49 protein-coding genes are annotated in these 47,699 nt (G+C 58.5%); 39 read left to right on the forward strand and 10 right to left on the reverse strand.

The window, feature by feature from the left end; genetic code table 11:
• Window positions 1-106 precede the first annotated feature (106 nt).
• The 8 genes from DDZ17_RS20720 (at window position 107) to DDZ17_RS20755 (ending at window position 8,339) form a co-directional block, all read left to right on the forward strand.
• Window positions 107-472, forward strand: coding sequence for a hypothetical protein (locus DDZ17_RS20720; protein WP_116368954.1), 366 nt, complete (start codon window positions 107-109; stop codon window positions 470-472).
• 205 nt (window positions 473-677) lie between these two features.
• Window positions 678-1,700, forward strand: coding sequence for an alcohol dehydrogenase AdhP (gene adhP / locus DDZ17_RS20725; RefSeq protein ID WP_116368955.1), 1,023 nt, complete (start codon window positions 678-680; stop codon window positions 1,698-1,700).
• A 70-nt stretch (window positions 1,701-1,770) separates the two neighbouring features.
• Window positions 1,771-3,078 (forward strand): Glu/Leu/Phe/Val family dehydrogenase, encoded by a 1,308-nt coding sequence (locus tag DDZ17_RS20730; RefSeq protein ID WP_116368956.1) that lies wholly within the window; start codon window positions 1,771-1,773, stop codon window positions 3,076-3,078.
• Between the two features lie 95 nt (window positions 3,079-3,173).
• Complete coding sequence (locus DDZ17_RS20735) at window positions 3,174-5,081, forward strand: FAD-binding oxidoreductase (RefSeq protein ID WP_157976775.1); 1,908 nt, start codon at window positions 3,174-3,176, stop codon at window positions 5,079-5,081.
• Complete coding sequence (locus DDZ17_RS20740) at window positions 5,078-5,836, forward strand: hypothetical protein (protein ID WP_116368958.1); 759 nt, start codon at window positions 5,078-5,080, stop codon at window positions 5,834-5,836. The genes DDZ17_RS20735 and DDZ17_RS20740 overlap by 4 nt, the downstream gene beginning before the upstream one ends.
• Entirely contained in the window at window positions 5,833-6,597 is a 765-nt protein-coding gene (locus tag DDZ17_RS20745) for a cytochrome c3 family protein (protein WP_116368959.1), read from the forward strand. Before DDZ17_RS20740 ends, DDZ17_RS20745 begins: the two co-directional genes overlap by 4 nt.
• A 24-nt stretch (window positions 6,598-6,621) precedes the next feature.
• Window positions 6,622-7,002, forward strand: coding sequence for a DUF1622 domain-containing protein (locus tag DDZ17_RS20750; RefSeq protein WP_116368960.1), 381 nt, complete (start codon window positions 6,622-6,624; stop codon window positions 7,000-7,002).
• Window positions 7,003-7,064: 62 nt separating this feature from the next.
• Window positions 7,065-8,339: an ATP-grasp domain-containing protein gene (locus DDZ17_RS20755; RefSeq protein WP_116368961.1), complete on the forward strand. Its 1,275-nt coding sequence runs from the start codon at window positions 7,065-7,067 to the stop codon at window positions 8,337-8,339.
• Window positions 8,340-8,428: 89 nt separating this feature from the next.
• Here DDZ17_RS20755 and DDZ17_RS20760 read toward each other — a convergent pair whose 3' ends face one another.
• The 7 genes from DDZ17_RS20760 to DDZ17_RS20790 all read right to left on the reverse strand — a co-directional run bounded on the left by DDZ17_RS20760 (window position 8,429) and on the right by DDZ17_RS20790 (window position 14,359).
• Window positions 8,429-8,887, reverse strand: coding sequence for an ATPase (locus DDZ17_RS20760; protein WP_116368962.1), 459 nt, complete (start codon window positions 8,885-8,887; stop codon window positions 8,429-8,431).
• A gap of 78 nt (window positions 8,888-8,965) precedes the next feature.
• The gene (locus DDZ17_RS20765; RefSeq protein ID WP_241505984.1) at window positions 8,966-9,184 is read right to left on the reverse strand and encodes a hypothetical protein; all 219 of its coding nucleotides are present in this window, start codon (window positions 9,182-9,184) and stop codon (window positions 8,966-8,968) included.
• A 32-nt stretch (window positions 9,185-9,216) separates the two neighbouring features.
• Entirely contained in the window at window positions 9,217-10,569 is a 1,353-nt protein-coding gene (locus DDZ17_RS20770; protein WP_116368963.1) for an APC family permease, read from the reverse strand.
• A gap of 47 nt (window positions 10,570-10,616) precedes the next feature.
• Window positions 10,617-11,180 (reverse strand): c-type cytochrome, encoded by a 564-nt coding sequence (locus DDZ17_RS20775; RefSeq protein ID WP_116368964.1) that lies wholly within the window; start codon window positions 11,178-11,180, stop codon window positions 10,617-10,619.
• A gap of 65 nt (window positions 11,181-11,245) precedes the next feature.
• Window positions 11,246-11,542 carry a hypothetical protein gene (locus tag DDZ17_RS20780; RefSeq protein ID WP_116368965.1) on the reverse strand — a complete coding sequence of 99 codons (297 nt, stop codon included), beginning with the start codon at window positions 11,540-11,542 and terminating at the stop codon, window positions 11,246-11,248.
• Between the two features lie 52 nt (window positions 11,543-11,594).
• Window positions 11,595-12,566 carry a copper resistance protein B gene (locus DDZ17_RS20785; RefSeq protein ID WP_241505985.1) on the reverse strand — a complete coding sequence of 324 codons (972 nt, stop codon included), beginning with the start codon at window positions 12,564-12,566 and terminating at the stop codon, window positions 11,595-11,597.
• Window positions 12,563-14,359, reverse strand: a complete 1,797-nt coding sequence (locus tag DDZ17_RS20790) for a copper resistance system multicopper oxidase (protein WP_116368966.1) — start codon at window positions 14,357-14,359, stop codon at window positions 12,563-12,565. Before DDZ17_RS20790 ends, DDZ17_RS20785 begins: the two co-directional genes overlap by 4 nt.
• Before the next feature lie 193 nt (window positions 14,360-14,552).
• Here DDZ17_RS20790 and DDZ17_RS20795 point away from each other — a divergent pair, with 193 nt between their 5' ends.
• Both DDZ17_RS20795 and DDZ17_RS20800 read left to right on the forward strand, forming a co-directional pair.
• A complete protein-coding gene (locus DDZ17_RS20795; RefSeq protein ID WP_116368967.1) occupies window positions 14,553-15,245 on the forward strand; it encodes a heavy metal response regulator transcription factor in 693 nt (230 codons plus the stop codon).
• Window positions 15,232-16,629, forward strand: coding sequence for a heavy metal sensor histidine kinase (locus DDZ17_RS20800; protein WP_116368968.1), 1,398 nt, complete (start codon window positions 15,232-15,234; stop codon window positions 16,627-16,629). Before DDZ17_RS20795 ends, DDZ17_RS20800 begins: the two co-directional genes overlap by 14 nt.
• Before the next feature lie 103 nt (window positions 16,630-16,732).
• On the opposite strand, the gene DDZ17_RS23070 is transcribed toward DDZ17_RS20800, so the two are convergent.
• Entirely contained in the window at window positions 16,733-17,020 is a 288-nt protein-coding gene (locus DDZ17_RS23070) for an ArsR/SmtB family transcription factor (protein WP_116368969.1), read from the reverse strand.
• Window positions 17,021-17,315: 295 nt separating this feature from the next.
• On the opposite strand from DDZ17_RS23070, the gene DDZ17_RS20810 reads away from it, so the two are divergent.
• The 23 genes from DDZ17_RS20810 to DDZ17_RS20920 all read left to right on the forward strand — a co-directional run bounded on the left by DDZ17_RS20810 (window position 17,316) and on the right by DDZ17_RS20920 (window position 37,991).
• Complete coding sequence (locus DDZ17_RS20810) at window positions 17,316-18,200, forward strand: LysR family transcriptional regulator (protein WP_116369005.1); 885 nt, start codon at window positions 17,316-17,318, stop codon at window positions 18,198-18,200.
• A 442-nt stretch (window positions 18,201-18,642) separates the two neighbouring features.
• Complete coding sequence (locus tag DDZ17_RS20815; RefSeq protein ID WP_116368970.1) at window positions 18,643-19,389, forward strand: hypothetical protein; 747 nt, start codon at window positions 18,643-18,645, stop codon at window positions 19,387-19,389.
• Window positions 19,390-19,498: 109 nt separating this feature from the next.
• On the forward strand, window positions 19,499-19,714 hold the full coding sequence (locus DDZ17_RS20820; protein ID WP_116368971.1) for an AlpA family transcriptional regulator: 216 nt from the start codon (window positions 19,499-19,501) through the stop codon (window positions 19,712-19,714).
• 39 nt (window positions 19,715-19,753) lie between these two features.
• On the forward strand, window positions 19,754-20,602 hold the full coding sequence (locus tag DDZ17_RS20825; protein WP_116368972.1) for a ParA family protein: 849 nt from the start codon (window positions 19,754-19,756) through the stop codon (window positions 20,600-20,602).
• Complete coding sequence (locus DDZ17_RS20830; RefSeq protein WP_116368973.1) at window positions 20,602-20,841, forward strand: type II toxin-antitoxin system HicA family toxin; 240 nt, start codon at window positions 20,602-20,604, stop codon at window positions 20,839-20,841. The genes DDZ17_RS20825 and DDZ17_RS20830 overlap by 1 nt, the downstream gene beginning before the upstream one ends.
• Complete coding sequence (locus tag DDZ17_RS20835) at window positions 20,834-22,567, forward strand: ParB family protein (RefSeq protein WP_116368974.1); 1,734 nt, start codon at window positions 20,834-20,836, stop codon at window positions 22,565-22,567. Before DDZ17_RS20830 ends, DDZ17_RS20835 begins: the two co-directional genes overlap by 8 nt.
• Window positions 22,568-22,583: 16 nt before the next feature.
• Window positions 22,584-23,144 (forward strand): DUF2857 domain-containing protein, encoded by a 561-nt coding sequence (locus tag DDZ17_RS20840; protein ID WP_116368975.1) that lies wholly within the window; start codon window positions 22,584-22,586, stop codon window positions 23,142-23,144.
• A 3-nt stretch (window positions 23,145-23,147) separates the two neighbouring features.
• On the forward strand, window positions 23,148-24,347 hold the full coding sequence (locus tag DDZ17_RS20845; RefSeq protein WP_116368976.1) for an STY4528 family pathogenicity island replication protein: 1,200 nt from the start codon (window positions 23,148-23,150) through the stop codon (window positions 24,345-24,347).
• A 169-nt stretch (window positions 24,348-24,516) separates the two neighbouring features.
• Window positions 24,517-24,807 carry a type II toxin-antitoxin system ParD family antitoxin gene (locus tag DDZ17_RS20850; protein ID WP_116368977.1) on the forward strand — a complete coding sequence of 97 codons (291 nt, stop codon included), beginning with the start codon at window positions 24,517-24,519 and terminating at the stop codon, window positions 24,805-24,807.
• Between the two features lie 204 nt (window positions 24,808-25,011).
• Window positions 25,012-25,797 carry a PFL_4669 family integrating conjugative element protein gene (locus DDZ17_RS20855; RefSeq protein WP_116368978.1) on the forward strand — a complete coding sequence of 262 codons (786 nt, stop codon included), beginning with the start codon at window positions 25,012-25,014 and terminating at the stop codon, window positions 25,795-25,797.
• Window positions 25,794-26,330, forward strand: coding sequence for a DUF3158 family protein (locus tag DDZ17_RS20860; RefSeq protein WP_116368979.1), 537 nt, complete (start codon window positions 25,794-25,796; stop codon window positions 26,328-26,330). Before DDZ17_RS20855 ends, DDZ17_RS20860 begins: the two co-directional genes overlap by 4 nt.
• Window positions 26,327-26,722: a single-stranded DNA-binding protein gene (locus tag DDZ17_RS20865; protein WP_116368980.1), complete on the forward strand. Its 396-nt coding sequence runs from the start codon at window positions 26,327-26,329 to the stop codon at window positions 26,720-26,722. The genes DDZ17_RS20860 and DDZ17_RS20865 overlap by 4 nt, the downstream gene beginning before the upstream one ends.
• A 235-nt stretch (window positions 26,723-26,957) precedes the next feature.
• Window positions 26,958-28,979: a DNA topoisomerase III gene (locus DDZ17_RS20870; RefSeq protein ID WP_116368981.1), complete on the forward strand. Its 2,022-nt coding sequence runs from the start codon at window positions 26,958-26,960 to the stop codon at window positions 28,977-28,979.
• A 742-nt stretch (window positions 28,980-29,721) separates the two neighbouring features.
• On the forward strand, window positions 29,722-30,123 hold the full coding sequence (locus DDZ17_RS20875; RefSeq protein ID WP_479680800.1) for a hypothetical protein: 402 nt from the start codon (window positions 29,722-29,724) through the stop codon (window positions 30,121-30,123).
• Between the two features lie 91 nt (window positions 30,124-30,214).
• Complete coding sequence (locus DDZ17_RS20880) at window positions 30,215-30,436, forward strand: AlpA family transcriptional regulator (RefSeq protein WP_116368982.1); 222 nt, start codon at window positions 30,215-30,217, stop codon at window positions 30,434-30,436.
• Window positions 30,437-30,535: 99 nt separating this feature from the next.
• The gene (locus DDZ17_RS20885) at window positions 30,536-31,249 is read left to right on the forward strand and encodes a DUF5983 family protein (RefSeq protein ID WP_116368983.1); all 714 of its coding nucleotides are present in this window, start codon (window positions 30,536-30,538) and stop codon (window positions 31,247-31,249) included.
• A 342-nt stretch (window positions 31,250-31,591) separates the two neighbouring features.
• On the forward strand, window positions 31,592-32,122 hold the full coding sequence (locus tag DDZ17_RS20890) for an STY4534 family ICE replication protein (protein ID WP_116368984.1): 531 nt from the start codon (window positions 31,592-31,594) through the stop codon (window positions 32,120-32,122).
• Between the two features lie 80 nt (window positions 32,123-32,202).
• Window positions 32,203-32,805 carry a DUF3275 family protein gene (locus tag DDZ17_RS20895; protein ID WP_116368985.1) on the forward strand — a complete coding sequence of 201 codons (603 nt, stop codon included), beginning with the start codon at window positions 32,203-32,205 and terminating at the stop codon, window positions 32,803-32,805.
• A gap of 87 nt (window positions 32,806-32,892) precedes the next feature.
• On the forward strand, window positions 32,893-33,282 hold the full coding sequence (locus tag DDZ17_RS20900; protein WP_116368986.1) for a hypothetical protein: 390 nt from the start codon (window positions 32,893-32,895) through the stop codon (window positions 33,280-33,282).
• Window positions 33,283-33,367: 85 nt separating this feature from the next.
• A complete protein-coding gene (locus tag DDZ17_RS20905) occupies window positions 33,368-34,018 on the forward strand; it encodes a hypothetical protein (protein WP_116368987.1) in 651 nt (216 codons plus the stop codon).
• An 8-nt stretch (window positions 34,019-34,026) separates the two neighbouring features.
• On the forward strand, window positions 34,027-35,223 hold the full coding sequence (locus tag DDZ17_RS20910) for a DUF6094 domain-containing protein (protein ID WP_241505990.1): 1,197 nt from the start codon (window positions 34,027-34,029) through the stop codon (window positions 35,221-35,223).
• A 116-nt stretch (window positions 35,224-35,339) separates the two neighbouring features.
• Window positions 35,340-35,633 (forward strand): hypothetical protein, encoded by a 294-nt coding sequence (locus DDZ17_RS20915; RefSeq protein WP_116368989.1) that lies wholly within the window; start codon window positions 35,340-35,342, stop codon window positions 35,631-35,633.
• 78 nt (window positions 35,634-35,711) lie between these two features.
• Entirely contained in the window at window positions 35,712-37,991 is a 2,280-nt protein-coding gene (locus tag DDZ17_RS20920; protein ID WP_116368990.1) for a DEAD/DEAH box helicase family protein, read from the forward strand.
• A gap of 302 nt (window positions 37,992-38,293) precedes the next feature.
• On the opposite strand, the gene DDZ17_RS20925 is transcribed toward DDZ17_RS20920, so the two are convergent.
• Window positions 38,294-40,261, reverse strand: a complete 1,968-nt coding sequence (locus DDZ17_RS20925) for an ATP-binding protein (RefSeq protein WP_116368991.1) — start codon at window positions 40,259-40,261, stop codon at window positions 38,294-38,296.
• A 540-nt stretch (window positions 40,262-40,801) separates the two neighbouring features.
• Here DDZ17_RS20925 and pilL2 point away from each other — a divergent pair.
• From pilL2 to DDZ17_RS20955, 6 genes are read left to right on the forward strand one after another with little or no spacing between them, the layout of a single operon-like run.
• The gene (pilL2, locus tag DDZ17_RS22845; RefSeq protein WP_277749340.1) at window positions 40,802-41,221 is read left to right on the forward strand and encodes a PFGI-1 class ICE element type IV pilus protein PilL2; all 420 of its coding nucleotides are present in this window, start codon (window positions 40,802-40,804) and stop codon (window positions 41,219-41,221) included.
• Window positions 41,222-41,273: 52 nt separating this feature from the next.
• Window positions 41,274-41,999 carry a TIGR03759 family integrating conjugative element protein gene (locus tag DDZ17_RS20935; RefSeq protein ID WP_241505987.1) on the forward strand — a complete coding sequence of 242 codons (726 nt, stop codon included), beginning with the start codon at window positions 41,274-41,276 and terminating at the stop codon, window positions 41,997-41,999.
• Window positions 41,984-42,565, forward strand: a complete 582-nt coding sequence (locus DDZ17_RS20940; protein ID WP_116368993.1) for a transglycosylase SLT domain-containing protein — start codon at window positions 41,984-41,986, stop codon at window positions 42,563-42,565. Before DDZ17_RS20935 ends, DDZ17_RS20940 begins: the two co-directional genes overlap by 16 nt.
• Window positions 42,562-43,098 (forward strand): integrating conjugative element protein, encoded by a 537-nt coding sequence (locus DDZ17_RS20945; RefSeq protein WP_479680801.1) that lies wholly within the window; start codon window positions 42,562-42,564, stop codon window positions 43,096-43,098. The genes DDZ17_RS20940 and DDZ17_RS20945 overlap by 4 nt, the downstream gene beginning before the upstream one ends.
• Window position 43,099: 1 nt before the next feature.
• On the forward strand, window positions 43,100-45,271 hold the full coding sequence (gene traD, locus DDZ17_RS20950) for a type IV conjugative transfer system coupling protein TraD (RefSeq protein ID WP_116368995.1): 2,172 nt from the start codon (window positions 43,100-43,102) through the stop codon (window positions 45,269-45,271).
• A complete protein-coding gene (locus DDZ17_RS20955; RefSeq protein ID WP_116368996.1) occupies window positions 45,268-46,017 on the forward strand; it encodes a TIGR03747 family integrating conjugative element membrane protein in 750 nt (249 codons plus the stop codon). The genes traD and DDZ17_RS20955 overlap by 4 nt, the downstream gene beginning before the upstream one ends.
• 20 nt (window positions 46,018-46,037) lie before the next feature.
• Here the strand turns inward: DDZ17_RS20955 and DDZ17_RS22560 are convergent, their stop codons facing one another.
• On the reverse strand, window positions 46,038-47,513 hold the full coding sequence (locus DDZ17_RS22560) for a hypothetical protein (RefSeq protein ID WP_157976776.1): 1,476 nt from the start codon (window positions 47,511-47,513) through the stop codon (window positions 46,038-46,040).
• Window positions 47,514-47,699: the final 186 nt, after the last annotated feature.

The following is a 47,699-nucleotide window of genomic DNA, read 5'->3' on the forward strand; positions in this document are numbered from 1 at the left end:
ATTCCCAGTTGATGGAGGTCATGCCTATGAGATAACCAGATCGCTCACGGTAGCAATTTTAAACCGTACCGAAACCATTAATTTACTGACACGTTGGAGAAAACCTATGAAACCTTCAAATATTGCTTTTGCATTACTCTTCGCAGCAACGCTGGCCGCGCCTTTTCAATTGCACGCGCAAGCCACTGACGAGGCGCCCATCATGGAGCTGTTGGACACCATGGCGGAAAAACCAGAGCAACACCAGGCCATTGCTGACTACTATCGAAAAATGGCTGCCGAGGCGAGGAACGAGGCCAGTCTGCATGAAAAAATGAAAGGGACCTATCGCCACAGCCATGCCAAGTTCAAGGGTCAGCCCGCCGGGCAGGCTACTGAACGGCATTGCAAGCGGGTGGTTGAGCTGCAACAGTCAATGGCTGAGGAATACGACGCCCTTGCCGAACTGCACGAGAGTGCCACCAAGCAGTAATTTATCGTGACAACGGTAACGCTTCTCTTCCTGGCCTGCGCCAGAGGAGAAGCGTCTACCCACCATCACAACAGCCAGCTAATGAATGGAAGGCTGTGTGAGCTATAGATCATAGATTGAATCGGATGTCAGCCATTTTCATGCCGCTCACGAATTATTCTTAGCCGTCAGCAGAAAGAGAGTTTCTATCGAGAGGAGACAGACCATGTCCACTGCTATGAAAGCTGCTGTAGTACACGAGTTCGGCAAGCCGTTGTCGATCGAAGAAGTCGCGGTACCAAAAGTCGAACCGGGAAAAATTGTTGTCAAGGTGGAAGCGTCCGGTGTCTGCCACACTGATCTGCACGCCGTCGAAGGCGACTGGCCGGTGAAACCCAGGCCGCCTTTCATCCCCGGCCACGAGGGTGTCGGGTTTGTCGCCGAGATCGGGGCGGGGGTGACAACCGTCAAGGAAGGCGATCGTGTCGGTGTGCCCTGGCTGTATACCGCCTGCGGACACTGCCCGCATTGCGTCACAGGTTGGGAAACACTGTGCGAGAATCAGCACAATACCGGCTATTCAGTGAATGGCGGTTTTGCCGAGTATGTACTGGCCGATCCCAATTTTGTTGGCCACCTCCCGGACGGACTGGAATTCGGCAATGCGGCCCCGGTGCTGTGCGCGGGGGTAACCGTCTATAAAGGCCTCAAGGAAACCGAGTGCAAACCGGGTCAGACAGTGGTGATATCCGGTATTGGGGGGCTCGGCCATATGGCGGTACAGTACGCAAAGGCCATGGGTATGAAAGTAATTGCCGTCGACATCAACGAGGAAAAACTGTCGCTGGCCCGATCCCTCGGAGCCGACTGGACTCTCAACGCCAAGGAAGTCGATCCGGTTGCCGAAGTGCAGAAACAGGTGGGTGGCGCCCACGGCGTGCTGATCACTGCGGTTTCCAACAGCGCCTTCAAACAGGGTGTCGGTATGCTCGGTCGCCACGGTACCATGGTACTAAACGGTTTGCCGCCTGGCACTTTCGAGTTGGATATTTTCGATACTGTGCTGACCCGCAAAACGATTCGCGGCTCCATTGTCGGGACCCGCGAAGATCTGCGCGAGGCGTTGGCATTCGCTGGCGAGGGCAAGGTGACATCACATTACACTACCGAGCCACTCGATAATATCAACAGTATTTTCGACCGCATGCGCGAGGGTCGGATAGACGGCCGCATTGTGATGAAGATCTGATTTTTGACGGTAGCCTCACAGTAATCTACGAAGAACTTTGATACTTGGATCCATCAGAGGAGTCTAACCTATGAGTCACCCCAACTCCGAAGTATTCGGTAACAACGATCACCTGAACGCGATCTTTGACCAACTAGGCGTCGCCGAAGACGTGCGCCGACGTCTGGCCCAGCCGCAGCAGACCGTGCAGACCAATGTCCCGGTCCGCATGGACGACGGCTCCTTGCAATTCTTTCCGGCTTGGCGCATCCGCTACGACGACACCCGCGGCCCCGGCAAGGGTGGCATTCGTTTCCACCCGGACGTCAGTGCGGAGGAAGTCACGGCGCTCAGCTTCTGGATGACAATCAAATGCGCCGTGGTGGATTTACCGTTCGGTGGCGCCAAAGGTGGTGTTTGTGTCGATCCCAAGGCGCTCTCTCGACTGGAGTTGGAACGCCTGTCGCGCGGTTATATTCGCGCCTTTCATGACATCATCGGACCGGACCGCGACATTCCAGCACCGGACGTTAATACCAACGAAACCATCATGGGCTGGATGGCCGACGAATTCGCCCGGATCGAACGCTGTCAGGTACCGGCCGCCGTCACCGGCAAACCACTGGGACTGCGCGGCTCCAGGGGGCGCACCGCAGCCACCGGGCGCGGCGCGTTACAGGTACTAGACCTATGGGCCGAACGTCGGGGCAAAGCGCCGAAAGAGCTCAGCGTGGCAGTCCAGGGCTTCGGCAACGCTGGCTATCACTTCGCCCGACTGGCCCACGAGCGCGGCTATCGCATCGTCGCACTATCGGATTCCAAAGGCGCCATCCATGCCGCAGACGGACTCGACCCGGACCCGATCTGGCGGCACAAACACGAGATCCGTAAGCTCAAGGACATGGTCTATTGCTGTGCTTCGGTCTGCGACAAGGCCGAGGCCGGGGTGGAGCAATTGACGAACGACGAACTGCTGGCGATGGATGTGGATGTATTGGTCCTCGCCGCCCTCGAAGACACCATCACCGAGCGCAATGTCGCGTCCGTGAACGCCGCCACGATTCTGGAAATCGCCAATGGGCCGGTCAGTGGTGCGGCCGATCTGCTGTTGACGGATCGCGGTGTCGAGGTGCTGCCTGATGTATTGGTCAATGCCGGCGGCGTAATCGTCAGCCATCTGGAATGGGTTCAAAACCGCATTGGCGATTCCTGGTCCGAAGAGAAGGTGAACCAGCGGCTCGCCGCGCGCCTGGCCCGCGAGGCCAGGTTGTGTTTCGAGTATGCGGAGGAGAATGCCACAACGCTGCGAACTGCGGCCTATACACAGGCCATTGGCCGCATTGCCGACGCCATGGCCCGGCAGGGTACCCGCGAATACTTCGATGGCGCGTCCGGGTGAGCCAACGCGCACTCGATGCAGGAGCATTACTGGCGATTGTTGACAATCGCCTTATGGGTAGTGAAATTAATTAATCGTCAAAGGTGAGCCAGGTAGTGAGCTTTTTTCAACACTTTTTCAAAAAAGCATTGGCAGCGATCCTGCATTGCCTCCGAACGCGAACTGCCCTAATTCTCGCGTTGTCTGCCATCGTATTCACAGGATTTTTTAACCTTCAGGCTACCGCACAGGTATCTCCCGAGGATCATCAAGCGCACCATCCTGGTGCGCCCGCGCCCTCACCCGCACCTAATCAGCCAAGCCCTGCTCCTTCGGGTGCCGCGAATCCAGGGATGATGGAAGGCATGGGCGATATGATGCGCCAGATGGGTGTTCCACCGCCCAGAGAGCTTTATCCCTCCTTGATGACGCTCCCGGAGCTTTCCCCGGAAAAGCGTGCGGAGGTCGAGGCCTCTGCGCACGACCGCATGGCGAGCGGTACCGATCTGATGACTGAAGGCCTGGATAGCCTGGCGAATTCGTTGTCCTCGAATGATTACGAAGCCATGCAACAGGCGATTGCACTGCTGCATGAGGGAATGGCTCGTTTTGATAGCGGGTTGGCGGCTCATCGCGCGCTTGTGGGAACCAACGATCCCCGAACCGTGGCACTTGACTGGTTCCGAAGCGAAATGGGATTACCTGAATCGCCTGCCACACGACGAATTCAGGGTCGCATTCTGGGTGTGACCTGGTTTCATTTCTGGGTCATGCTGAGTTCCGCTTTGTTCGTGGTCACCTTGCTCTGGCTGCAATTGCTCAAGATGCGGCGTGCTTCACGGCTTCTACGAAGCCTGACGGCGACGGGCCTTGACGCAGGTGTGTTGCCCGCTGCCCAAAGTTCGGCGCAGCCTGACAACCAGCAGCACAAACGTGGAGTGAATACCACTACGCCCACCACTCAAAGGTGGTACGGACAATTGCGCGTCGGTCGAATTTTTCAGGAGACAGCCGATGTAAAAACCTTTCGGCTCATCAATCCGGCTGGAGGCCACTTGCCCTTCGATTACCTTCCGGGTCAATTCATGACTGTCATGGTGCCGAGCGGTGGTCAACGCGTACGTCGCAGTTACACCATCGCCTCTTCCCCAAGCCAGCGGGACTACATCGAACTGACGGTCAAGCACGCACCAGAGGGTGTGGTATCTAGCCATCTTCATTCTGCAGTGCACGAGGGCGATATACTGGAGTTTTCAGGCCCTGCTGGCTCATTCGTTTTCACCGGCCGTGAATGCAAATGCATACTGCTGATTGCCGGTGGTGTTGGGATCACCCCTCTTATGAGCGTGCTGCGTTATCTCCTTGATCGCAGCTGGAATGGGGATATTTTCCTGATTTACGGCTGCCACAATCCCGACGATATTATCTTTCGTGAGGAGCTGGACTACCTGCAACGCCGTCACCCCAATCTCCAGGTGGTCATTACCGTCTCGCAGGACGGTGAAACCGTGTGGCCGGGGCCGCACGGTCGTATTACCAAGGAGCTCATAACTGAGACAGTATCGGATCTGCCGTCACGCTATATTCATATCTGCGGTCCGGTACCGATGATGGAAGCGACAAAGCAGCTGCTCGCGGAACTCGGAGTATCCCAGGAACGGATCAAGACGGAGGCCTTCGGCCCGGCACTGGGCAAGGAGGAGCGTTTGCCGAAAGCTGCCCAAGCCAGGACGCCGGAGGGATCCAGTTCCGAAAGGGCAGGCTTGCCCACCGTGACTTTCATTGATTCGAACAAAGCCGGCTCCCTGCCACCTGACAAAGTGGTATTGGATGTTGCTGAGGAGCTCGGTGTCGATATCGATTATTCCTGCCGTTCGGGAATCTGCGGTGTTTGCCGGGTTAAATTGCTTTCCGGCGAAGTCAGCATGGCGGTCGAAGATGGTCTGCAGCCCGGGGACAAGGAGAACCACATCATCCTGGCCTGTCAAGCCAGTGCCACCAGTGACATATCGGTGAAGGCATGAAAGAGCGCGAACGCATAATCATCACCGCCCTCGTCCTGTTGATGCTTGTCTTTTGGCTGGGTTTTCTTTTTCATCGCTCCCCCCGTTTTGCCGGCAGCGTCTGGGGCGGGGTGCTCGGCGTGTCCGGGGCTGTCCTGATGCTCGTGCCGCTGGCCTATCTCGTGGTAAAGCGTGTGAAGATCCTCAACCGCTGGATCACGCGATTCGTTTCCATGCGCACGCTATTGACATGGCATATCTACGCGGGTGTCCTTGGACCTATCCTGGTAATCATTCACTCAAGCCACAAGTTCGACAGCACCCTTGGTATCGCGCTGACGGCGATGACGCTGATTGTTGTGCTCAGTGGTTTTTCCGGTCGCTACTTGTTGACGCGGTTCTCGCAAACCATCCGCGAAAAGCGCGAGACCCTGACCCAGCTGGACATACAATACCGCCAGGTGGCCACTGACCTGGCCTCCGACCATGGCCAGATATCCATGCTCCGCCCGTTCTCTGGACTGTTCACACGCTGGATTGCAGACAGATTGTTGTTGCAGGAGGAGATTCAGCAAGAGAGTCCAGCACCGGTACGAGCTCTCGCACTGGCGGATGCCATGGCAGAGATTGAGTACGCCATCAAGATGCATGAATTTTTCAAGACGGCTTTCACGTGGTGGCTCAGGTTTCACATTACCATTGCCTTCGTGCTTTACGGACTGCTTGCCCTGCATGTCTGGGCGGGCATTCATTTCGGGTTGAGGTGGTTCACATGAAGCTCTGGCCGTACCTGATCACTGCCGTGGCAATCGCGACTGCCCTCTTTTTCTGGGTCTACTTGGGGAAGCCTCACCCGGGTGGTGAACGGTCATCCCTGCTGGAAGCCACTGCCTGGCAACGCATGGCAAGTCCAGGGCCTCTGTCGTCAGGTCATTCCTTCCTGGAACATGACTGCGCCGCGTGCCATACCACCGTCAAGGGGCCGGAAGCGGCCAACTGCATTGTCTGTCACGCCAACAATCAGGGGATTTTGGCCACCCAGTCCACGGCTTTCCATGCCGATATCGGCAATTGCCGCAGCTGCCATATCGAGCACATGGATAGTGATCGACAGTCCATACCGATGGATCATGAAGTGTTGGCGAGAATTGCCATGGAAAGTATCCCAGTCAATGAGCGCATTCAGCGTAGCAACATTAGGCTGGCACACTCGCGAATAACAGAGGGGGAAGCAGGTCTAGACTGCGCGGGCTGTCATTCCAATCAGGATCCGCATCGCACACTGTTTGGTTCGGATTGCGCGTCCTGCCACTCGACAACAGCCTGGAGCGTACCCGAGTTTAGTCATCCGTCAGCGACGTCCACCGACTGTGCGCAATGTCATCAGGCGCCGCCCAGCCATTACATGGGACACTTCAAAATGGTTTCAATGAAGGTTGCCAACGTGATGCACGCGGAAGTTTCCCAATGCTTTCTCTGTCATAAAACCAACGATTGGAACGACATCAAGGGCGTAGGTTGGTACAAGCATCACTGAGATCTTCCGCCAGGAGTTGATATTATGGAAATGTTGCTACACGTTACTGTGCTGGTTCTTGAGGGAATTGGCGGCGTCATCATAATCGGCGCGGTTGGCCTGTCTCTCTACGATCTGGTACGTGCTTGGCACCATAGCGGCGTGCGTGAAGATGTAGAACCGGTACGGTTGCAACTCGGGCAGCGCCTGGTTCTGGCTCTGGAATTTCTGATTGCAGCTGACATTCTCGCCACGCTCCATACCCCGTCACTGGAAAGCATCGCACTTCTGGCCGCCGTTATCCTGGTCAGAACGGTTCTCAGTCTGAGCATCGCCTACGAATTGCGTCACGCCGTTGTGCCCGGCAGAGCAGACAGGCCAACAATGACCAATGCTCGTCATGACCAATCCGATAAAAGCAGTTAGCAAAGAGCGCAGGGCTCAGACGGTATGAAGAGGCCAGCGCAAAAGTAAATCGAGGACAGCTCTTGCAACCAACCGATGATACGCCGGAACAGACAGAAGCGGAAAGGCTGAACCGGCACTGTCTCTGCGTCACCCTCGATCGGCCAGCAATCGTTGCCAATCTTGCCAGTCAGTTGGGGGACAACGCCGGCGAAATCCTGTCCAGCACGGCCTGGCAGCAACTCTTTTCCAATGCCGCTGTCTTCGTTCCCGGTCAGGAATTGGACCATATGCTGGCCATCGTCCAGGCTCTGGAGGCCGCTGCCGCCCTCCCCGACTATCGGCGACGGGTCCTGTCCTGGGCCCCGCAGAATGCCATGATCAACCCCGGACCCACAGGTGCCTTTATGGGCTATGATTTCCACCTCGGCGCGGAGGGACCCCGACTGATCGAGGTCAATACCAACGCGGGGGGCGCGTTCCTCAATGCCGTGCTGGCACGGGCCCAACTGCCCTGCTGCGGTGGCGCTACGCGAGCCTCCTGGGCCGAAGACTTCGACACCGCAGTGATCGCCCAGTTCGAAAGTGAATGGCGCGCCCAGCGGGGCAGTGGACGCCCGCAGAGCATAGCGATCGTCGATGACAAGCCTGAGGAACAGCATCTCTACCCCGAGTTCCGGCTGGCGCAGCAGCTCTTGTGCAACAAGGGTATCGATACCGTCATACTCACCCCCACTGATCTCAAATATGCGGCGGGCGCGTTATACGCTGGTGACAAGCGAATCGACCTGGTTTACAACCGATTGGTCGACTTCGGGCTCGAAACCCCCGAACACGACGCCTTGCGCTCGGCCTGGCTGGACGGCGGCGCCGTCATAACCCCCAACCCCTTTGTCCATGCCCTGTTGGCGGACAAACGCAACCTGGCGGTATTGTCGGATCACGCAACGCTTATGGCTTGGGGCTTGAGTCCTGAACACGCCGAATTGCTCCGCCGTGGTATTCCCCGCACCCTACAGGTCACCGCCAGTAACGGGGAGGATCTTTGGCGGGAACGGCGACAGTGGTTCTTCAAACCGGTGGCCGGCCATGGCAGCAAGGGCGTATACCGGGGCAGCAAGCTCACCAAAAGCACCTTTGCCCGGATTCTCGAAAGCGACTATATCGCTCAAGCCTATGTGCCGCCCTCCGAGCGCCTGGTTCTGGTCGATGGTGAGCGGGAAAAACTTAAGGTGGACGTGCGCCTGTATACCTATCGCAGCACCCTGCTTCTGGCCGCGGCAAGGCTGTATCGGGGCCAGACCACCAATTTCCGTACGCCAGGCGGCGGCTTTGCGCCCTTACTCCTTAAAGATTGATCATCACCCGCTTCTTTCAACCCGGACCCCACGGATCGACCGGGTCATCCCGGCGGGTCCCGCGATAGGTAAAGGCCCCTTTTTACTGGTTACAGGTCGTCCATTCGCTCTACCTGCCGGACCAACCGCTTGGTTTCGTGTTCCTCCATAGCCAGCAATGATTGCACCAGTTCCGCGGCTTCCCGAATTTCCGCCTTACCCACGAGCGACTGGTAAAGATCGATTATTTGCTCGTGAAAATCGAACACTTCCGCACTGATCGCATCGGCATCCAGTTTGGCGTAGTGATCATCGCAATCCAGATGTGTCGTAATGGGATTATGCGGTATGTAATCATACACATAAGTGTGCGCGGCCTTGGGATCGGCCTGCCGCTCAAACGCCGCAACCATTTTCTCCATTTCGGTTTCGTGAGACGCCAGATACTCTAGCAGCATTGAGGCCCGTTCATCACCGTGACGGGAAGCACAATGTGCGAGGCATTTCGCCAATTTCGCGTGTAATTCACGGGTCCATTCGATCAGATCATAAAATGTTTTGATTTCCATACTGAATCTATCCTCAATGATTCCAACAAGTGGCCTTATCGGCCGGCGGCGGTAAGTGAGCATGCCGGTGCTCAGCCATTATGCTCCCCCGGCTTTATCCGCCGGCCAGGCCGTAAATGCTATGAAATACAGGAAAAGGAGATTAACGACGGGAAACAGTATCAGGAGTCCCATCCAACCCGGATAGCCTGTGCGCTGGCAGATACGCCAGACCGGAATGACGACGACAACGGCGACCACCAGCATCCACAGCCAGTGTCCCGCCCACATTGTGTTACCCAGCATATGATTCTCCATTATGGTGTGCTCCTCGGCTCTAGTCCCAAGTTTTAGTGGTGGTGTGCATGTGATTCTTCCTGTTCGGATTGTCTGGCGCCCGCCGACCGTTTCAGGAAGATCCACTCGGCAATCGCAATGACAAGCATGGCGGCAACAGCAACACCGATCACAAAGGGGTCGGTATTGAGCTTGACCCAGACAAAGCCTCCGAGGGCGAGCAAATCGAGAAAAATAGCCGTGGCCGGCACCCACGCTCTAGCGCTGATATCAACACGAAGATAGCGAAGAACACCCCAGTGGATAGCAATGTCCATGATCAAGTAAAAGACAATGCCCAGCGCCGCAATCCGCGAGAGATCAAAGAATGCGGTGAGGATCAGGCCAAGCACCACGGTGTACACCAGTGTGTGCTTCTGGATACTACCCGGCATGCCAAAGTGACGGTGTGGAACCAGTTTCATTTCCGTCAACATGGCCAGCATGCGCGAAACGGCAAAGATGCTGGCGAGAATGCCGCCAGCGGTGGCCATCATGGCGATGGCCACCGTGAACCACACGCCGTATTCCCCAAGCGCCGGTCGAGCCGCGGCGGCAAGGGAATAGTCCCGGGTTTCAATAATCTCTGAGAGCGACAGGTTGCTGGCAACGGCAAAACCGACCAGCGTGTAGATCACCACGCACGCGGCGATGGAAATCACGATGGCGCGCCCCACGTTACGTCGCGGGTCTTTCACCTCCGAACCGCTGTTGGTAATCGTTGTGAAACCCTTGAATGCCAGTATCCCGAGTGCGGTCGCACCCAGGAAATTTCCCAGGGTTCCGGCCTCTCCCGTGCGGGAGAAATCGACGGAAATGCTATCGGCAATCCAGACACCCACGACACCAAAAATTAGAATGCCTCCGATTTTCAGAATACCGATGAACGACGCAACACTCTCGATAAGGCGGTTGCCCATCAGATTGATCACAAAGGCGGCCAATAGAAGTGAAACCCCGAGGATCGGCACCATACGTCCGCTCTCATCGCCACCAAACAGCTGCATGGTGTAGGATCCGAACGTTCTTGCCAGAAAGCTTTGGGCAATCACCATGGAGAAGTACATCAGCAGGGCATTGAACGCCGTCGGCAGGCGATCGCCATAGGCCTTGTGCAGGTACATGCCGATACCGCCCGCCGAGGGATAGGCATTGGAAATTTTGATGTAGGAATAGGCACTAAAGCTGACGATCACGGCTGCGGCCAGAAACGCCAGCGGAAACAGCACGCCCGTCATCTGGGCCATCTGCCCGGTCAGCGCAAAGATACCGGCGCCGATCATGACGCCGGTTCCCAGCATGACGGTGCCCCATAAGGTCAGGCTGCCTTCCCTGTAGTGGGGCGTTCTATCTTTATCTTCGGGCATGATTCCCCCGGATGCTTGCGTGGTGAGTAAAGCAGGCCGACCTCACATCAGTGATGGTCCTGATTATTGTCGCCGCGAGCCGTCAAAATCTGATACTGCTCCGGCGACAGTTCCGGCAGGCGCTTCAAGAATGCCACCATATTCCAGATGCGCTCGTCGTCGTGCCCGGGCGCCCAGGCCGGCATGCCGGAGGCCTTGATGCCGTGCTTGATGATCCAGAACCGGCGCCGATCCTCTGCCTCGGCGTCACCGCCGTGTGTGTCATGGACTTCCGTGAGATCGGGCGGCGCGGGGTACAGCCCCAAGGTGAAATCGCTTTGGGTTTTGCCGGGCTTGAGATGGCAGCCCGAGCACATGTCATTGTAGTCCGCTCCGCCGTTCAGCAGGCGTTCGGGTGAATCCAGATCGGCGGGCACCTGGATACCATTGGACGCGCGTGCTACGGACCGTTCGCGCAAGGTTTCCAGTACCCAGTAGGTCAAGCGATTGTGTGGCACGTCCGCGCCCATGGGGTAAATACCCGCGTACATAAATGCGACTCCGCCAACGAGAGCCAGCAACGCAGTGAGAGCGAGGCATTTGAAACAGGAAAAAATCTTCATAGCGGCCATGCAAACTCCTTCAGGGCTTGGACCTCTGCCCATTTTTGCGCAAAGGTTGGCTTCACACTGTCAGGTTAATGCTGGTGTTCGGCCGGCTTTTTGCCTTCTGACTCCTTGGTGTCAGTGTTATGGTCGGAATCCTCCATATCAGATTCAGATGGATCGCCGTGCATTGCGCCCATACACTTCTTCATCATTGCCTGCATGACGGGGTCATTCATGTCCATCGTTGAATGATCCATATCCTTCATCGCCATACAATCAGGCTGTTCCGCATCCTTCATATGTTCCTCGGGTTCGTGCGCCTGGACGGACAACGTCAATGCCAGTGCCGGGACGGCCAGGAGCCAGGAAAGGGGTTTACGCTTCATGATTTGATTCCTCTATAGTAGTAACCACTTAAAAATGCGTCTTTCGGACGCTTTAGAACCACAACCGTACACCCACGACATAAAGCGTATCGCGCACAGGTGTATTAGCCGCGCGGGCAAAGTCGGCAGTATTGCCATATTTGTTTGTCCACTCAATTCCAACATAAGGGGCAAACTGGCGCGAGAACTCATAGCGCAGTCGCAGACCAAGGGCGCTATCTGATATCCCACTTCCCAGGTCATTGTCCACATCATCCTTGCCGTAAAGCGTCAGCTCGGCACGGGGTTGTAGAATCAATCGTTGGGTCAGGAGGAGCTCGTACTCCGCTTCGAGCGTCAGTGCGGTTCTGCCGCTTTCACCCAAATAGGCGGTCATATCCAGTTCAAACCAGTAAGGGGCAAGACCCTGCAAACCGAAAGCCAGCCACTGGCGATCTCTGCCCTCGTCGTACTGATCCATCCGTATACCCAACTGGGTATCGAAATAGCCGTTCAACGCACGGCTCCAGAGTACATCGGTTTGACTTTCTTCAAGACGGCCATCAGCGACGTCGCCTTCGAGTTTGACCACCAGACGGTTGAAGGTCGTGCCATACCAGCCCTGAATATCGAAAACCCCGGTCTCGCTACCGGCGTCATATTCCAGGCGATCGGCCAATAGGGCCCGAAAGCGGTGCTCATCGGCCAGCGTCAATTGTCGTTGCGAAAACAGCGTATAAGGGCCATCTGTCAGCGTATAGCCGTCGGAATAAGCATGTGGGTCACGGGCATCGGTGGGAGCCTCACCGCCCTGCATGTTCATATCAGCAGAATTCATGCTACTGCTACTGCTGCTGGTGGCTTGTGCCTGTTGAGAAGACGGCACAGCCTTGACCTGTTCTGGAGCTTCTCGGGCCGCTGTCGACGAAGAACCGTGTCCGCTGTGCGGATCGTCAGACTGCGCCCATACCGGCAGGCTGGCCAGCGTCAACATGCCGAGCACAGCCGAGCGAGTGAAGAAGCCATAACGATGCAGTTTATTCATGACACCACCACCTCGCGGAACATGCCCGCGTCCATATGAAACAGCAGATGGCAGTGCCAGGCCCAACGCCCGAGGTCATTGGGGGTCGTCAGAAAGCTGATTCGCTGGGCCGGCTGCACCGGAATGGTGTGGCGCCGCACCAGCAGCTCTCCCTGGTCATTTTCCAGCTCACTCCACATGCCGTGCAGATGCATGGGATGGGTCATCATGGTGTCATTCTGCAGGATCACCCGCAGACGCTCACCATGGCGCATGGAAACCGGGGTGCTCTGACCAAACTCCAGGCCATCGAAGGACCAGCTGTAACGCTCCATGTTGCCGGTCAGGTGCAGCTCGATCTCACGTGCCGGGGCGCGCCTGTCGTCCAGTACGCCGTCAAGCGAACGTAGATCGGCAAGCGTCAGTACGCGACGGCCATTGTTGCGGAGTCCGACACCGGGGTCATCCAGGTTGGTGCGCGGCATCTCGACCCGCATGTCTACCGACGGACCATATTCGGTACTAGCGTGGCGCACCTCACGGGAGGGCCTGGCCAGTGGATTTTTCTGCATGGCGTGTTGGCTGTGGTCCATCGCAGCCCCACCGTGGCCCATACTTGAATGATCCATGTCCTTCATAGCATCGTGACTCATCGCGCCATGATCCATGTTGCCCATCATATCGGCCATGGTCAGCCATTGCACGGGATCCAGCGCGGGCACCGCTGCTTCGAGGCCCTCGCGCACCGTCAGGGTTCCGCGCGCATAGCCGGTTCGCTCCATGCTCTGCGCGAAAATGGTATAGGCATCGTTGCGTGGCTCCACTAATACGTCATAGGTTTCGCCGGGGCCAAAACGGAATTCATCGACGCTTACTGGTTCTATGTCCTGGCCGTCCGCCTGGACCACGGTCATTTTGAGTTCTGGAATACGGACATCATAGAAGGTGTTACTGGAACCGTTGATAAAGCGCAGGCGAACACGTTCGCCCGGCTTGAACAGTCCGCTCCAATTGCCAGCGGGCGTCGTGCCGTTCATCAGGTAGGTCAGCGTGGCGGCTGACAAATCGGCCAGATCCGTCGGATTCATGCGCATCTGGTTCCACATCTGGCGTTTATCCAAGGCTCCCGCCAATCCGAGGCTGGAAATATCGCGGAAAAAGTCGCCGACAGTAGGTTGATTGAAGTTGTAGGCGTCGCCCTGGATCTTCAGTTTGCCGAATACCCGCATGGGATCTTCGTCGGTCCAGTCGGACAGCTGCACCACATAATCCCGGTCGGCGCGGATGGATTCTCCTTCGCGGGGCTCGATGATCAGCGCGCCGTACATGCCGGTCATTTCCTGAAAGCCGCTGTGGGAGTGATACCAATAGGTGCCGCTTTGCTGCAGCTTGAATCGATAGGTGAAGGTTTCGCCGGGAGCGATACCGGAGAAGCTGATTCCCGGCACGCCGTCCATCTGAAATGGCAGAATGATGCCATGCCAATGGATTGAAGTAGACACTGGCAACCGATTGGTGACCCGGATCGTCACTTCGTCGCCCTCTCGCAGGCGTAGGGTGGGCCCGGGAATGGATCCGTTGATTGTGGTCGCCATGCGTGTCACGCCGGTAAAGTTGACTGGTGTCTCGGCGATGGTGAGATCGATCTCTCGCCCTGTCAGCACTGGCGCCAAACCCGTTTGCGTACTGCCCCCGCCGTTTGCACGCGCCTGTAGCCATCCCGGCGACAACGCCAATACGCCACCGGCCGCCAAGCCCTGCACAAAACGCCGTCGTGACAGAGGCAATAACCTGCCTGGCATCGAATCACTCATGAAATCTCCTCCCTACTCGGTAACATCTAGTTGCCTTCCCGACAGGGCTTCTACCCATCGCGGCCCTTACGTTAGCCAACTCACCCTGTCGCCAGCATGACTCTAACATGACAATTATGTAATCTATGCGTCATCTTGCCGTTGGAATTCAGCCGCTAGACTGTTGAGGACATTCTGTAAGGGAGCGCTCGCTATGCGTCTTCTGGTAGTGGAGGACGAAATAAAAACAGGTAATTACCTTCACCAGGGCCTGACCGAGGCTGGGTTTTTAGTCGTTCTCGCTCGCAATGGCCTGGACGGCCATCATCTGGCCATGACCGAAACCTTCGACCTGATCATCCTGGATGTCATGCTACCGGATGTTGATGGTTGGCGCATCGTGCAATCGCTGCGCGAGGCAGGCCGACAGACACCGGTGCTCTTCTTGACGGCCCGCGACAGCGTGGATGACCGGGTCAAGGGGCTGGAACTCGGTGCCGACGATTATCTGGTCAAGCCGTTTGCCTTTGCGGAACTGCTGGCGCGCGTGCGTACCCTGCTGCGACGGAGCACGGTGCCTGTGCAGACAGATCGGTTGTGTGTTGCCGATCTTGTGTTGGATCTCCCCAGGCGGCGGGCGACACGCGCCGGCAGGAAAATTGCGCTCAGCGCCAAGGAGTTCTCACTACTGGAGCTTCTGATGCGCCGGCAGGGCGAAGTGCTGCCACGATCGCTGATCGCCTCGCAAGTCTGGGACATGAACTTTGACAGCGACACCAACGTGATTGACGTGGCCATCCGTCGTCTGCGTGCCAAAATAGATGATGAATTCGAGCCCAAGTTGATCCACACGGTCCGCGGCATGGGGTACAAACTCGACGCAGAAACCGACGATGAAGCGCCTTAGCCGCCAACCCCTTTCGCTCACGAGCCGGGTAATGGTGTTCGTGGGGATGGCTATCGGCCTCAGCCTGATCGTGATCGGTAACCTGGTATTAAATGCGGTGGAACGTCACTTTGCCGAGCAGGACGCCGGCGAGCTGGCGGTAATGACCAAGGCGATAGAGAAATCACTCCGTGAGGCCGACAACGAACCGGTACGGTTGCTCGAATTCCTGTCCCGGGCCGTGTCGGGGCACCATGGCGTCTACTACCAGGTACAGAATCCCAGGGGAGCCATTCTCTATAGCACCCCCGGTGCGGATCTCGCACAACCGACGAAAGCGTTACTTCCGGTCACCAGCATCAGTCCTGCCCAGTTGTATACCTGGCAGTCGGATGGCAAAACCTATCGGGGCGTGATCAAGCAAGCGAATGTCAACGGTCGGAATTATCAAATCACCACGGCGATTGATATGGAATTTCACTCGCAGTTTCTGCGAATCTTTCGTCAAAGTCTATGGCTTATCATGAGCCTTGCCGGCGTCGCCACCGTAGTGGCCGCCTGGTTCGGCGTACACCAGGGGCACGCCCCCTTGCGAGGGCTCTCCGAAAAGATGTCTCGCATCCAGGCCGACCAACTACATGTGCGTCTGGAGCGCGCCGAAGTACCCGGAGAATTGCAGGGCCTGGTTGATTCGTTCAACGACATGATCGGGCGGCTTGAGGACAGCTTCACCCGCCTCTCCAACTTCTCCGCCGATATTGCCCACGAGTTGCGCACCCCGCTCACCAGCCTCATTACCCAAACTCAGGTCGGGCTGGGCAAGGCCAGAGCTCTCGAGGAATATCAGGAGTTGCTGTACTCCAATCTGGAGGAGCAAGAGCGCTTGGCCAAAATGGTCAACGACATGCTGTGGCTGGCCAAGAGCGACCATGGCTTGCTCAAGCCCGTTCACGAACCTCTGGATCTGGCCCGGGAAGTCAGGGAGCTTTTCGATTTTTTCGGAGCCCTGGCAGAGGATAAGCAAGTTCAACTGCTGCTGACTGGCAAGGTGCCAACCATACACGGCGATCGCGCCATGTTGCGAAGAGCTGTTTCTAACCTCTTGTCCAATGCGATTCGCCACACTCCATCGGGCAAAGAGATAGAAGTGCGGTTGGCCAGTCACTCGAGCAACGAGGTATCGCTGAGTGTACGCAACCCAGGACCAAAAATTCCCGCAGAACACCTGCCCCTTATCTTCAATCGCTTCTATCTGGCCGACCCATCCAGGACGCGCCAAAGCGAAGGGGCTGGACTGGGTTTGGCGATCACGCGATCCATCGTCGAGGCACACGGAGGCCGTGTAGAAGCTGCCTCCACCCCGGATACGACCACATTTACCCTTTGGTTCCCCGTAGCCACATGAGCTCGCGGAAAAGCAGTACAACGTCAGGACTCATTCATGTCAACCAGAACCCTCACACAAAATCTACCGATTGATATCCTTTAACCAAATCCTCAGCACACTATCAATAATGTTTTCTGTAGTCACAGCCAGCCATTTCCGAGGAGCCCAGCATGCTCACCCACGCAACCAGCTTATCAACCCCCTCCCTGTCCAACTCATAGATCCGCCACTGAGCTTCAATACGCACCTGAACCAACCCCGCCTCGCGCAAAGTTTTCAAATGCTGGGATACTGCTGGGGCCGATATCTGGAACAACCCTGCGATTTCTCCCGACGAAAGGGGACCCTGCGCCAGAGACTCCATGATTCTTCGACGCGTAGGGTCGGCAATGGCAGAAAAGCTGTTCATTCTGTGATATTGTTGAAAGAGCTTAATTAAGTCAATACTTAACACGTCAACACAATGACATCACTGGGCGCGACAAGGTAAAAGCGATCCGCAGTGGACACCCCGTCGCGGACTCCAAGCGTATAGAGAACCGCGGTCCTCTTGACTGCTTTCACCGCCAGCTGACGCCGCCTGCCAGGCGCCAGCTCCAGCCAGGGGGGGGAACCGGCACGACAAGTCGATCCGCCAGGCCGCGTTTAACCGGTCTGGCCCAAGGATCGCATTTTGGTGGCGTTGTACAGGGAGGATGTTTGACATGGAGTTACGCCATCTACGCTATTTCATTGCCGTCGCCGAAGAGCTGCATTTCAGTCGTGCGGCCGAGCGCCTTCATATCGAGCAGTCACCCCTTTCTCGAACCATCAAGAACCTGGAAACCGAGCTCGGCGTGCTGCTACTTGAGCGAACATCACGTGGAGCACGACTGACTTGGGCCGGCGAGGTCTTCCTTGAAGATGCTCGCCGAGTCCTGCTTTGCCTGGATCAGGCGAAAGCCAATGCCAAAGCAGCAGCCTCCGGCTATCGCGGCAAGCTGCGCATTGCGCTCTCCGATGGCATCGCACGCAGTCGTTTGACCATGCTACTCGCCCGCTGTCGAGAAGAAGAACCCGAAGTCGAGATTCGTTTGTCAGAGATGCCCTTCTCACAGCAACTGCTGGGGCTGCGTAATGACTTATACGACGCCGGGCTGGCGCTCGCCGATGAAATCGAGGACGGGATTCTCGCCGAGCCTGTCTGGCACGACCCTCTCGTGGTTACCATGCCGGCAAGACACCCTTTGCTGACGCACAAACACGTGCCCCTCCAGGAAGTAATGAGATATCCCCTGGTTCTGTGTGATCCACAGAATTGCGAAGGATGCAGCCAACAACTGGACAAAGTGCTCCGATCAAGCAATGAGAGCCCTGTCGTTGCCGAGCGAGTATCTACCCATGACCTGATGCTTACACTGGTCGCCGCCGGATATGGAGTGGGCTTTTCCACGACAGCACACGCAGAAGTATCACACCACAAAGACGTCGTCACGAGACCCCTGGCTGACAACACTTTTATATTGACGACCTACTTGCTGCGACCAGACAATGAGCCATCGAAGCAATTGAGAAACTTTATCCGACGGGTCAATTACGTCAGCAATTAGACCCGCTGCACCCACCGCCATTCTTTTTATATCTGCCTCAAGATACAAAAAGCATCGACGCTATGACAAGACTCGAGACCACCGCCAGGATTCTGTGACACAGCCTGCAATTTTTCTGATCACAGGCCAGTCACACGCCAGACACCGCTGATCTAGAAGGTTGTTTTTTCCCCTCGAACAACACCGCTGACCTATCAGGTCTTTACAGCCGCCTGATCGCTTCGAAAACTCGTGACCAACGATGGGAAGCCGCTGTTTCGGCGGCATACGTTGATTGGCAACAATGAGGCGGTGCAGCAGTCCATATACACCGTTATCTGTAGCTCTCATTCGCGTCACACTCCCCAGCGTTGCATCACCGCCCAGCCAGTCAGAGCCGGAAAGCCTGTGGGCAGGTGACCTGTTGAGCTAACGCCAGGAGGCCAAGTGGCTGGGATGAGACATGGGGAAGTCCAACCAAACGCAGCATTCAAAAGTATTCTATCGCCCCATTGAGGCGGCAATCCGCTGGAGCGGTCTTGTACGATTCGAGGCCCGCATACTCAACACCCTGGGCGACAAGATCGTTCTGGATGTAAATGACTTTCCCCGCTGGCCGATGCTGAAGTTGAACCTGGAGCGGCTGTACGATGCCTTCCGCAACGGCGAGCTACCTTACGGGAAGTCCGGCATCACCTGCGATGATCCAACGTTGCTGACACAGCCCGACCTCACCGTCAGGCATGTGGATCTGAAAGCCTGGATGACTCATTACTACCCAGACCAAAAGCCAGAATTCCTGTTCGAAGGCATCGAGCGCCACCTGCATTCCGCCATCAACCTGGACAACTTGCAGGCCCTGCTGATTGATCGCGAGGCGCTCAAGCTGCGACTCACGGAATTGGAGCAGTCCTTCAAAGCACTACAGGATCAGCACCGTTTGCTCAGCGAAAAAGCGAGCTGTGGGGCGGGAGAGGACAAAACCCTCTCGCTCCGTGGCGAGTCTACTTACCTGAGCGTTATCGGCGGGCTGCTGACCCTGCTGCTGGGTAAGTCCCCGAGCGGAAAGCGCTACTCCTCCTTCGACACCACCACATCCATCATCAGCGCACTGCTGGCCTATTTTCCCGGGCACCCCGGCATCAGTGAACGGACACTCTGGGAAAAATTCAGTGCCGCCAAACGGCACGTCGGCGACGAGGCCGACTGACTGCAACTGCAGCCCTGGAACCTGCAGTTGCAGTGTATATCCCGCCCAGCTGACATTGAATGGACAGCACATTCTTCACCGCGCTATTGAGCGTACAGGAGTGCTTACCATGTCTACACAGATGACCCAGGCCTTTCGCACTGAACGCCGCATCCTCCGCCGTCCGGAAGTCGAGGCCAAGACCGGTTTCAAGCGCGCGCATATCTACAACCTGATGAAAGCCGGCAAGTTTCCGAAAGCGCTTCGCCTCGGCGTCCGCGCCGTTGGCTGGGATGCCGCCGAGATCGACCAGTGGATCGAAGAGCGCCTCAACGACCGTACCTGATCCAGCCTTCTCAAACGCAACCCTGTGAGGAGGACAGTCATGCAGGTCGTCTCCATTATTTCAACCAAGGGCGGGGTGGGCAAAACCACCACGGCCGCGAATCTCGGCGGCATTGCGGCTGATGCGGGACTGCGGGTTCTGCTGCTTGACCTGGATGTCCAGCCAACCCTGTCCAGCTATTTCACCCTACGGTCTCATGCACCGGGCGGCATCTATGAGCTGCTGGCCTTCAATGAACAGGATCGTTCTCGACTGGTATCCCACACCGCTATCGACGGCCTGGACCTGGTGCTGTCCAATGACGACAAGGGTCAGCTGAACACCCTGCTGCTTCACGCGCCCGATGGACGGCTGCGCCTGCGCAATCTGCTACCGGTGTTCCGTCCTCATTATGATTTGCTGCTGATCGATACCCAGGGCGCGAGGAGTGTTCTGCTGGAGATGGCGGTACTGGCCTCCGATATTGCCCTCTCACCGGTCACGCCAGAGATTCTGGCGGCACGGGAATTTCGCCGCGGCACCCTGCAGCTGATGCAGGATATCGCCCCCTACCGGCGCCTCGGCATCGAACCACCCCCCCTGCACCTGCTTATCAACCGGGTTCATCCAGTGTCCAGTAATGCACGGGTAATCCAGCAGGCACTGCGCGACCTGTTTGCCAACGAACCTGGCATCGTCGCGCTCGATACCAGCATCCCGGCCATTGAAGCCTACCCACGCGCCTCGACCCAGGCGCTGCCCGTTCACCGGGTGGAATACCGTCGGCCCAAAGGACGGATCACGCCTGCCGCCTTCGACACCATGCGCGCGCTGGCCTGCGAGCTGCTACCGGCCTCGCAACCGGCATTTAGCCGACTGCAAGCCGGAGCCCACCGGAGGACTGCCTGATGACCCGCTTGCCGATTCCCTCGCGTGGCTACAAGCGCCTCAAACCACTGATCGAACTTGCCCAGGCCGAAGGCTGGCACGTGGAGCGCACCAGCGGTGGTCACCTGAAACTCACCAAACCCGGACTGCCACCGATCTACACCGGCTCAACGTCCAGTGACCATCGTGCCACCCGCAATGCCCTGGCACGCTTGCGGCGAGAAACCCGCTTTGCCGAGGAGCCTGATCACAATGGCTGACCTCACCTCCAAAGACATGGCCGGCAAACTACTGGCCGATCAATTCCGACGCAGTGGCCCTGACGCAGAGGCGTTGAGCGATCCTATCGCCGACACCCCCATGACCGTGACCCTGGAGCAACTGCTGCCGTATGACCTAAACCCGCGGGTCACTCGCAACCCCCGCTACGAAGAGCTCAAAGAATCCATACGAAAGCGCGGGCTCGATACGCCACCGGCCATCACCCGCCGGCCCGGCGAAAGCCATTACATTATCCGCAACGGCGGCAATACCCGTCTGGCAATCCTGAATGAGTTGTGGACTGAAACGAAAGACGAGACATTCTTTCGCATCCAGTGCCTGTTCCGCCCCTGGCCGGAGCGCGGTGAGATTGTCGCCCTGACCGGGCACTTGGCCGAGAACGAATTGCACGGGGGACTGACCTTCATTGAGCGCGCTCTGGGTGTCGAGAAAGCCCGCGAGCTGTACGAGGTCGAATCGGACACCACGCTGACACAAACCGAACTGGCCAGGCGATTGAGTGCGGACGGTTATCCCATCACCCAGCCCCACATCAGCCGCATGCAGGATGCCGTGTTCTATCTGCTTCCCGCCATCCCCACCGTGCTCTATAGCGGTTTGGGACGGCCACAGATCGAGCGGCTGACCGCCTTGCGCAAGTCCAGCGAGAGGACATGGGAAGCGCTGAGCATGAGCCGCGGCGTGGAGATGGAATTTGCCAGCCTGTTCCACGATGTGCTCGCAACCTTCGACAGCGACGCGGAGGGTTTCTCGGTCAGACGCATCCAGGACGAATTGATTGGACAGATGGCCGAACTCCTGCAGGTCGACTACGACACCCTGACCCTGGATATCACGGAATCTGATGGTCGCAACCGCCTGACGTCAGCCGGTGCAGCCCTCAAACAACGCCCTGCCGCAGATGATCCTGCCCCTCGCTCCATCGAACAGAGCCCAGGCCCATCACAGCCACAACGCCAGGCGCCACCGGCAGACGAACAAAGGGCTGACACAGCACCTAAACCGGCGAAGATAAAGGAGTCCCCACCTCCAGAACGTCCTGATTCATCGGCCACCGATATCGGCAATCCTGTATTGGCTGCGCCTGATAACGAACGACTTCAGGCGCATGTGGTGACGCCAGCGACAACCACCGACCGACTCCAGGACATTCAGCGCCTGCTGGCGGACCAGACAGGCAACATGCAGCCAGACTTCGAGTCGACCGTTCTGCAGGCGATCCCAGTCCAGGCTGGAGGGCTCTACCCCATCACGGACGTTTGGTACATCGAGCCCGGTCTGGACGCACCCGACAGCCTGCGTGTGCATATTGCCCAGTTCGCCACCGAAATGGCCCATGAGGCAGGACAAGCCCAACACATACAGCCAACCGATACGGGGATCGGCTTCCACTGCGATATGCAGGCACTTTCCGTTGATGGTCACGTGATGCCGCTGATGGGGCGCGCAGTCCTTACCCTACTGTATGCGCTGAGTGCAGGCGTCCACTCATCAAGCCCGCCCACCGGTGGCATCGACAATCTGCGGCTGCTGGACTTGCTGGGGCCTCTGCTGCAGGGGCGTCAAGGCGCGCATCACGATTCACTATCGCGGCTAAGCGATAACGGTCTGGTCAAGTTGTTCCGCCTGCTGCGGCTGTCACGTCGATTGGTGGAGCTGGAGTCGGGCACTGGCACCGAACTCACACCCCCCGGGGGTTCATAGCGTTCCAGGAGGCAGCATGTCGGCACCCCACCCACTCAACCAGGCTGTGATTGCACAGGCACTGCATGATCTGCGCAACGGCCAGCTGCGGCGCTGCAAAGCCATGGGGTTCGGCGAACAGGAATTGGGGGCACTGAAGCACCCCGCCCTGGTCAGCGTACTGATCAATGCTTCCGTGCCCTGGTGTTCGGTCACCGTCAACCGCGACGTGCTGCAGCGCTTGTTGCGCCAGGTAGCAGACGTTGAGAAAGAAATCGCCGCGGTTGATCGCATGCTGCGCCTGGGCGCCAGTACCGAGATGGTGAGCAAGTTCTACGGCCTGACGCATCAGGAGGTCGCCTTGCGCCGTGACATTCTCGGCCTGCCCAAGCGTAAAGGCCGCCATCCCGGATTGAGCGAGGAACAGGACACCGAACTGTGGCGGCGATGGGACCCCGAGGTCAAACAGCGCGGTATCGCCCTGGATGATCCCCTGGCCTTGCTCGACCTTACGCTGGATCTTGCTGAAGATCTCAATTTGCCCGCTTCCGTCCTGTGGTCAACGATCAATGCCTGGATCGACCAGGGTCTGGTGTGACCCATGGCCAGCGAAACACCGGGCCGCGGCAGCGGCCCCGCTACGCTGACCACACTTCTGGATGATGCAGCTCAGCGCTTAGACACGCGCCCGGCTACAGTTAACGCGCAAGACGGCTTCCTGTTCAGCGGCAACCGCCACGAAAGCGTGCCCAGAGCATTGTTTCTCGATCGCCGCTTGACCCCCCTGGAGCGCAATGCCTGGCAGGTCTTTCGTCTGCTGCTGAACGACGACGGCGTGACCGCCCTCCCCACCTATGAGCGCCTGCGACCCTACCTGGCATCCATGCCGTGCACAGCCAAAGCCTCTCACGAAACCGTCGCCAGAGCGCTGACCCAATTACGCTTGACCCGCTGGCTCAGCCTGGCCCGGCGACGACGTGACCCCAGATCTGGACGCTTGCTGGGTAACCTGTATGTGCTCCATGACGAACCCCTGTCACCCTTCGAGGCCATGCAACTCGATACCGAGTACCTGGGACTGGTCAGCCAAGCGCTGACCCATGCCGCCAAGGCTGTACGGATCGTTGGCGTCAACGCACTCAGAGAAATCACCGAAGACCCATTGATCAGCGGCCGGACGCTGCCCTCGCGCCTGCAGGTCATGGCGGAGCGCCTGGCGGGGCAAAATTGGCACGGCGACGCCACCAAGATCGAGCCTGTGGATAACTCCAAAACCGAAGAGAGCGCTCAGGCCCTTCTTCGGGATTATGACGAGCCCTCTTCGAAATCCGAATCGGGGCGCAAAGGCCCGTCTGACGGCATTCTTCCGATTCCGAAGAACCGTAGTACTGTACGTAAAAGAAGTATTAAAAATATTAATGTACGTACAGTACTGAACGAGTTGCAACATCTGAATCTGCCACCACGGTTTGATCGTCTCGACGATGAGCAGAAAGCTGGCGCATTGCTCGCATTGAGGAAGGTCGACAGAGAACTGCAACAGCCGGTGATCGATGAGTGGAACGTTCGCTGCTGCGACAGCTACATCAAGAAACCGGCCAATTACCTGTTTGGCCTGATCCAGCGGGCAATGCGAGGCGAGTTCCATGCCTGGGCAGGCGTCGATCCCATCAAGGAGTTCAAGGCGGAGCGATCGGCGCCACACATCGACGGCGAGGCTGCGGGACCCACCCAGCCCTCAGACCCTGAGCAGGTGAAAGCCCAGATCGCTCGCTTACAGGCAATCTTCCACAAGGGCTGATGCCGATTATGCCAGTGGCATAATGGAACACACGGCCTTCCCCAGTCCGACCACGGACCCTGAGCAACCAAGGACACACCTCGCCCGTCTGCAGTCGATGTTCAACAAAAACCTGACAGGCATTATGCCAGTGGCATAATCGCAGCCAGTGCCATCAGGAGACCCTCCCATGCCAACACGTCACGTCATACTCAGCGAGCAGCAAAACAACCTGGTCGAGAGGCTGGTGCAGTCCGGGCGCTACCAGAACGCCAGCGAAGTGCTGCGGGAAGGCCTGCGTCTGATCGAGCAGCGAGAGCGTCTTGAGGCCGCCAAGCTCAACGCCCTCCGGGAAGCGGCCAGCCTGGGCTGGGCGGATATTGCCGCTGGCCGCTGCGCCAAGATGGCCGACGACCAGCTTGATGATTTCATCAGCCAACTGGGGCTGAGTGCCGCCGCTCGAGCAAAATCGGCGACCTGACCGGGACTTGATGATTATGCCAGTGGCATAACCGGAACACGCAGCCTTCCCGACCTACCCCTCCCCTACCCCTCCCCCGCCTGATCACTGCCTCAACCGCACCCGGTATTTCAAACGGGCGACGAATGGGTGCGGTTTCTTTACGGACAGCCTTCCCGCCTTTGCCGATGCTGGCGACTCGATTTTCCACAGCGAGTCGCTCACATGGCCAACGAATCTCTGCAACTCAACCTCGGATCGCTGCGCAGTGCAATGGCACTCACGCTGCATACTCACCACGCCTCCCGCATCTGGCACGGTCGTGCTGCGTCGGACGGCAAGCCAGGCATCATCGGACTCAACGGCTTTCTGTCGATCATGAACAAACTCAAGCGCGGCGCAGAGCAGGACGATCCCTACTCGGACTGGTGGATGCTGCGCATCGAGGACAAGATCATCGATACCCGGACACGCCTGCAGACCCTGCGCGAACAGGTGGACCAGGCCCTGGCGGATGTGCCGGCGGCCCTCAGTCTGGGGGAAAATCTCAACGTGCAGCCTGTCAAGCTGCCGTTGTTCGTCAATGCCCAGCTGGGTTTTATGGCGGTCTATCTGCTCGCCGACTACGACGATCTGGCACGCCGCCTGATTCTGGCACATCACACCGCGCTGATTGACCGCAGCACCCTGGAGCGCTGGCTCAATGAGGGAGGGCATGCGCTGCGCAGCCTGTTTTCACTGGCGCAGCAGTACCGCTACTCCGGCGCCTGCCGCGACGACTTCGCCGCCAACAACGCGGCGGCACGGGAGGCCAGGGAAAAGTTCGGTGAGCTGCCCCAGGAGGTGCTCGAAGGCACACGCCGCTCGCGCTTCGCGCCGCCAATCAGCCGCCGATCATCGCGAAACACGCCAGCCCCAGAGAGCAACGTTGTCGATGAGCCAGCCGATAGGGCAGAAGACGCCGGTGATGCCAGCGAGGATGCTTCACCAGACGAAGAGGCATCGGCATGACGACACCTGACTTCACCCGTTCACCACCTCGCTTTTCGCCACTGGAACAGCCGGCCTTCCAGCAGCTGGAACAGGCAGCCTACCTAAAAGGCCTTTTAAAACCTTTTAAGGGTAAGGGGAGTCTGGAGGACTGGGCCAGCCAATGCATCACCCTGCGAGATGGTTTGATCGGCCTGGCTCAGAGACATGTGCTCACCCAGGCCCGCCGCACTCCGTTCAGTCTGCTTGGTGTCCAGCTGGCCCAACAAAACACGGGGGCCGGCACCACCTTCCTGCGCTGGCGCAACCTCGACAGGTCCGCCATGGGCGTCGCGCTGTGGGAGGGGCTGATCGCCGATCCAGCCACCCCAGCCTCACTGATCGACGATCTCTACGCCATGGAGCTGCAGAGGATCACCCTGAACATGCAGATCAGTCTCACTCACAGTATTGCCCGCCAGGCCGTGGACTGCGCAGCCAAAATCCAGCGGGCTCAAACCGTTTACCACCGCCGCATCCGGCAACACGTCTTGACCCAGGAGAGGACACCATGAGCACACGTTTTTTAGGCGAGGGCAATATCGGCTCTGCGCCAGAGTACCGGGCATTCACCAACGGCAACGACGAACCCCGTCGCCTGCTGCGCCTGAACGTCTACTTCGACAACCCTGTGCCCACCAAGGAGGGTTACGAGGATCGGGGCGGATTCTGGGCACCGGTGGAGCTGTGGCACCGCGATGCCGAGCACTGGCAAACGCTGTACCAGAGGGGCATGCGCGTACTGGTGGAAGGCCGGACCGTACGGGACGAGTGGGAGGATGCCGACGAGAACGAACGCGTGACCTTCAAGATCGAGGCCCGCCGAGTGGGCATCCTGCCGTATCGCGTCGAGCGCGTAACCCTGGCACCCAAAGAGCCCGTTGCTGAGCAGCATGCCGAAGCGTAAAAGAACTGTGAGCGGCTGCACCAGCCCTCCGCCGCTCACTCTGCGCCAACGCCGATTATGCCAGTGGCATAGTGCCAGGGACGTCCATCAACCGCCATTCGTCCCACAGCCCTTGCCAAACCAAAAACCCGGAGCGTCGGCGAATCGAGTTGTGTAGAGCCAAATCTTTCATGGCTCGCCATCCTGTAGCCCATTGAGTCACCGGGCCAACCCATGACACCCAAGGAGCTGCAGTGTGCGCGTCTATCTGTGCGAGAAACCGTCCCAGGGTAAGGACATCGCCCGCGTGCTGGGCGCCCGACAACGCGGTAACGGTTGCTACACTGGATCAGGTATCACAGTGACCTGGTGCATCGGTCATTTGCTCGAAACCGCGCCCCCGGAAGCCTACGGCGAGCAATACCGGCGCTGGTCAATTGAGCAACTGCCCATTATTCCGGAACGCTGGCGCATCGAGGTCAAAGCGTCGACCAAGGCGCAATTCCAGATCGTGAAGCGGATTATCGGCCAGGCCAGCGAGTTGGTGATTGCCACCGACGCCGACCGCGAGGGGGAAATGATTGCCCGGGAGATTATCGACCTGTGCGGCTACCGAGGCCCGATTCGGCGACTCTGGTTGTCGGCGCTGAACGACGCCTCCATCCGCAAGGCTTTGGATACTCTCAAGCCGGGAACGGAGACCCTGCCGCTGTACCACTCGGCCCTGGCGCGCTCGCGGGCAGACTGGCTCATTGGCATGAACCTGAGCCGGCTGTTCACCTTACTCGGCCAGCGCGCGGGCTACAGTGGCGTGCTCTCGGTGGGCCGGGTTCAGACACCCACGTTGAAGCTGGTGGTCGACCGCGACCGCTCCATTGAGCGCTTTGTTGCCGTACCCTACTGGGCTATCGAGACCACGCTTGCCCAGGGTGGGCATTCCTTCAAGGCGAGCTGGTTAGCGCCTGAGGACAGCACCGACGAAGCAGGCCGGTGCTTGCAGGAATCCGTGGCACAAACCGCCGCCAATGCGCTGCGCCGATCCCATGAAGCCGCCGTGACCCAGGTGGACACGGAACGTGTACGCGAAGCGCCGCCGCTGCCGTTTGACCTGGGAACGCTGCAGGAAGTCTGCTCCCGGTCGTTAGGGCTGGATGTGCAGGAGACCCTCGATATCGCCCAGGCACTTTACGAGACACACAAGGCGACGACCTATCCGCGCAGTGATTGCGGCTACCTGCCCGAGAGTATGCGGGCGGAAGTCCCTATTGTTCTTGAGGCCCTGGCGGTCTCCGATCCGACGTTGCGACCCCTGGTCGACGGACTGGACAGCCAGCTCCGCTCACGTGCCTGGAACGACAGCAAAGTCACAGCGCACCACGGCATCATCCCCACGCTGGAGCCGGTCAAGCTCAGTGCCATGTCGGACAAGGAGCTGGCCGTCTACCGACTCATCCGGGCGCATTATCTGGCCCAGTTCCTGCCGCACCATGAGTTCGACCGAACCCATGTGCAGCTCACGGCCGCCGGCCAATCGCTGCGAGCCGCAGGCAAGCAGGTGATTGAATCCGGCTGGCATCGGGTCATGCCTGGTCAGGGTAACGACAAGAATAGAGAAGCGGAGCAGGATGGTACGCAAAGCCAACCTTTGCCAGCCCTGGAAAAAGACGCCCTGTGTACCCTGGAGCAGGTCGAGCTGAAGGCGCTCAAGACGCAGCCGCCCCGACCCTATACCCAGGGCGAACTGATCAAGGCCATGAAAGGCGTGGCCAGGCTGGTGACCGACCCGCGGCTCAGGCAAAAGCTGAAGGAGACCACCGGCATCGGCACCGAAGCCACCCGCGCTGGCATCATCAACGGCCTGCTGGCTCGCGGCTATATCGCCCGCAAAGGCAAGGCCATTCGGGCGACCGAGGCCGCTTTCACCTTGATTGATGCCGTGCCCAGTGCGATTGCCGACCCCGGCACCACCGCCGTCTGGGAGCAGGCGCTGGATATGATCGAATCAGGCCAGATGACGCTGGAGGATTTCATCGACAAACAATCCACCTGGGTGGCTCAACTGGTGCAGCAATATCGAAGCGTCGCCCTGACGATCACACAGCCGGAAGGTCCAGCCTGCCCGCAATGCGGTGCGGCCACACACCCAAGGCGCGGCAAGAACGGCGCTTTCTGGTCTTGTAGCCAATACCCGGAATGCAAAGGCAGTCTGCCGGTGCAGCAGAGCAAGCCCAAGAGGCGCGGACGCAGGGCCAGGCGATCATCCACCCGGACGTCGTGAGCGGCTTTTTGCGCCACGAGGTTTTACTCGACCCCCCTGCACCCCGTGTGGTGCCCCAGCATGCCCAACCTTCTATCCCGGCGTGCGCGATCGGTGAGAGACATCACCGGCGAGAAGGCCCCCTGTTCCTTGATCACCCCAACCGGGCGGTCATCCCTATCGGTATGTGCTGCTCACGCAGGGTTTCCTGACGGCTTCCACTTCGGCAATGAGGGTCTGCGAGCCGTCAGGAAACCCTGCGGGGCCAGCGGTATTCGGTACCGGCGCCCACCGGTGAAACAACGGGCTCCCTTTGTGCGCGGATGTGTGCCAGAGGATTCCGGCCCCAGCCACGACACGGGCCGGGTGTGCATGCTGACGCAGTGCCAGGTTCCGACGACGCCCCGGCCCTGCAAAGCCCACCGGTGGCAACGTCCTCTGTGCCGAAGGTCCCGGCCTTCGGCGAATTTTCTCGCTTTCACGCCCACTCCACCTGCTCACCCGCCAAAACAGGGTGCATCCCATTACAGATTTACCGTAGCCAACAGCCACAGGACATTAGAGCCTTGCCCCATGCGTCGCTGATTCCGGTCAGCACCATGCCCAGGCAGCTTCGGTCATCAAGGCTGCACCCTGGCGATGCCGGGACGACCGAACCAGTCCGCCACGCATCACCTCGCGGACGATCGCCCGATCAAGGCGACGATGCTTCGACTATCCACGGACATACCCATGATTTTCAACCATCGAGAGTACCCTCCTCATGAGCACCATGAACACCCTGAACAACCAGGCAATGCTGGAACAGATTGCCCGCAATGATCGGCATTTTGCGCAAGCGCCCGACGCCTTCTTTCGCGCCTGGAAACGCGGCGTCCAATTGCTCAGCCCCGCCTTGTTCGGCATGGGCACCCAAGCCCAGCTCGATCAGGCCCAGGACAAGTGGGAGCTGTGCCCAAACCTGGAAACCATCGACCATGCCATCGATGTGATGAGCTCCGGCGAGCGTGTTTTTCTGGCCACCCTGGTCAGCTTCTACAACGCCGAAATTGGCGGTGCGCTGCTCAAACGAGTCGGCGTCCACGGCTTGTCCAATCTGGGCGGCCTGGATCTGGACCGACGCGAGGTTATTGCCGACCTGATCTTGAACTACACAGGCTGGTAATCGATCCAGCCTGATGACCTTAACCCCCACGAGGGACGCATGTCCCAATGGGGAGCTGTGTCCCTTCCCTAACGCCTCCAAGGAGAGACACATGAACCAAGTCATATCATCTATTCATTCCAGTGAACCGCGCATCCTCCGACGCCCAGAAGTCGAGGCAAAAACCGGGTTCAAGCGCGCTCACATCTACAACCTGATGAAAGCCGGCAAGTTTCCGCAGGCACTGCCCATCGGCGATCGCGCCGTCGGCTGGTATTCCGCCGAGATCGATCAGTGGATCGAGGAGCGGTTGCGCGACCGGGCCAACGCCTGAGTTTCCATTCACAGGCCACCCTGGCCATATCCATCCCCGTGGGGCCAAACTCCGTCCGGGGGCTGGCTCCGCCTCCCCCTCTCTAAATGGAGTGTACCCATGACACACACCACCAACCCTTTTATCCGAGGCTACCGCGGTCTTTCCATACAACGCCTGCTGGCAATCCGTTACGAGGAGGACTGCCCGCTGACCTATCTCCCGCTGCATAGCTCACAGGCTCACCTGGCTGATGAGCAGGTTCATCGTTTTCCCTGCGTCTTCTGTGACGACTTCGCCCTGGTCACCGAGGGGCAGGATATCAGCAGTGAAATGGACGATCACTGTACCGGCATCGGTGTTGTACAGACCGTGGTTTACGCCATTACGGCAGATGAGTACGGCACACCACTGCATGTCGGTGACACCTACAGCCACGAGGCAGCACTTGAAGTCGTGCGGCGACTGACCTTCGATACCGGCCACTACAGCCGTTGCTGGGAAATCAGTACAGGCCATTTGCCGAACCAGGCACTGGCATACCTTGAGCACCTGGCGGATACGGCTACACCGACCGGCTTGCTGTTTGAAGCCTTCCGTATTCCAGGCAGCCATGCTGTCGGTGTGAAGTTGATCGCCACTCCCTGGACCGATACGAATCTGGGGTGTATCGATGGCGGCAGTACCGCAGCACTGCATCAGGTTCAAAGCAAGGCCGGGGCTCCTCAGCCTCTGATGGATGTCATGCACCTTGCCGCCTTGGCAGATGTGCGCATCCTGATCTTCGATCCCGATGCCCTCGTCCTGGAGGGCTTGCCCACTTTCGACCATTGACCAGTGAGCCCCGCAAGGGGCTCCTGTTCTTGAATAATGAGATACACCCGGATTCCTATTGAGCGTGGCCGACCCATCCGATTCGGTGCCACCCTGCCCACATGTCCCGCTGATGCGTCAGCGACATGCCCACGTAGCCAGGGTCTTCAAGGCTACGGCGCGGTTCCGACCGTGTGACCCAACCCGTTCGCCACCGCATCCCCAGCGCGAACGACCATCCTTCGGGATGGTGGATGCACAGCATTACCAGGATCATCCGATCCATCAACCCGCGCGGGGGTTATACCTCCCCGTCGGGGTGGGTGTGTCTCCGCTTGTTCATTATTTTTCTGGAGATTCACCATGAACCACTCATCTGACAAATCCTATTTTGACCTGCACATCACCGGCCTGGGTTATCTCAATCGCATTCGCGACGTGACGCCCCGCAAAGGTGATGCCTTCCTCGCCTGCGATATTGCGGCGTTGAACGGTCCCAGCGATTCACCGGAATACCGCCGATTCGACGTGCGTGTTTCCGGCAGCGAAGCCCAGCACTTGATTCGCCGCTGCCAACAGGCCGTCGAATCCGAACGCAAGGTACTCATCGGCTTTCGCCTGGGCGATCTGTGGACTGACACCTTCACCTTTACCAAGGGGAATCGTACCGGAGAACATGGTGTCAGCCTGAAAGCCCGGCTGCTCTTTGTCAGCTGGATCAAGGTTGACGGCCAGCTGGTATACAAAGCTGAACCCAGGGCCACCGACGAGGTGCCCCATGACAGCACGCCGCCTGCGATGACTTCGGCTCCTGTGGACGATGCCCCGGCATCTGACGGGGTAACGACGGATATCGACGCCGACGACAGTGTGCCAGCCGAGTCACTGTGTTGAGAGTCACTTTGTTGACAGCCACAAGGCCCTGACCAGGGCTTTGCTTTCTGATCCCACACTTCAGCACGAGGAATTGAACCATGATCACACTCTCCGGCCAGTTGGCCATTCGCACCATCCACGGCAGAAACGGTGACTTCAATGTGGGTCGCCTTGCCACCTCCATCGGCGAATTTGTTATCAAGAACGCCGAGCTGGATCAGTATCGCGAAGGCAAGTACGACGGCGAATTCGTCATTACCGAGATTCGGCCTTCCACGTACAACACCAGCGGTCGCATGGTCATCGAGATTCGCGCCCACCTGGGCGGAATGACCCTGTCCAGCATCGACCCTCTGAGCAGTGATGACGCCAAACGGCTGAGTCCGCAGGAAGTCGATCCGATCGACGAGGAAGCACAAGCCCCTGTCCCTGCTGCCACGGATTCCCCCGACGCAGAAGAGGACAGCCAGGCCAGCAACCCGCTGATCGATACCACACCGTTCGGCAACGCCGTGCCCGACACAGCGGCGACCGAGAACGCGGATGTCGCACTCTTCGGTGCGCTGTGGCCGCTGGGTAATGTGGTCAAGCTGGATGCCACGGTCGACCGTCGACTGCTGCGCCAGCAACGTGACCGCCTCGGCGCCATGGGATACGAGTTCGCTCCCCTGTCCCAGGACTGGCACCGCGTCACTGCTTGATCCACCGTCGCTGACGCGACTTACCACCACCCGCCGGGGTACTGCCCCGATGGGCAGGGCTCCGGCATTTTTCACAGGAGGACTGCCATGGGCTGGTACTACTCGCGGCAAACCCGCGCTCAACTGATCCAGGAACTGATCCAACCGCAAGAGGGCGAGCGCGCCCGTTACCAGGTCATTGCCCACGCCCTGCGTGGCAACGTGCTCTGGTCCGTGGTGCGCATCACCGCCAAAGTCGCCGGGATCTTCGGTCTCGATGCCGGTGAATCGACAGCCTTTATCCGCTGCGACTTGCTGCAGGGGTCGGGCAACGACTGGGGCCACAAGCCTCTGGAAGAAGCCATGCACCCGTACTACTACTCCTGCCCCTTGCGCTATCTCGACATGGCTCCCGAGCAATGTCGTGACTGGCGCGATGGCGTACGTGCTCATCACGCAAGGCGCAATGCCAGAAAGTCAGTGGCAATGACCGGCTGACCGTCATCCAAGGATCATCAACCCCCAGGGGCACTCGCTCGCCCCAACGGGCGCGGGTGCCCCTTCCCATCACGAGGATATCACTATGTCCACCACTTCATCCCCGCAACCGCTCTATCGCATCGACGAATGCCCCGACCTGATGGCCGATGGCTGTGTCGCTGACGAAAACGGCACTCTGATCTTTCTCTCCCTCTGGGCGCGCGACACCGCCGTTCAGGAGTTTCTGGCCCGCCTGACACTCGGTCGAACGGATCAGGGACTGGATCGATTTCACCTTATGACCGATCAGGGGGCTTCGGTGCCCGTCTGCATTGGCAACGTGGATCATCTGGAGAAACGCTCCACACGCACCTTTCGCCGAACCCTGTTCGGTTCCATGGTGCATCTGTGGCTGTTCGATACCCGCTGTGTCAAGCCCGACAAAGCCAACGCCAGCGCACTGGCCTTGCTGCCAAGTGATGGCCTCGACCATACCGAACGCCTGTGGGCGCTGGTGCGGGAGACCTGTCCATTGCCGCTGCTCGATCACTGGCGCGACGAGGTGCTGGCACTGTTGCAGTCCCGGGAAATGCTAACCCGCCTGCCCTTCGCTCTCGGGCGGCTGGAAGGCCACCGACTGAACCTGGATGTCCCGGCGCTGACCACAGCACTGGGTGATCTGATCCGCTGCGGCACCCTGGGTGTTGCACAACACGAGCCGGACACTGGCAAACCGCTACGGCGGGTGGCCTGAACCGCACAATTACCGGGTATGCACAGGCATGCCCGAGCTTTTTCCCACTGTCCTTTTTCCCACTATGCCTTTCCCTCTTTTCAAAGGAGATACCCATGGCTCTCATGTTTCCGCGGCTTGCCCGCAACTTTATCAAGAACGGCTACTTTCCAACGGACGAGCCCACACTCGAACGAGCACTGTCTGCACTGGCTCCGTGCAATGGGTCAATGTCCATTCTCGATCCCTGCGCCGGCGAAGGCGTGGCCATCGCTGAAGCCGCTCATGCTCTTGGGCGTGAACAGGTGCGGGCGTTCGCCGTTGAGTACGACAGCGAACGCGCGACCCATGCCCGCCAACTGGTCGACCGGTGTCTGCACGCTGATCTGATGGACGCCCTAATCTCACGACAGTCCTTCGGGCTCTTGTGGCTCAACCCGCCCTATGGCGACCTTGAGCGAGGTGTCGATGGCAACATCGGCTATCAGGGTCAGGGACGCGCCCGGCTGGAAAAGCTGTTCTATCAGCGCAGTCTGCCGCTGCTGCAGTACAACGGCGTGTTGGTGTTCATCATCCCTGCCTATGTCCTGGATGCCGAACTGGTCGGTTGGCTGACCCGTCACTTTGCGGATTTGCGGCTCTACCGTGCGGTGGATACGCAGTTCAAGCAGGTGGTGATTTTCGGTCGCCGTATTCGGCAACGGGAGCAGAATCCCGGCGCTGCCAGAGCAGCACGCGAGCTCATGCTGCAAGTCGGTCTTGGTGACATCGAAGCCGAGGCGTTACCCGACGTATGGCCGTTCCAGCCCTACTGTGTTCCCGCATCGCCCACCGAGCCGGAGCACTTTTATCGTGTCACGCTCGAACCGGCGCAATTCGCTGACGAAGTGCAGCGCCTGCAAGGGCTGTGGCCGTCGCTCGAAACGCACCTGGGTGCCGTGCATCATTCGCCACGGCCTCCGGCGCGCGTCCTGTCCCACTGGCATCTCGCCCTGGCGCTCGCAGCCGGTGCAGTGTCCGGTGTGGTGACCGCCAAAACCGGCAAGGTGTTGGTGGTCAAGGGCGATACTCACAAGGAGAAATCCTTGACCACGGAGTACCAGGAACGGGATGACGGCTCGGTCGCCGAGACCCGCATCCTCACTGATCGCTTCGTACCCGTGATCCGCGCGTGGGACATGACCCCCGGCTCCTCAACACTGGGCCAGGTGCTGACCATCCGCTGATCGCAACTGCCAGGCGGCTCGCCGCCCGTTAATCCACGCTGTTCATTCACCCACTGGGGTCCAGTCGCCCCGTGGGGTGCCGTGACCCCTCACATTACCTTCAGGAGGTATTCATCATGGCACTGGCAACACTGTCTCACGCTCGTTTCAACCCGGGTCAAGTGGTTATGACCCAAGGCGTCAACGACCTCGTCCAACGGGGTGTCATCAATCCCAGGCAGTACCTATTGCGCCATTTGCGTGGCGACTGGGGAGACCTCTGTGAAGAGGATCGTGCGACCAACGAAGCCGCGCTGAAACACGGCGATCGGCTGATGTCGTCCTATCCCATCACAGCGACTGTGAAACTCTGGATCATCACCGAATGCGACCGCAGTGTTACGACGCTGCTGCTCCCTGACGAGTACTGATCCTCTTTTCCCAACCCTGGGGCATGCCATCGCCCCGCTGGGGGAGGTGCATGCCCCGCTTTTATCTGGAGCATCAGCATGTCCCTCGATACTTGTTCTGAAAACTTTTCATCCGACACCACTGTGCAGGGCGACCTGCTAGAAAAAGCCTCATCCCCGCTCGACATCAGCCTGCAGGACTTTGTGTCCGAGTTTGGCGACGAGCTGCTCGACTCACTCAATCGCGCCAATCCTCCGGTGTATACCGGCCAGGCACGGGCGTACCGCCAGACCCTGCTGGCGAATCTGAAACGGCAGTTGTTTCCCGCTCAGGCTGAGGTGGTACACGCCGTCACAGAGCTGTTGGTTGATCGCGGCGAAAGGGCCGCCATCGTCAACGGCGAGATGGGCTGTGGCAAAACCACTGTAGGTATCGCTACGGCTGCCGTACTCGAAGCCGAAGGTTATCGCCGTACGCTGGTGCTCTCGCCACCCCACCTGGTGTACAAGTGGCGGCGGGAAATCCAGGAGACCGTGGCCAACGCCAAGGTCTGGATACTCAATGGCCCGGATACCCTAGTCAAACTCATCAAGCTGCGTGAGCAGTTGGGTGTGCCGTCCCAGGGACCGGAGTTCTTCGTCCTCGGACGCGTGCGTATGCGCATGGGTTTCCACTGGAAGCCCGTATTCGTGCGTCGGCGGACCCGGTACGGCGAGATCGGCAGTTGCCCACACTGTGGGCAGGTCATCACCGATCTCGACGGTGAGCCGGTCAGTCCCATCGAACTGGAAGCGGCGGAGACACGTCGCAAATGCAACCGCTGTGCTTCGGCGCTGTGGACGCTGGTTCGCCCCCGTAGGCTTTCGGCCAACGATCAGTCCCAGGCTGTGCTCAGGGCACTCAAGCGTATTCCCACCATCGGTGACGTCACCGCCCAGAAGCTGATGAAGCAGTTCGGCGAGTCGTTCCTGGCCTCCATGCTGGGCGACAACCTGTACGAGTTCATCAACCTGATGGACAATAACGGTGAGCTGGTGTTTTCAGACCGCCAGGCCCAGCGCATGGAGCGCGCCATGGCCTCGATGGAGTTCGGTTTCGGCGAAGGCGGCTATCAGCCGTCGGAGTTCATCAAACGCTACCTGCCGCAAGGCACGTTCGACCTGCTCATCGCCGACGAGGCGCACGAGTACAAGAACGCGGGCTCTGCCCAGGGGCAAGCCATGGGTGTTTTGGCCTCCAAGGTGCGCAAGACGCTGCTGCTCACCGGCACACTGATGGGCGGTTACGGCGATGACTTGTTCTACCTGCTGTTCCGAGCGCTGCCGTCGAGAATGATTGAAGACGGCTATCGACCCAGCAAGCAGGGCAGTCTGACACCGGCCGCGATGGCGTTTATGCGCGATCACGGCGTGCTCAAGGACATTTATTCCGAGAGCAACGGCTCGGCCCACAAGACCGCCAAGGGCAGCAAGATCACGGTGCGAACCGTCAAGGCTCCCGGATTTGGTCCCAAGGGCGTGCTGCGCTGTGTGTTGCCGTTCACGGTGTTTCTCAAGTTGAAGGATATCGGCGGCAATGTGCTGCCACCCTACGACGAGGAGTTCCGGGAAGTGGCCATGGCTGACGAGCAGTCCCAGGCCTACTCACGCCTGGCGGGGCAGTTGACCGCTGAGCTGAAGCAGGCCCTGGCGCGGCGAGACACAACACTTCTGGGTGTGGTACTCAACGTGCTGCTGGCCTGGCCGGACACCTGCTTCCGTGCAGAGACGGTCAAGCACCCGCGAACCCGCAACCTGCTGGCGTTCACCCCTTCGCTGTTCTCTGATATGGAGATCATGCCGAAGGAGCTGGAACTGATCGATATCTGTCGTGAAGAAAAGGCAGCGGGTCGCAAGTCCCTGGTCTACAGCGTGTACACCGGGACACGGGATACCACGTCACGGTTGAAAGTACTGCTTGAACAGGAAGGCTTCAAGGTGGCGGTACTGCGCGCCAGCGTGGATGCCTCCCGTCGGGAAGACTGGATCGCCGAGCAGCTGGATCGCGGCATCGACGTGCTCATCACCAATCCCGAACTGGTGAAAACCGGCCTGGACCTGTTGGACTTCCCGTCCATCGTGTTCATGCAGTCGGGCTACAACGTCTACTCGCTGCAACAGGCCGCACGTCGCTCCTGGCGTATCGGCCAGAAGCAGCCGGTCAGGGTGATCTACCTGGGCTACGCGGCTACCTCGCAGATGACCTGCCTGGGGCTGATGGCCAAGAAGATCACCGTGTCACAGAGCACGTCGGGAGACGTGCCGGAATCCGGGCTGGATGTCCTGAATCAGGATGGCGACTCGGTGGAAGTGGCGCTGGCAAGGCAGTTGGTGAGTTGAGTAGCGGTTGATCTTTGGCGGCCCCTTCGGGGGCCGTTTTCTCGATAAAGCCTGAATGGAGATTCTGTCAGCAGCCAAGAGTTGACATCGAGATATCTACGCAACCAGGGGCTATTCACCTTGTGTGAACTGGACTTACATTGACTTGCCTCAATGGCAAGAGCTGCTGGTACCCGGGCGAACCAGGATCTATCTGCTGAACCATGCGGCAGAACGTGGCACCGCCGACGTACAACGCCTTATTCTCTCGGTTCAATGCCGCAAAAAGTAGTTGTAGGCAGAAATCCAGTTGTCGAAAGAAGTCATTTCGTCGCCAGTAGGTCAGGCTGCTGCACGGCGATGGGCTCAATGAACTTGTCCAAATCTTCCTGCTGCGCCAAAAGGAATGGGGCGTCTTTCACCTTATCATAGAGCTTCAGAAGGCGCTGTTCAGCCCGGTTCAAGATAATGCTATACAGCAATGGTTGAATCTTCACCCTGTCGTTGTCTTCGGTGCGGGTGCCACCCTCACCACTCTCAATCTGATCCCCAAGAACAAATCCATCCACCCGCGTCTCAAACTGGATGTACCCCTTCTTCTTCAACTCTTTCACATACTTCCAAATCTGCTCCTTTTCCTTGGACCCGAGTGACAGCTTGGTGGTCTTCAGATCAACAATGACAAGGTGGCCCACTCCCACCTCTTGATGATCTTCGTTGTAAGAAGGAAGGGAGTAGAAGCCAGTGCTGCCATCACCCCGGATCACAAAGTCTGGCCGATTCAGTGAAGCTTTGTCAGCCTTACCGTCAAACAACTCGCGGATGACCGTCGTCATGCCCTTGTTGGATGTGAAGTGGATGGATTCAAACTTGTCTCCGAACATCCACAGGCCCTTGGCAAAGAGCGGCTGGAGTTCCTTGACTTCATCGATGCCTGCAACCTGAATTTTGATCCGAAGTTCGTTGATGACCTTCAGGCGGCCCTGAATTTCGTCAAGGACGATCTTCGCCATGCCAATGGTCCACTGACTCAGGACTTCGTGAAGGGCATCCAAATCATGCGGATCTTGATTGTGCAGGATTTCTAGCAAACCATACTGAGACTTGCTCTTCTCCAGCTTCGCCAGAATGCCTGTCAGTTGCACGATCTCCTGCTCACCGAAGTTCGGGCAGGTATCCACAACCTCATTGATGAATGTGGTGACACGATCCTTGCTCAGAAAGGGAAGGGCGTTGACCGACTGCCCCACTCGTTCAAGGACAGCTCTACGTTTGTCTTCGCGTTCAGCCGCACTGGTGTTGTCAATGATCTCGCGGATCTTGTCCTGGACGATTGGCCTGGTCGCTTCCCATGCCAGATTCTTTTCAACGAAGCCTGACCAGTCTTCCTTGACGGCGTTTTCCTTATTGAGGAAGTCAGCCTGAACGATAAAGGTGAAGCGCTTAGCCTTCTCGGTCCTGCCGTCAAGAATGCGTTCGACATCAGCACCACGCCAACGGCACTCACCCACAGCACGGTTCATGACCCACCACGCGATGCCATGCTGTTTCGTCGTCTTGTCGGCCTTGCGGGTGTCAATGTGATAGATCTTGACCGTGCCGTAGTCGGGCACCTCAACGTCTACGATAGAAAGGGACGATTTGCTGATGTCGGCAAACGAAATGGGGCTGCCATTCAAGATCACCTTGAACGAAGGATTAGCAAGAAACCGACCACCCAAAAGCTCACGTGCCTGCTCTACGGACAGGTTGATCTGATGGATTTCACCTTCACCTGTGATTGTCGTTCCATGTCCCTCCACACCCTCATCAACGAACTCTACGAGTTCAGTGATCAGGGGCTTGCTGGGTGTCCTCCTGACCTTGTAGACGAACTTCTGACCATCTTTGACCGAAGTGATCCGATAGTTTTTTGTGAGGCAAAAGCTGGCGAATCGGCCCTTGCCATTCTTGCCGAATACGAAGCGTGGAAGACCTTCCACACCTGCTGGCGGTGCCGTTGTGGCGCCACCTTTGGCGATACGGTTATAGGACATGGCCCGCCAGATGTAATCAAACTCTGCGCGGGTCATACCCTTTCCATTGTCAGAGATGGAAAATTGCTTGCTATTCTTCGGGTCGGGCCAGCTTATTCTGACTTCGGTGGCGTATGCATCCCAGCAGTTGGCAACAAGTTCAACAATGGCCGTGCTGGGACTAGTGATGATAGGGCCCGCCCAACTTTCAAGAAACCCGTCTTCAAAGAAGAGATCTTCTTGCTGTAAGGTTTTAGTATTTGAAGAATCAGCCATTGCCCCTCCCTAGGTATCGTCTAGTTGATAGCCAGCTTCCACATCTCAATTTTTCAGCGCTGCGTACGGCGGATTCTGAAAATCGGCATAACTTGTAGTTCGTCAGCGAGCGCGCCGACATCACTCCATCCGAAGCAATTCCGCTTCGCTACACTATACCCCGCGGCACTTATCAATGCCGGCTTTCGGCATCGCCATTGACCGGCTGCTCCTGCCGAGAGCTGTCATTTGGCCGTTGTGGCTTCTATGAACCAACGCCAGACATACTTTTCCGGTCACGCTTCGCAAGCTCCCTCAATCAGCCAGTACGATTCATCGCCTGCGCGCACACTCGGAACTGTCGGATAGCCGAATCCTACGAACTACAATACGGCGAGGTGATGATTCCTATTGTTGGCTGATACAGCCCCTTCCACCAGTGATGCTGCTAGAACACAGCCCTTGGAGCATCACATGGCAAAGCCCCATAACTCTATCACGATCAGACACCTAACTCTCTATTCATGCCTGCTGTTAGCCATCTTGAGCACTGGCTGCGCCATGTCGACCGTTGCCCCCGCTCCCAATGTACCAGGCACGGCAGCCAATTCTGCCCCGCTACCAGGTGACTGGATACCAATCGCCCGCTACGGTCGGTACACACTGGTGGAACTGGCACCCCAGGCGGCCCAGCAAAACCTCCTGCTGCAAGTGGTCGATGTGTCCATCCCGGGAACGCCGCCACTATCGGTGGAAGATGGCTTGCGCCACGTGCTTCAGCGCTCCGGCTACTCCCTCTGTGACGACGACTTGAACTCGACACCGCTCTACGGGTTACCTCTGCCGGCAGCCCATCTGCGGCTTGGGCCGATGTTTCTCCATGATGTACTGCTGACTTTGGCCGGGCCAGCCTGGGAACTGCAGGTGGATGATCGAGCACGAGAGGTGTGCTTCACACCGCGTCTGGAGGCATTGCCGTGACGATTCAGTCTGAGTCCGATTCTATCCTGGCCAGTCGTTACAGGAGGCTACCGTGAAATCCTCCCTGACTTACGCTCTTTTGGCATTGATAGCCCTGGTCCCAGCTCTGTCTCTTGCCCAAAGCGCCACTACCTCCGATTCGCGCATCGTGCCCAGTCTGGAGGAAACTGCCGGTGACACGGCTCTCGACGAACGCCTGGCAACGGACTGGGGACTCAAATCCGAGGAGTGGACGCGATATCAGGCGCTGATGCAGGGACCGCTGGGAATTTACTCGCCCAACCTGGACCCGCTAACGGCGCTGGGCATCGAGGCGCGCACCGACGAGGAGCGCCGCCGCTACGCAGAGCTGCAGGTACAGGCCGAAGCTCGCCGCGTCGAGAAACTGCTGACCTATCAGCGCGCCTATGATGCGGCATGGCAGCGACTCTATCCGGACCTCCAGCGGGTTGGCACTAGCAGCTTGAGTAGCCTGCCTCAAAGCAGCCTCCCGCCCACCCGGTTGGCCGTGTTCGTGAAGGAAAACTGCCCAGCCTGTGAGCGGCGCGTCCGACAGCTACAGGCGGAGGGTGCGGAGTTCGATCTGTATCTGGTCGACAGCCGCCAGGACGATGCCCGTGTACGCCAATGGGCTGAGCGTGTGGGCATCGAGCCGGACAAGGTTCGCGACCGTGCCATCACCTTGAATCATGATAATGGGCGCTGGCTGGCTATCGGGGTGCAGGGTGAATTGCCCGCCGTGGTTCGTGAGGTGGGTGGGCAATGGCAACGTCTCTGAGTTCCCCGCATTGGGTGGTCATCTGCCTGGGGTGGCTGGTCGTTTCCCCAAGCACAGCAGATACCGCACTCCCGCCACCGGCTTATCAATTGGCCGCCCACGAGGCCGGGGTGCCATCGGCAGTGCTCTATGCCATTGCTTTGCAGGAGAGTGGCACAGACATACGGGACAGGCAGGTTCCCTGGCCATGGACACTGAACGTCGCCGGTCAACCTCGGCGGCTCGCCACCCGGGACGGGGCCTGTGCCGAACTCACCACCGCCCTTGAAACTACGCCCGCTCGCCGTATCGACGTAGGGCTTGGGCAGATCAATGTCGGTTACCACGCACATCGGGTGACTCATCCCTGCGACCTCCTCGACCCGTATCAAAACCTGGCGATTGCCGCCGCCATATTGCGCGAACAGCACAAGACCGGTGAGGGCTGGCTGCATGCGGTTGGTCGCTATCACCGCCCGGCCGGTGGCGAGCCAGCCGAGCGTTACCGGCGCAGCATTCACCAACACTTGTCACGCATTCACGCTGGACCTGCAGCGCTGACCGTATCTGAGGAGGGGCTGCCTTGAAAGCTCGTTTTCGTGCCCTGTGCTGGCTGTTGGGACTAATGAGCCTGTCAGCCTCTGCCGATGACACCCCACTCATTGTCGTTCAGGACCGAGGTGGCGTCTCGGCGCTGCCGTATTACCAGGCCATGGATTTACCGCCCATAGGCACACCCATCGCTCGACCCGAACACGTTGATGTCCCGGTAGCCCAAATCCAGCCCATCAGCGAGGCGGACATGCTGCCGGTACGATCGGCGCTACTGTCGCCGGGCAGGGTGGAACGCCGGCCTATGGACAGTGCAGGCTTTCGCCCCCTGTTCGTGGTGGGCGACGACGACCTTTCCCGCAACTGGCTGCAACAACGGGCGGCCAGCTTGCGAACGCTTGGTGCCGTAGGTCTGGCGGTCAATGTCGACACTGCCGAAGGACTGGCCGACTTGCGAGACCAGGCACCCGGCTTGACCCTGGCACCGGCCTCTGGTGACGATCTGGCTCAGCGCCTTGAGATCCGGCACTACCCGGTGCTGATCACCGCCACCGGACTCGAGCAGTGACATGGCCCAGCCCCATGCCGTGGAGGTCATGCTGCGACCCGCCGTCGAACTGTACAGCGTTGCAGTCAGTGTCGGTGCGGCTCTACTGTGCCTGTTTGCTCCGTGGTCGCTGGCTCTAAGCCCGCTACTGGGGCTGGGTGCAGCCCTGGGTTTTCTGACCTTTGCCGCCATCCGCTTTCGCGATGCGCGGGGAATCCTTCGCTATCGCCGCAACATCAGGCGTATCCCGCGCTACGTAATGGCCAGCCGGAACGTGCCGGTGAGTCAGCAGCGGCTGTTTGTTGGCCGGGGTTTTCGCTGGGATCAGCGCCATACCCACCGGCTGATGCAGACCTACCGCCCTGAGTTTCGCCGCTACGTCGAGCCCATGCCGGCCTATCGACTCGTCCGTCGCCTGGAAGAACGACTGGAATTTGCGCCATTTCCGCTGCCATACCTTGGCCGATTGACCGCCTGGGATCACCCCCTGAATCCACTTCGCCCCCTGCCACCGGTGGGCGGGCTGCCGCGGCTGCACGGCATCGAGCCCATGGAGACAGATGTATCCCTGCCGCTGGGTGAACGGGTCGGCCATACCCTGGTGCTCGGCACCACCCGGGTCGGCAAAACCCGGCTGGCCGAGTTGTGCATCACCCAGGATATTCGCCGCAGGGTCAACGGCGAACACGAGGTGGTAATCGTGTTCGATCCCAAGGGCGATGCCGACTTGCTCAAGCGTATGTACGTGGAAGCCCGGCGCGCCGAACGCGAGGGCGAGTTCTACGTGTTCCATCTCGGCTGGCCGGACATCTCCGCGCGCTACAACGCGGTGGGCCGCTTCGGTCGTATCTCGGAGGTGGCCACACGTATCGCCGGGCAGCTCTCCGGCGAGGGCAACAGCGCCGCTTTTCGCGAATTTGCCTGGCGCTTTGTCAACATCATCGCCCGCGCCCTCGTGGAACTGGGGCGACGCCCTGACTACCTGCAGATCCAGCGCCACGTCGTCAACATCGATGCGCTGTTCATCGAGTACGCCCAGCACTTTTTTGCCAGGACCGAGCCAAAGGCCTGGGAAGTCATCGTGCAGCTCGAAGGCCGGCTGAACGACAAAAACATCCCCCGCCACATGGTCGGCCGGGAAAAGCGTGTCGTGGCCATCGAGCAATACCTGTCCCAGGTGCGGGTCTACGATCCAGTACTCGATGGACTGCGCTCAGCGGTACGCTACGACCGAACCTACTTCGACAAAATTGTCGCCTCGCTGCTGCCGCTGCTGGAGAAGCTGACCACCGGCAAGATTTCACAACTGCTGGCGCCGGACTATGCCGACCTGCACGATCCGCGACCGATCTTCGACTGGATGCAGATCATCCGCAAGCGGGCCGTGGTCTACGTGGGGCTGGACGCCCTGTCGGATGCCGAGGTCGCGGCGGCGGTGGGCAACTCCATGTTCTCCGACCTGGTGTCGGTGGCCGGGCATATCTACAAGTTTGGTATCGACGATGGATTGCCCGCAGCGTCGACCACCACCCCTGGAAAAGTCGCCATCAACGTCCACGCCGACGAGTTCAATGAACTGATGGGTGACGAGTTCATCCCCATGGTCAACAAGGGCGGCGGGGCAGGGATTCAGGTGACGGCCTACACCCAGACCCTGAGCGATATCGAGGCCCGGATCGGCAACCGGGCCAAGGCGGGACAGGTTGTGGGCAACTTCAACAACCTGTTCATGCTGCGGGTGCGCGAGACGGCCACTGCCGAGCTATTGACCCGGCAGCTGCCCAAGGTTGAGGTGCACACCACCTCCATCGTCAGCGGGGCAACAGACACCTCCGACCCCCAAGGGCACACCGCCTTCACCTCCAACACCCAGGATCGCATTACCTCGACCAGCGTACCGCTGATCGAACCGGCTCATGTGGTGAACCTCCCCAAAGGCCAGGCCTTCGCACTGCTCGAAGGCGGCAACCTGTGGAAGTTGCGCATGCCGCTGCCGGCCCCCGACCCCGACGAGGCCATGCCGAAGGACCTGCAGGCGCTGGCCGGTTACATGCGTCAGCACTACTCAGATGCAGGCGAATGGTGGGAAAACCAGGGCAACCCCGAGCTGCAGAATGAGAGCCTGCCGGATGACCTGCTGGATGGCTTCAAACAGATGACCGGTGCCGAGACCGCCGGAACCGACACAACATGAGCGACCCCGCAGCCACTGCGCAGCGACAACAGACACGGCAGCGCAACCTGGTGGGTTCAGTGGTCTCGCTGCCCTTTCGCTTCTTCGGTGTGCTCTGCGGCTCGCTATTGCTGTGCATCCTGATTGAGTGGGTCGGCATGCACCTGTTCTGGCCAGAACAGGGATGGCGCCATGCTCAGGCCATGCTGCATTACGAACTCGATCAACTCTCGACCCACTTCACTCGCAGTGTGGTGGTACAGGAGCCAGGGCGCACAGCCCATCGACTGATCGACGGAGCCCATGAGTGGGTTTTCGTCAAAACCGGGCTGATGGACTGGATGCAGGGTGCCGCCACCCAAGCCCGCGCAGGGGCTGACAATGCCACCCGGGATTTCCGCTATTACCTGGGCGTGGTCTACGTTCACCTGGAAAGCTACCTGATCGCCGCGGCCTATACCCTGCTGGTCTTCCTGGTGCGCCTGCTGGTGCTGTGCCTGATGCTCCCCTTGTTCTGCATGGCCGCCTTTGTGGGGCTGGTAGATGGGCTCGTACGCCGGGACATCCGTCGGTTCGGTGCGGGACGGGAATCCGGCTTCGTCTACCACCGGGCGAAGGCCGCTTTGATGCCGCTGCTGGTGCTGCCCTGGGTGACCTATCTGACGCTGCCGGTCAGCGTGAGTCCGTTGTTGATCCTGCTACCCAGTGCCGTGTTGCTGGGGGTGGCGGTGGATATCACAGCGGGGAGCTTCAAGAAGTATCTGTGAGGCTGTTGCGCTGTACAAAATTATCCGCCATCTTTCTGCCAGAGTTGTTTTGGATTATCAAACAAAGGGTTTTCAGAGACCCTACCCAGATGGGTTACAAGGCTGTACCTGGACAGTTTTTCAGCGATAGCTCTCTCTATCGACCAATCATTACCAAGCGCTTTATTCTCGCCATGGATCATCCGATTGCGCCCCGCACTGTAGATCAATTCAACAACTTCCTTCGCAGTCTTCCCGTCCCGGGTAATGACATTATCTTCATCTATTCCAAGGTTGATCTTGAGCAGTTCACGAATCGCCGGCTGCCCTCCCTTTTGCTTTTTTCCGTTCCCTGCCTTCCATACAAATCCCTCGGTTAGCACCTCCATGGCTGACGAGAATTTGACAATAGCTATTTGATCAACGGTTTCACGGCATCCCTCATAAAACCAAAGCAACGCATGGACAACAGCATTCATCAATGCCGGTCGTTCACTACCCCCATCTGGATCAAGGTAAGCCGCGATCGCCTCTCCTGCCACAGTGAAACAACCAGAAAAGTCATTAATGATTTCAGCTAGTTCCTCCTTATCAACCCACGGCGCATGTAGTCGCTTTGCTCCCAAACCATTTGCCAACATTAGCCCTTCAGTTGTGAAAGCAAGTGTTCTTCCGTACGGCCTTTTCCTTTCTGCAAGCAAACTGATTCCATCCAGTGCCATTGAGGAGTTTTCCCAGATCAAGGAGACCGTTGCCTGCGCGAGCCGTGCTGCAAGTACCGCTTTATGTTGACCTGTATCTCCACCGAACCCCGGAACATTGACGGAGCAGACATATTGGCAATCCCCAATCGCCTCAAGAATGAATTTTTCATCATGAGCGTCAGCAGAAGACATTCGTCTCTTCAATTTTTCGCCTTTCCATGTTCGTAAAATGCGCCGGTGTGTTATTTTTGAGATCATCCCATCCGCAATTTTTTCGGAAAACCGTTCTATGCGGCCACCGGGTCCCACACGGGCCCACCGATCATCTGACGCCTTACGATCTAGCCAATCAACTCTGGGTTCAAATCGAACTGGGCCGATTTCAAACGGAGGAATATCGTCATAACTGAATAATGTGCATCCGAACGCATATTCAAGCTCTCCTTTCTTCAACGTCCAGTCTATGTCTCTCGCCACTGCCTCTTCAACATCACTCGAGACTCGAATGGTGCTCTGATCTATATCTTGATCCCAGTCTATGGTTGCCAATGCTGGACCGAAGTCCCTGCGGACCATCGCCGTAAAATCCTTAACAGAAAAGCGTGATTTCAGGGTGGTGTCACGCGCCATAATCTTTCGTGAAACATCGGCAATTAACTCGTCTACTTTTCGTGACACATGAATTTGCCCTCCATCACCCGTACCGATTATCCGAGGAAAATTATCGCCCTCACATCTAGACGATGGCGAAGTCCCCTGATGCTTCCTAATGTCTTCAATAATCCCTTTCACCAGCTCATGTAAATCAGTCATAACGCTTTGGTGCCCGCCAGGCCTTACACAAATTCGAGGTTACTGATTATCGCATTTCAGGTTCTTCGTCATTTCATGTGGATTTCAGGATCGAGCCCGCAGGGCTGGCAATCAGGTAGATCATGGTCATGAACGTCTCCGTGTTGCGATATCCCCGAGCTCTGGCACGCGCCGCCTGGAATATGC

The sequence above is a fragment of the Parahaliea mediterranea genome, from assembly GCF_003402235.1.
In the GTDB taxonomy this organism is placed as follows: domain Bacteria; phylum Pseudomonadota; class Gammaproteobacteria; order Pseudomonadales; family Halieaceae; genus Parahaliea; species Parahaliea mediterranea.

Bases quoted from the DNA above. Each gene is read 5' to 3' on its own strand.
- DDZ17_RS20880 (WP_116368982.1), top strand. From the start codon at position 30,215: ATGAACCAAGTCATATCATCTATTCATTCCAGTGAACCGCGCATCCTC.
- DDZ17_RS20830 (WP_116368973.1), top strand. From the start codon at position 20,602: ATGACCCGCTTGCCGATTCCCTCGCGTGGCTACAAGCGCCTCAAACCA.
- DDZ17_RS20770 (WP_116368963.1), bottom strand. From the start codon at position 10,569: ATGCCCGAAGATAAAGATAGAACGCCCCACTACAGGGAAGGCAGCCTG.
- DDZ17_RS20920 (WP_116368990.1), top strand. From the start codon at position 35,712: ATGTCCCTCGATACTTGTTCTGAAAACTTTTCATCCGACACCACTGTG.
- DDZ17_RS20730 (WP_116368956.1), top strand. From the start codon at position 1,771: ATGAGTCACCCCAACTCCGAAGTATTCGGTAACAACGATCACCTGAAC.
- DDZ17_RS20955 (WP_116368996.1), top strand. From the start codon at position 45,268: ATGAGCGACCCCGCAGCCACTGCGCAGCGACAACAGACACGGCAGCGC.
- DDZ17_RS20850 (WP_116368977.1), top strand. From the start codon at position 24,517: ATGCCAACACGTCACGTCATACTCAGCGAGCAGCAAAACAACCTGGTC.
- DDZ17_RS20885 (WP_116368983.1), top strand. From the start codon at position 30,536: ATGACACACACCACCAACCCTTTTATCCGAGGCTACCGCGGTCTTTCC.
- DDZ17_RS20900 (WP_116368986.1), top strand. From the start codon at position 32,893: ATGGGCTGGTACTACTCGCGGCAAACCCGCGCTCAACTGATCCAGGAA.
- DDZ17_RS20940 (WP_116368993.1), top strand. From the start codon at position 41,984: ATGGCAACGTCTCTGAGTTCCCCGCATTGGGTGGTCATCTGCCTGGGG.
- pilL2 (WP_277749340.1), top strand. From the start codon at position 40,802: ATGTCGACCGTTGCCCCCGCTCCCAATGTACCAGGCACGGCAGCCAAT.
- DDZ17_RS20915 (WP_116368989.1), top strand. From the start codon at position 35,340: ATGGCACTGGCAACACTGTCTCACGCTCGTTTCAACCCGGGTCAAGTG.
- DDZ17_RS20760 (WP_116368962.1), bottom strand. From the start codon at position 8,887: ATGGAAATCAAAACATTTTATGATCTGATCGAATGGACCCGTGAATTA.
- DDZ17_RS23070 (WP_116368969.1), bottom strand. From the start codon at position 17,020: ATGAACAGCTTTTCTGCCATTGCCGACCCTACGCGTCGAAGAATCATG.
- DDZ17_RS20925 (WP_116368991.1), bottom strand. From the start codon at position 40,261: ATGGCTGATTCTTCAAATACTAAAACCTTACAGCAAGAAGATCTCTTC.
- DDZ17_RS20750 (WP_116368960.1), top strand. From the start codon at position 6,622: ATGGAAATGTTGCTACACGTTACTGTGCTGGTTCTTGAGGGAATTGGC.
- DDZ17_RS20855 (WP_116368978.1), top strand. From the start codon at position 25,012: ATGGCCAACGAATCTCTGCAACTCAACCTCGGATCGCTGCGCAGTGCA.
- DDZ17_RS20785 (WP_241505985.1), bottom strand. From the start codon at position 12,566: ATGAATAAACTGCATCGTTATGGCTTCTTCACTCGCTCGGCTGTGCTC.
- DDZ17_RS20800 (WP_116368968.1), top strand. From the start codon at position 15,232: ATGAAGCGCCTTAGCCGCCAACCCCTTTCGCTCACGAGCCGGGTAATG.
- traD (WP_116368995.1), top strand. From the start codon at position 43,100: ATGGCCCAGCCCCATGCCGTGGAGGTCATGCTGCGACCCGCCGTCGAA.
- DDZ17_RS20795 (WP_116368967.1), top strand. From the start codon at position 14,553: ATGCGTCTTCTGGTAGTGGAGGACGAAATAAAAACAGGTAATTACCTT.
- DDZ17_RS20865 (WP_116368980.1), top strand. From the start codon at position 26,327: ATGAGCACACGTTTTTTAGGCGAGGGCAATATCGGCTCTGCGCCAGAG.
- DDZ17_RS20720 (WP_116368954.1), top strand. From the start codon at position 107: ATGAAACCTTCAAATATTGCTTTTGCATTACTCTTCGCAGCAACGCTG.
- DDZ17_RS20845 (WP_116368976.1), top strand. From the start codon at position 23,148: ATGGCCAGCGAAACACCGGGCCGCGGCAGCGGCCCCGCTACGCTGACC.
- DDZ17_RS22560 (WP_157976776.1), bottom strand. From the start codon at position 47,513: ATGACTGATTTACATGAGCTGGTGAAAGGGATTATTGAAGACATTAGG.
- DDZ17_RS20775 (WP_116368964.1), bottom strand. From the start codon at position 11,180: ATGGCCGCTATGAAGATTTTTTCCTGTTTCAAATGCCTCGCTCTCACT.
- DDZ17_RS20815 (WP_116368970.1), top strand. From the start codon at position 18,643: ATGGGGAAGTCCAACCAAACGCAGCATTCAAAAGTATTCTATCGCCCC.
- DDZ17_RS20810 (WP_116369005.1), top strand. From the start codon at position 17,316: ATGGAGTTACGCCATCTACGCTATTTCATTGCCGTCGCCGAAGAGCTG.
- adhP (WP_116368955.1), top strand. From the start codon at position 678: ATGTCCACTGCTATGAAAGCTGCTGTAGTACACGAGTTCGGCAAGCCG.
- DDZ17_RS20740 (WP_116368958.1), top strand. From the start codon at position 5,078: ATGAAAGAGCGCGAACGCATAATCATCACCGCCCTCGTCCTGTTGATG.
- DDZ17_RS20745 (WP_116368959.1), top strand. From the start codon at position 5,833: ATGAAGCTCTGGCCGTACCTGATCACTGCCGTGGCAATCGCGACTGCC.
- DDZ17_RS20890 (WP_116368984.1), top strand. From the start codon at position 31,592: ATGAACCACTCATCTGACAAATCCTATTTTGACCTGCACATCACCGGC.
- DDZ17_RS20790 (WP_116368966.1), bottom strand. From the start codon at position 14,359: ATGAGTGATTCGATGCCAGGCAGGTTATTGCCTCTGTCACGACGGCGT.
- DDZ17_RS20840 (WP_116368975.1), top strand. From the start codon at position 22,584: ATGTCGGCACCCCACCCACTCAACCAGGCTGTGATTGCACAGGCACTG.
- DDZ17_RS20875 (WP_479680800.1), top strand. From the start codon at position 29,722: ATGAGCACCATGAACACCCTGAACAACCAGGCAATGCTGGAACAGATT.
- DDZ17_RS20860 (WP_116368979.1), top strand. From the start codon at position 25,794: ATGACGACACCTGACTTCACCCGTTCACCACCTCGCTTTTCGCCACTG.
- DDZ17_RS20765 (WP_241505984.1), bottom strand. From the start codon at position 9,184: ATGGAGAATCATATGCTGGGTAACACAATGTGGGCGGGACACTGGCTG.
- DDZ17_RS20780 (WP_116368965.1), bottom strand. From the start codon at position 11,542: ATGAAGCGTAAACCCCTTTCCTGGCTCCTGGCCGTCCCGGCACTGGCA.
- DDZ17_RS20835 (WP_116368974.1), top strand. From the start codon at position 20,834: ATGGCTGACCTCACCTCCAAAGACATGGCCGGCAAACTACTGGCCGAT.
- DDZ17_RS20905 (WP_116368987.1), top strand. From the start codon at position 33,368: ATGTCCACCACTTCATCCCCGCAACCGCTCTATCGCATCGACGAATGC.
- DDZ17_RS20820 (WP_116368971.1), top strand. From the start codon at position 19,499: ATGTCTACACAGATGACCCAGGCCTTTCGCACTGAACGCCGCATCCTC.
- DDZ17_RS20825 (WP_116368972.1), top strand. From the start codon at position 19,754: ATGCAGGTCGTCTCCATTATTTCAACCAAGGGCGGGGTGGGCAAAACC.
- DDZ17_RS20895 (WP_116368985.1), top strand. From the start codon at position 32,203: ATGATCACACTCTCCGGCCAGTTGGCCATTCGCACCATCCACGGCAGA.